This window comes from Corynebacterium sp. A21 (assembly GCF_052266655.1).
In the GTDB taxonomy this organism is placed as follows: Bacteria; Actinomycetota; Actinomycetes; order Mycobacteriales; family Mycobacteriaceae; genus Corynebacterium.
The window spans coordinates 398,241-454,766 of record NZ_JBQPQY010000002.1 but is presented as its reverse complement, the minus strand read 5'-3'; the positions used below and the strand labels follow the sequence as shown (position 1 = coordinate 454,766).

At 63.0% G+C, this 56,526-nt stretch carries 51 protein-coding genes and 2 tRNA genes (1 of these 53 cut by a window edge); 30 read left to right on the top strand and 23 right to left on the bottom strand.

The features are described 5' to 3' along the window. Positions 1-182: 182 nt before the first annotated feature. Positions 183-1,634: a glyceraldehyde-3-phosphate dehydrogenase gene (locus ACTU46_RS06265; RefSeq protein ID WP_443380372.1), complete on the top strand. Its 1,452-nt coding sequence runs from the start codon at positions 183-185 to the stop codon at positions 1,632-1,634. Positions 1,635-1,819: 185 nt separating this feature from the next. Further along, complete coding sequence (locus ACTU46_RS06260; RefSeq protein ID WP_443380371.1) at positions 1,820-2,041, top strand: hypothetical protein; 222 nt, start codon at positions 1,820-1,822, stop codon at positions 2,039-2,041. A gap of 102 nt (positions 2,042-2,143) precedes the next feature. On the opposite strand, the gene ACTU46_RS06255 is transcribed toward ACTU46_RS06260, so the two are convergent. The 4 genes from ACTU46_RS06255 to ACTU46_RS06240 all read right to left on the bottom strand — a co-directional run bounded on the left by ACTU46_RS06255 (position 2,144) and on the right by ACTU46_RS06240 (position 5,697). Continuing rightward, positions 2,144-2,881 (bottom strand): maleylpyruvate isomerase family mycothiol-dependent enzyme, encoded by a 738-nt coding sequence (locus ACTU46_RS06255; protein WP_443380370.1) that lies wholly within the window; start codon positions 2,879-2,881, stop codon positions 2,144-2,146. Beyond that, positions 2,881-3,708, bottom strand: coding sequence for a fumarylacetoacetate hydrolase family protein (locus ACTU46_RS06250; protein WP_443380369.1), 828 nt, complete (start codon positions 3,706-3,708; stop codon positions 2,881-2,883). The genes ACTU46_RS06255 and ACTU46_RS06250 overlap by 1 nt, the downstream gene beginning before the upstream one ends. 6 nt (positions 3,709-3,714) lie before the next feature. After that, the gene (locus ACTU46_RS06245; protein WP_443380368.1) at positions 3,715-4,842 is read right to left on the bottom strand and encodes a cupin domain-containing protein; all 1,128 of its coding nucleotides are present in this window, start codon (positions 4,840-4,842) and stop codon (positions 3,715-3,717) included. Between the two features lie 150 nt (positions 4,843-4,992). Beyond that, entirely contained in the window at positions 4,993-5,697 is a 705-nt protein-coding gene (locus tag ACTU46_RS06240; protein WP_443380367.1) for an IclR family transcriptional regulator, read from the bottom strand. A 145-nt stretch (positions 5,698-5,842) separates the two neighbouring features. On the opposite strand from ACTU46_RS06240, the gene ACTU46_RS06235 reads away from it, so the two are divergent. Together ACTU46_RS06235 and ACTU46_RS06230 are read left to right on the top strand one after the other, a co-directional pair. Further along, positions 5,843-7,216 (top strand): MFS transporter, encoded by a 1,374-nt coding sequence (locus ACTU46_RS06235; RefSeq protein ID WP_443380366.1) that lies wholly within the window; start codon positions 5,843-5,845, stop codon positions 7,214-7,216. A gap of 63 nt (positions 7,217-7,279) precedes the next feature. After that, complete coding sequence (locus ACTU46_RS06230; RefSeq protein WP_443380365.1) at positions 7,280-8,656, top strand: FAD-dependent monooxygenase; 1,377 nt, start codon at positions 7,280-7,282, stop codon at positions 8,654-8,656. Positions 8,657-8,752: 96 nt separating this feature from the next. Here the strand turns inward: ACTU46_RS06230 and pth are convergent, their stop codons facing one another. Then, complete coding sequence (gene pth / locus ACTU46_RS06225; protein ID WP_443380415.1) at positions 8,753-9,307, bottom strand: aminoacyl-tRNA hydrolase; 555 nt, start codon at positions 9,305-9,307, stop codon at positions 8,753-8,755. An 82-nt stretch (positions 9,308-9,389) separates the two neighbouring features. Between pth and ACTU46_RS06220 the strand changes: the two genes are divergently transcribed. Continuing rightward, on the top strand, positions 9,390-10,994 hold the full coding sequence (locus ACTU46_RS06220; protein ID WP_443380364.1) for a thiamine pyrophosphate-binding protein: 1,605 nt from the start codon (positions 9,390-9,392) through the stop codon (positions 10,992-10,994). 84 nt (positions 10,995-11,078) lie between these two features. Here ACTU46_RS06220 and ACTU46_RS06215 read toward each other — a convergent pair whose 3' ends face one another. Further along, entirely contained in the window at positions 11,079-11,669 is a 591-nt protein-coding gene (locus ACTU46_RS06215) for a 50S ribosomal protein L25/general stress protein Ctc (protein WP_443380363.1), read from the bottom strand. Between the two features lie 256 nt (positions 11,670-11,925). After that, complete coding sequence (locus ACTU46_RS06210; protein ID WP_443380362.1) at positions 11,926-12,402, bottom strand: hypothetical protein; 477 nt, start codon at positions 12,400-12,402, stop codon at positions 11,926-11,928. A 120-nt stretch (positions 12,403-12,522) separates the two neighbouring features. Here ACTU46_RS06210 and ACTU46_RS06205 point away from each other — a divergent pair, with 120 nt between their 5' ends. From ACTU46_RS06205 to dmpG, 6 genes are all read left to right on the top strand, one after another. After that, on the top strand, positions 12,523-13,305 hold the full coding sequence (locus ACTU46_RS06205; RefSeq protein ID WP_443380361.1) for a 2-keto-4-pentenoate hydratase: 783 nt from the start codon (positions 12,523-12,525) through the stop codon (positions 13,303-13,305). A 20-nt stretch (positions 13,306-13,325) separates the two neighbouring features. Next, positions 13,326-13,754: a VOC family protein gene (locus ACTU46_RS06200; RefSeq protein WP_443380360.1), complete on the top strand. Its 429-nt coding sequence runs from the start codon at positions 13,326-13,328 to the stop codon at positions 13,752-13,754. A 179-nt stretch (positions 13,755-13,933) separates the two neighbouring features. Then, positions 13,934-14,869, top strand: a complete 936-nt coding sequence (locus ACTU46_RS06195) for a 3-carboxyethylcatechol 2,3-dioxygenase (RefSeq protein ID WP_443380359.1) — start codon at positions 13,934-13,936, stop codon at positions 14,867-14,869. 34 nt (positions 14,870-14,903) lie between these two features. Beyond that, complete coding sequence (locus ACTU46_RS06190) at positions 14,904-15,692, top strand: 2-keto-4-pentenoate hydratase (protein ID WP_443380358.1); 789 nt, start codon at positions 14,904-14,906, stop codon at positions 15,690-15,692. Positions 15,693-15,746: 54 nt separating this feature from the next. Then, positions 15,747-16,670 carry an acetaldehyde dehydrogenase (acetylating) gene (locus ACTU46_RS06185; protein WP_443380357.1) on the top strand — a complete coding sequence of 308 codons (924 nt, stop codon included), beginning with the start codon at positions 15,747-15,749 and terminating at the stop codon, positions 16,668-16,670. Positions 16,671-16,692: 22 nt separating this feature from the next. After that, positions 16,693-17,718: a 4-hydroxy-2-oxovalerate aldolase gene (gene dmpG, locus ACTU46_RS06180; RefSeq protein WP_443380356.1), complete on the top strand. Its 1,026-nt coding sequence runs from the start codon at positions 16,693-16,695 to the stop codon at positions 17,716-17,718. 60 nt (positions 17,719-17,778) lie between these two features. Here the strand turns inward: dmpG and ACTU46_RS06175 are convergent, their stop codons facing one another. Then, the gene (locus ACTU46_RS06175; protein ID WP_443380355.1) at positions 17,779-18,549 is read right to left on the bottom strand and encodes an IclR family transcriptional regulator; all 771 of its coding nucleotides are present in this window, start codon (positions 18,547-18,549) and stop codon (positions 17,779-17,781) included. A gap of 107 nt (positions 18,550-18,656) precedes the next feature. Between ACTU46_RS06175 and ACTU46_RS06170 the strand changes: the two genes are divergently transcribed. Beyond that, a complete protein-coding gene (locus tag ACTU46_RS06170) occupies positions 18,657-19,511 on the top strand; it encodes an alpha/beta fold hydrolase (RefSeq protein WP_443380354.1) in 855 nt (284 codons plus the stop codon). Between the two features lie 189 nt (positions 19,512-19,700). On the opposite strand, the gene mhpA is transcribed toward ACTU46_RS06170, so the two are convergent. Continuing rightward, positions 19,701-21,467, bottom strand: a complete 1,767-nt coding sequence (gene mhpA, locus ACTU46_RS06165; RefSeq protein ID WP_443380353.1) for a bifunctional 3-(3-hydroxy-phenyl)propionate/3-hydroxycinnamic acid hydroxylase MhpA — start codon at positions 21,465-21,467, stop codon at positions 19,701-19,703. A gap of 529 nt (positions 21,468-21,996) precedes the next feature. Here mhpA and ACTU46_RS06160 point away from each other — a divergent pair. Then, complete coding sequence (locus ACTU46_RS06160) at positions 21,997-23,373, top strand: MFS transporter (protein WP_443380352.1); 1,377 nt, start codon at positions 21,997-21,999, stop codon at positions 23,371-23,373. 501 nt (positions 23,374-23,874) lie between these two features. Beyond that, positions 23,875-25,197 (top strand): NtaA/DmoA family FMN-dependent monooxygenase, encoded by a 1,323-nt coding sequence (locus ACTU46_RS06155; protein ID WP_443380351.1) that lies wholly within the window; start codon positions 23,875-23,877, stop codon positions 25,195-25,197. Between the two features lie 324 nt (positions 25,198-25,521). Here the strand turns inward: ACTU46_RS06155 and ACTU46_RS06150 are convergent, their stop codons facing one another. From ACTU46_RS06150 to ACTU46_RS06125, 6 genes are all read right to left on the bottom strand, one after another. Further along, on the bottom strand, positions 25,522-26,166 hold the full coding sequence (locus ACTU46_RS06150; protein ID WP_443380350.1) for a DNA alkylation repair protein: 645 nt from the start codon (positions 26,164-26,166) through the stop codon (positions 25,522-25,524). A gap of 38 nt (positions 26,167-26,204) precedes the next feature. Beyond that, positions 26,205-26,963 carry an SDR family NAD(P)-dependent oxidoreductase gene (locus tag ACTU46_RS06145; protein ID WP_443380349.1) on the bottom strand — a complete coding sequence of 253 codons (759 nt, stop codon included), beginning with the start codon at positions 26,961-26,963 and terminating at the stop codon, positions 26,205-26,207. 255 nt (positions 26,964-27,218) lie between these two features. After that, positions 27,219-28,196 carry a ribose-phosphate diphosphokinase gene (locus ACTU46_RS06140; protein WP_443380348.1) on the bottom strand — a complete coding sequence of 326 codons (978 nt, stop codon included), beginning with the start codon at positions 28,194-28,196 and terminating at the stop codon, positions 27,219-27,221. Positions 28,197-28,206: 10 nt separating this feature from the next. Beyond that, positions 28,207-29,673, bottom strand: coding sequence for a bifunctional UDP-N-acetylglucosamine diphosphorylase/glucosamine-1-phosphate N-acetyltransferase GlmU (gene glmU, locus ACTU46_RS06135; RefSeq protein ID WP_443380347.1), 1,467 nt, complete (start codon positions 29,671-29,673; stop codon positions 28,207-28,209). A gap of 143 nt (positions 29,674-29,816) precedes the next feature. After that, a complete protein-coding gene (locus ACTU46_RS06130) occupies positions 29,817-31,367 on the bottom strand; it encodes a cation:proton antiporter (RefSeq protein ID WP_443380346.1) in 1,551 nt (516 codons plus the stop codon). Between the two features lie 137 nt (positions 31,368-31,504). After that, positions 31,505-32,743: an MFS transporter gene (locus ACTU46_RS06125; protein ID WP_443380345.1), complete on the bottom strand. Its 1,239-nt coding sequence runs from the start codon at positions 32,741-32,743 to the stop codon at positions 31,505-31,507. Between the two features lie 106 nt (positions 32,744-32,849). Here ACTU46_RS06125 and ACTU46_RS06120 point away from each other — a divergent pair, with 106 nt between their 5' ends. The 3 genes from ACTU46_RS06120 to ACTU46_RS06110 all read left to right on the top strand — a co-directional run bounded on the left by ACTU46_RS06120 (position 32,850) and on the right by ACTU46_RS06110 (position 36,420). After that, positions 32,850-33,857 carry an isopenicillin N synthase family dioxygenase gene (locus ACTU46_RS06120; RefSeq protein ID WP_443380344.1) on the top strand — a complete coding sequence of 336 codons (1,008 nt, stop codon included), beginning with the start codon at positions 32,850-32,852 and terminating at the stop codon, positions 33,855-33,857. A gap of 9 nt (positions 33,858-33,866) precedes the next feature. Beyond that, on the top strand, positions 33,867-35,363 hold the full coding sequence (locus ACTU46_RS06115) for a multicopper oxidase family protein (protein ID WP_443380343.1): 1,497 nt from the start codon (positions 33,867-33,869) through the stop codon (positions 35,361-35,363). Between the two features lie 382 nt (positions 35,364-35,745). Further along, the gene (locus tag ACTU46_RS06110; protein WP_443380342.1) at positions 35,746-36,420 is read left to right on the top strand and encodes an excalibur calcium-binding domain-containing protein; all 675 of its coding nucleotides are present in this window, start codon (positions 35,746-35,748) and stop codon (positions 36,418-36,420) included. A gap of 167 nt (positions 36,421-36,587) precedes the next feature. Here the strand turns inward: ACTU46_RS06110 and ACTU46_RS06105 are convergent. Continuing rightward, positions 36,588-36,659 (bottom strand) — tRNA-Gln (locus tag ACTU46_RS06105). A gap of 79 nt (positions 36,660-36,738) precedes the next feature. Between ACTU46_RS06105 and ACTU46_RS06100 the strand changes: the two genes are divergently transcribed. The 4 genes from ACTU46_RS06100 (at position 36,739) to ACTU46_RS06085 (ending at position 42,900) form a co-directional block, all read left to right on the top strand. Continuing rightward, the gene (locus ACTU46_RS06100) at positions 36,739-37,434 is read left to right on the top strand and encodes a TetR family transcriptional regulator (RefSeq protein ID WP_443380341.1); all 696 of its coding nucleotides are present in this window, start codon (positions 36,739-36,741) and stop codon (positions 37,432-37,434) included. A gap of 47 nt (positions 37,435-37,481) precedes the next feature. Next, positions 37,482-41,135 (top strand): transcription-repair coupling factor, encoded by a 3,654-nt coding sequence (gene mfd, locus ACTU46_RS06095; RefSeq protein ID WP_443380414.1) that lies wholly within the window; start codon positions 37,482-37,484, stop codon positions 41,133-41,135. Positions 41,136-41,296: 161 nt separating this feature from the next. Further along, positions 41,297-41,461, top strand: a complete 165-nt coding sequence (locus ACTU46_RS06090; RefSeq protein WP_443380340.1) for a hypothetical protein — start codon at positions 41,297-41,299, stop codon at positions 41,459-41,461. 104 nt (positions 41,462-41,565) lie between these two features. Further along, positions 41,566-42,900 (top strand): benzoate/H(+) symporter BenE family transporter, encoded by a 1,335-nt coding sequence (locus ACTU46_RS06085; protein ID WP_443380339.1) that lies wholly within the window; start codon positions 41,566-41,568, stop codon positions 42,898-42,900. A 253-nt stretch (positions 42,901-43,153) separates the two neighbouring features. Here the strand turns inward: ACTU46_RS06085 and ACTU46_RS06080 are convergent, their stop codons facing one another. Continuing rightward, a complete protein-coding gene (locus ACTU46_RS06080) occupies positions 43,154-44,632 on the bottom strand; it encodes an amino acid permease (protein ID WP_443380338.1) in 1,479 nt (492 codons plus the stop codon). 59 nt (positions 44,633-44,691) lie between these two features. Here ACTU46_RS06080 and ACTU46_RS06075 point away from each other — a divergent pair, with 59 nt between their 5' ends. Further along, positions 44,692-45,336 (top strand): MazG nucleotide pyrophosphohydrolase domain-containing protein, encoded by a 645-nt coding sequence (locus ACTU46_RS06075; protein ID WP_443380337.1) that lies wholly within the window; start codon positions 44,692-44,694, stop codon positions 45,334-45,336. Positions 45,337-45,360: 24 nt separating this feature from the next. Here the strand turns inward: ACTU46_RS06075 and ACTU46_RS06070 are convergent, their stop codons facing one another. Both ACTU46_RS06070 and ACTU46_RS06065 read right to left on the bottom strand, forming a co-directional pair. Next, positions 45,361-45,780: a hypothetical protein gene (locus ACTU46_RS06070; protein ID WP_443380336.1), complete on the bottom strand. Its 420-nt coding sequence runs from the start codon at positions 45,778-45,780 to the stop codon at positions 45,361-45,363. A gap of 186 nt (positions 45,781-45,966) precedes the next feature. Further along, positions 45,967-46,347, bottom strand: a complete 381-nt coding sequence (locus ACTU46_RS06065) for a hypothetical protein (protein ID WP_443380335.1) — start codon at positions 46,345-46,347, stop codon at positions 45,967-45,969. A 184-nt stretch (positions 46,348-46,531) separates the two neighbouring features. Here ACTU46_RS06065 and ACTU46_RS06060 point away from each other — a divergent pair, with 184 nt between their 5' ends. The 6 genes from ACTU46_RS06060 to ACTU46_RS06035 all read left to right on the top strand — a co-directional run bounded on the left by ACTU46_RS06060 (position 46,532) and on the right by ACTU46_RS06035 (position 51,160). Beyond that, complete coding sequence (locus tag ACTU46_RS06060) at positions 46,532-47,317, top strand: lytic transglycosylase domain-containing protein (protein WP_443380334.1); 786 nt, start codon at positions 46,532-46,534, stop codon at positions 47,315-47,317. A gap of 190 nt (positions 47,318-47,507) precedes the next feature. Further along, positions 47,508-48,785 carry a phosphopyruvate hydratase gene (eno, locus tag ACTU46_RS06055; protein WP_443380333.1) on the top strand — a complete coding sequence of 426 codons (1,278 nt, stop codon included), beginning with the start codon at positions 47,508-47,510 and terminating at the stop codon, positions 48,783-48,785. 116 nt (positions 48,786-48,901) lie between these two features. Beyond that, a complete protein-coding gene (locus tag ACTU46_RS06050; protein ID WP_443380332.1) occupies positions 48,902-49,471 on the top strand; it encodes a septum formation initiator family protein in 570 nt (189 codons plus the stop codon). Between the two features lie 33 nt (positions 49,472-49,504). Continuing rightward, a complete protein-coding gene (locus ACTU46_RS06045; RefSeq protein WP_443380331.1) occupies positions 49,505-50,062 on the top strand; it encodes a DUF501 domain-containing protein in 558 nt (185 codons plus the stop codon). After that, positions 50,059-51,045, top strand: coding sequence for a Ppx/GppA phosphatase family protein (locus ACTU46_RS06040; RefSeq protein WP_443380330.1), 987 nt, complete (start codon positions 50,059-50,061; stop codon positions 51,043-51,045). Before ACTU46_RS06045 ends, ACTU46_RS06040 begins: the two co-directional genes overlap by 4 nt. A gap of 41 nt (positions 51,046-51,086) precedes the next feature. Next, positions 51,087-51,160 (top strand) — tRNA-Leu (locus tag ACTU46_RS06035). A 68-nt stretch (positions 51,161-51,228) separates the two neighbouring features. On the opposite strand, the gene ACTU46_RS06030 is transcribed toward ACTU46_RS06035, so the two are convergent. After that, positions 51,229-52,854 (bottom strand): dihydroxyacetone kinase family protein, encoded by a 1,626-nt coding sequence (locus tag ACTU46_RS06030; protein ID WP_443380329.1) that lies wholly within the window; start codon positions 52,852-52,854, stop codon positions 51,229-51,231. A 114-nt stretch (positions 52,855-52,968) separates the two neighbouring features. Here ACTU46_RS06030 and ACTU46_RS06025 point away from each other — a divergent pair, with 114 nt between their 5' ends. Next, the gene (locus ACTU46_RS06025) at positions 52,969-53,781 is read left to right on the top strand and encodes a Bax inhibitor-1/YccA family protein (protein WP_443380328.1); all 813 of its coding nucleotides are present in this window, start codon (positions 52,969-52,971) and stop codon (positions 53,779-53,781) included. Positions 53,782-53,928: 147 nt separating this feature from the next. On the opposite strand, the gene ACTU46_RS06020 is transcribed toward ACTU46_RS06025, so the two are convergent. From ACTU46_RS06020 to ACTU46_RS06010, 3 genes are all read right to left on the bottom strand, one after another. Beyond that, on the bottom strand, positions 53,929-54,417 hold the full coding sequence (locus ACTU46_RS06020) for a hypothetical protein (protein ID WP_443380327.1): 489 nt from the start codon (positions 54,415-54,417) through the stop codon (positions 53,929-53,931). Between the two features lie 14 nt (positions 54,418-54,431). After that, the gene (greA, locus tag ACTU46_RS06015) at positions 54,432-54,956 is read right to left on the bottom strand and encodes a transcription elongation factor GreA (RefSeq protein WP_443380326.1); all 525 of its coding nucleotides are present in this window, start codon (positions 54,954-54,956) and stop codon (positions 54,432-54,434) included. A gap of 242 nt (positions 54,957-55,198) precedes the next feature. After that, entirely contained in the window at positions 55,199-55,639 is a 441-nt protein-coding gene (locus tag ACTU46_RS06010) for a DUF4307 domain-containing protein (RefSeq protein ID WP_443380325.1), read from the bottom strand. A 146-nt stretch (positions 55,640-55,785) separates the two neighbouring features. Between ACTU46_RS06010 and mca the strand changes: the two genes are divergently transcribed. Next, a protein-coding gene (gene mca, locus ACTU46_RS06005; RefSeq protein ID WP_443380324.1) for a mycothiol conjugate amidase Mca crosses the window boundary here: on the top strand, positions 55,786-56,526 show its 5' portion. The gene runs 129 nt beyond the window's last position; the window shows 741 of its 870 coding nt (coding positions 1-741); it begins with the start codon at positions 55,786-55,788; its stop codon lies beyond the right edge, outside the window.

The following is a 56,526-nucleotide window of genomic DNA, read 5'->3' as shown; positions in this document are numbered from 1 at the left end:
ACCAGCGGGACGGGTTGAGGGTAGCCCAGGGTTCGGAAGAGGTGTCCAGCCGGAGCCACAGAAGAGGAATGATACTACCAGTGCTTCTTAGGGTGAGCTAAGCATATTTGGGTACCCTGGGCTGGGCTATGGTCATGGGTGCTAAGCAGCACTTATCGTGTACCCCGGAGGAGCCCACACCCATGGCCGAACATAGCAATGACTGGACTGAGCGGATCACCATCGCGGAGCAGATGCTGCCGCTGATCAGCCGCCTGCACCGAGACCACAATGTGGTCGCCTCCATCTTTGGACGCCTTCTTGTCAACGTGACCGCAGTCGACATCCTGAAGTCGCACCGTTATGCCCGCCGTGTGACCGAGCGGGAGCTCGACCCGGCTAGGACCCTGCCGGTCCTCCAGCAGCTCCTCGAGCTCGACCTGGGCACCGGATCCATTGACGTCGGCAGCTTGGCCGCCGGCTTTGAAAAGCAGGGCGGCGGCGATGACGCGGCACTGCGCACCTACCTCGAAACTGAACTCGCTGACCTGATCGGCACGGACGCTGAAAAGCGCCACACCGACGTCGTCCTCTACGGCTTCGGCCGCATCGGCCGCCTGCTGGCCCGGATCCTCATCGCCCGCGAAGCCACCTATGGTGGCGTCCGCCTGCGCGCCGTCGTGGTCCGCAGCAAGGGGGAGGGTGACCTGGTCAAGCGTGCCTCATTGCTGCGACGCGACTCCGTCCATGGTGCTTTCGACGGCATGATCACCGTCGATGAGGAGAACAACATCATCTGGGCCAACGGCACCAAGATCCAGATGATCTACTCCAATGATCCGGCCACCGTCGACTACACCGCCTACGGCATCAATGAAGCCATCGTCGTGGACAACACCGGCCGCTGGCGCGACCGCGAGGGCCTGTCCCAGCACCTCAACGCCAAGGGTGTGGCCAAGGTGGTGCTGACCGCGCCGGGCAAGGGGGAGCTGAAGAACGTGGTCTACGGCATCAACCACGGTGATATCACCGCCGAGGACAAGATCGTCACCGCGGCTTCCTGCACCACCAACGGCATCACCCCGGTCCTGAAGGTCATCAACGACCGCTACGGTGTCGAACACGGCCACGTCGAGACCGTGCACTCCTTCACCAACGACCAGAACCTCATCGACAACTTCCACAGCGGCCCGCGCCGTGGCCGGGCAGCCGGGCTGAACATGGTGATCACTGAGACCGGTGCCGCCAAGGCTGTCGCCAAGGCTCTTCCGGAGTTCGAGGGCAAGCTCACCGGCAACGCCATCCGCGTGCCCACCCCGGATGTCTCCATGGCTGTGCTGAACCTGACCCTGGCGAAGGACGCCGAGCGCGAGGAAGTCAACAACTTCCTCCGCAAGGTCTCCCTGCACTCCAACCTGCGCCAGCAGATCGACTTCATCGACTCTCCGGACGTGGTCTCCTCCGACTTTGTCGGCTCGACCCATGCCGGGGTCGTGGATGGGCTGGCCACCATCGCCAACGGCAAGCACCTGGTGCTCTACGTCTGGTATGACAACGAGTTCGGCTACTCCAACCAGGTGATCCGTGTGGTTGAGCACATCGCTGACTCCCGTCCGCGGGTACTGCCGCATCGTGCGAACCCGGTTGATCTCTGATCCTGCGAGGTTACTGCTGGATTGACTGAGCCGGGCCTGGACGATGATTCCGGGCCCGGCTCAGTGACCTTCGGGGGTGAGTCTCCCCGGGAAATTCCCAGATCATTTAGGGGTGGTTACCCTAACTTGGGGGAGGTGTTCCGCAGGCCCTATTTATGGCAATTGTGATCCCCTACACTCATATCATGAGTAAGAAGAAGCATGGACCTGCTAAGCATGGCCGTGATAAAAGCGGATCGAAGGTGGCCCTCAACCCATTGGGTGTGAAGGTCAAGACCAAGTGCTGCCGATCCAACCCGCGCTGTAAGCGCTGCCCGGTGGTGTACAGCCGACTCATGAAATCCGGCGCCTTCGATCGGGATGATGTGAACCTCCCCAAGGAACTCAAGCTCGCCCGCCGCTGGTAGAAATCCCGCGCTGGTTAATCTCTGTGGCCGCGAGACAAAGATCCCGTCCACCCCTCAACAGCAGGGGTGGACGGGATCACTATGTAGGGGAGTACGCGGTGGCTAGAGCCAGCGCGGCGGCTCCGGAACCTCGCCCTGGGGGGAGGTGACGCCACGGGCGTCGCGGCCGGCGGTCCAGCGGACCAGGCCCGGCAGATCACCGTGGATCTCGGTGAGCGGATTGGCATCGTCGGCCGGGGAGACCTCGATGCGCTCGCCGGTGGTGTCATTGACCAGCACCAGGCCGGCACCGGCACCGTTTCCGCGCCACTTGCCCGGAATCTCGTGCAGCAGCGTGTTGAGGACAACCTCGGGAATGTCGCTGAAGGTTGCGTGAACGCCCAGATCCACCGCGTGGATCCAGACCTCGCGGGAGCGCATCCACAGGGTCTCAGCAGCAGGGACGGTGCGCCCCTGGGCGGTGAGAACCTCGGCGGTCCAGGCAGCCTCCGGGGCGTCGCGCCAGGCGACATCCAGGCGGGCGACCGTGTGATCGTGGAGGTTGCGCAGCGCATCCGCATTCAGGGTTGCGCCGTATTCGATTTCCTCGCCACGGGCCTTCGGAGACTCATACATCGGAGTTTCCTCGCCGGTGGTGGCCCAGTGCATCAGGTTCGACACCGCGGCGGCGTTGTAGCCGACGTGTGCGATCAGATGGTTGCGGGTCCACCCCTCGAGCGCGGTGGACTCAGAGAATTCATCATTCTCGAGCAGCGCCAGCTGGCCGGAGTAGTGGGCGGTGCCACGTCGAGCCAGGGAAAGTCGCTCCTCGATCGGGAGATCGTGGAAGGAATCGGTCATTACTCGAACACCGTCTTGTTGGCCACGTGACCCAGGCCCTCGATCTGGACCTTGACGATATCGCCGTCGCCGATGTACATGCCGGGCTTGCGGGCGTGGCCGACGCCACCCGGGGTACCGGTGACGATGACGTCGCCGGCATCCAGCGGGTAGATGTGGGAGATGTATTCAATCAGGGCCTCGGGGCCGAAGACCAGGTCGTTGGTCGGGGTGGTCTGGACCTTCTGCTCGCCCAGGAAGGTGGCCAGTTCGCCACCGAACTCGAAGGAGTCAGTGGTGGTCATCCACGGGCCAAAACCGGAGGTCTTCTCGAAGGACTTGCCCTGGTGCCACTGGAGGGTGCGGTACTGGTAGTCGCGCATGGTGTAGTCGTTCATGACGGCGTAACCGGCGATGAAGTCCTTGGCATCCGCAGCCTTGACGCGACGTGCGCGCTTGCCGATGACGATGGCGAGCTCGCCTTCCCAGTCCAGCTGGCCGTTGGCGTAGTCCGGAACCAGGACATCGTCGAAGGGGCCGGTCAGGGCCTCCGGGAACTTGACGAAGAGGGTGGGGTTCTCCGGCAGCTCGCGACCCATCTCCTTGATGTGGTTGGCGTAGTTCAGGCCGACACAGACGATCTTCTTCGGGGCCGGAACGACAGCTTCGAGTTCCTTCTCGCCGAACTCGACTGCCTCGCCGGCGGCCTTCTCGGCGATCTCGCGCCAGTTCTCAACCTGCAGCAGATCGCCGACGTTGGCGTAGCCCTCGATCGGGGTGGCGGTGGTGTCGGTCTCGACGCGAGCGGCAAAGGTGCCCTCGTTGGAGCGAATGGTTGCAAGACGCATTGTTGTTTAGATTCCTTCCGGAGTAAAAGTGCGGTTGAGGTGAAGAGCCTCGAAGATCGGATGATCAGAGAAGCAGAACAGGTCGACGCCTTCAGCGCCGGCGCCGACAGACCACTTCTGCCACGACGGTACATTGACCACGTCGCCGTGCTTCACTTCAAAGGTCTTATCACCGACATTAATGGTGGCAGAACCCTCGAAGACCTGGAAGACACGGTTTCCCACCTCGTGGATCGGGGTGGTCTCAGCGCCCGGGCGCAGGCGGTGGAACTCGGCCCGGATGGTGGACATGACATCGCCACCGGTGCTCGGGTTGGTGAAGCGGATGGCGGCGTGGCCGGGTGCGACAACACCAGGGAAGCCGGCGTCCTCCAGTGCGAGTTGGTCCTTCAGCGCGGCGTCGGTGTGCTCCCAGGCGTAACGGCCGATGGGGGAGGAGACGTGAGCGCCTGGGAAAGCCAGCGGACGTAGACCCGGGTGGGCCCAGAGACGCTCGGAGCGGGAGTAATCCGGGGTGGACTCATCCGTCAGCTTCTCGGAGCCGTACTCGAAGAAGCCGGTGTCCATCTGATAGGCGAAAGGGATGTCCAGGCCATCGAGCCAGGCCATCGGCTCGGTGGCGATGTTGTGGTGGCCGTGGAAGTTCCAGCCCGGGGTGAGCAGGAAGTCGCCGCGGCGCATCGGGACAGCGTCGCCGTTGACCACGGTCCAGACACCTTCGCCCTCAATGACGAAGCGGAAGGCGTTCTGGGAGTGGCGGTGCTCCGGGGCGTTTTCGCCCGGGGCCAGGTACTGGATCGCCGCCCAGAGTGTGGGGGCGATGTAGGTCGGGCCACCCAGGCCGGGGTTGGCCAGACCGATGGCGCGACGCTCGCCGCCACGGCCGACGGGGACCAGCTCGCCGGAGCGGGCGGCCAGCTTATAGAGCTTCTCCCAGTCCCACTTGTGGGCAATGGCCTGCGGCTGCGGAGAGTTCGGCATGAGGCCGCCGATCTGGTTCCACAGGGGCTTCATGTGCAGCTCATCCATCTGGCCGTACATCTCCTGCAGCTCCTTCTCCTCCTCGGGAGTCAGCGGCGGCGGAGTGAAAGCGACGTGCTTGTCGGTGTAGTCGTTCTTGTCGACATTGCCCATAACGGGATGTCTCCTTTCGGGGTGCTGCAGATCGAAAGGCTGCAGACGTGAGAGGTTGTGACTCCGAACATAAGGTCTTCGGGAGAGTGACTCAAAGAAATTCCACTCTCCGGAATATTTGAATCTTCCAGCGCGTGGGGGTGGGATTCCCTACCCCTGGTGGGAGTTCATGGGCATGTTCACCGACTCTAGTCGCCGGTTCAGGTCGCGGGTGTGTTTGAGCAGGGATTCGGCACATTTGACGTGGACTGAGCGGAACCGGGAAGTCGGAGTGGCCAGGGTGAGAGCCCCGAGGGTATCGCCCAGATCATTGCGGAGGCAGGTGCCCACTGCGGAGACATCATGCTCGAACATGCCGTTGTTGATCGCGAAGCCCCGGGTGCGGGTGCGGTGGAGTCGGCGTCGGAAAGCGGTGAACTCATCCTCACTGAGCTTCGGATAGAGAACCCGCAGCTCAGCAGGGGAGCACTCGGCCAGCATGGCGAGTCCACCGGAATTCTGTTCAGCCGGCATGACCTGGCCCCGACGATTGCCCACCCTCACCGGCTGGGTGCCTTCTGTGGTGAAGAGGAAGTGGATCTTGTTTCCCACCATGACCAGCAGGTGGCAGGTCTCACCAGTCTCCCCGGTTATGGCAAGCATGTGGTCCCGGCAGACATTGATGAGCTCGCTGCCGATTCCGGGCTCCAGGCCGGTGCCGGAGAGCGCGGGGCCGGTGAGGTAGGTGCGGGATTCGCTACGGCTGGCGAAGCCGCGATACACCAGCATCGAGAGGGAGCGATGTACCGTTGACTGGCCGATTCCGAGCTTCTCAGCAGCCCCCGAAACGGTGAGGCTTCCCGACTCTCGCAGCATCAGAATCAGTAGAAGTGCTAGGTCCGCCGACTGGAGATACTCCTTCGGGGGTGGGCCATGGGTGGATCCTGGGTAAAAGATATCTCGTCCTTCCGCTATGTGGAATACTTTTGATTGTAACCCCTGTCACCCCGATCATGTTCATATGGCATCTACCTCATACACACCGCAGTCGGGCGCCGTAGGCACCACGGCTCCCGAATCCCAGGGGATCGGCGCATCCGAAAAGGGCTTCCAGATCCTGGGGATCAGCGGACGCCGGTTGGCTGCCGTGCTGCTCGGCTGGTTCTTCGTCGTTTTCGATGGTTATGACCTCATCGTCTACGGCACCGTCCAGTCCTCCCTCATGGAGGAGTGGAATCTCACGGCCGCCACCGCCGGCACGATCGGTTCCACCGCTTTCGTCGGCATGGTGATCGGTGCCGTCTACATCGGTCGCCTTTCCGATCGGATCGGCCGCAAGGCCGCCGTCATCGGTTCCGTGGTGATTCTCTCGGTCTTCACCCTGCTCTGTGCGTTTGCTCCGAATCCTTGGATTTTCGGCGCGCTCCGTCTGCTTGCGGGCATCGGCCTTGGTGGTCTGGTGCCCTCGGTAAATGCCATGGTCGCTGATCTGGTGCCACGCCAGACCATGTCAAAGTGGTCCACCGTGATGATGTCCGGTGTGCCGATCGGTGGCTCCATCGCCGCTGTTGTCGCACAGTTTGTCGTCCCCTCCCACGATGAGTGGGGCTGGCGCTTCATGTTCCTCATCGCACTCATCCCGATCGCCTTCGGTCTGCCGCTTGCCCTGAAGGTCATTCCCACGGACAAGGAGATCGAAGCTGATTACGCCGCCCGTGAGGGTGTCGCAGATGCGTCGCATGTATCGGAGGTCGGCGACACCTCCGGCGCTGAGGTCGGCTTCAAGGACCTGCTCGGTGCTCGCTACCGGATGATTTCGATCTGGTTCGCCCTGGCCACCTTTGTTACTCTGCTGGCCTGGTACGGCCTGGGTACCTGGCTGCCGAAGCTGATGCAGGAGGAGGGCTATGACTTCGGTGCGGCGCTGAACTTCACCCTGGCGTTGAACCTCGGTGCGGTGATCGGCTCCATCATCACCGCCTGGGCCGGCGATAAGTTCGGTCCGCTGCGTTCCGGTGTCGTTGCCGCTGGTGTCGCCGGGATCGCACTGTTGTTCCTGCTCACCGAGCCGCCGGTGATCGCGGTCTATGTGATCCTGATTCTGGCGGGCGTGGGTACCCACGGCACCCAGATCCTGATCATTTCGGCCATCGCCCAGTTCTACCCGCACAAGCTGCGCGGTACCGCACTGGGTTGGGCACTGGGCGTCGGACGTATCGGAGCGGTTCTCGCCCCGCAGCTGGCGGGCCTGCTGTTGGGCTGGGGCCTGGGTGTCGGTTCCAACTACCTGCTCTTCGGCTGTTCGGCACTGCTCTCGGCAGCTTCTCTGGTCATCCTGCTGAGCATCAGCAGTCGTTCGAACAAGCGTTACGCTGTCACAGAATCGGTTGCCTAAACCGCCAGTGCCGCAGTTTCTCCCATAATCCCCTGGAAAGACCCCTGGAAAGGAATTTCAATAATGTCTCAGACCTCTCTTCCCAAGTCCGAGGAGCTCAAGGGCTCGAAGATTATCATCTCGGGCGGTGGCATCGGCGGTGCCTCCGGCGCCCTCGCCCTCGCCCAGCGTGGTGCTGAGGTGACCCTCTATGAGCGGGCACCGGAGTTCAAGGAGGTCGGTGCCGGCCTGCAGATCGGGCCGCACGGTGTGAAGATGCTGGAGAAGTGGGGCCTCAAGGAGCGCGTCTTCGCGGCAGGTTACCTGCCGAAGGAAATGCAGTTCCGTGACGCCATCACCGCAGAGACGATTTTGACCATGGACTTCGGCGAAGAATTCCAGCAGCACTACGGTGGCCAGTACCTGGTCATCCACCGTTCGGACCTGCTGTCCATCCTGGTTGAGGCGGCGCAGGAGGCTGGTGCCACGTTACTCAACGGCATGCACGTCCACGATGCCCAGGACACCGGTGCCGGGGTGCTCGCTGACATCGAGAACCGTGAGGACGGATCCAGGTTCCAGGCCGAGGCTGATCTGCTGATCGCCTTCGACGGCACCCACTCCGCCTTCCGCAAGAAGATCGTCATCGATGATCCGGTGCCCTCCGCCTATGTCGCCTACCGCGGTACCTCGAAGCTGGCTGAGGATGCGTCGATGAAGGACCTCAACGCCGTGGTCGGCTACATCGGCCCGCGCTGCCACTTCATCCAGTACCCGTTGCGCGGCGGCGAATTGCTCAATCAGGTGGCGGTCTTCCAGTCTCCGCGCTACCTCGACTCCCTGACCAACGGCACCGAGGTTCCGGAGGACTGGGGCAACAACGATGAGTTCAAGAACGCCTTCGACCACACCAACGAGTTCATCCAGGGGCGGCTGGACAACATGTGGCTGGACACCTGGTGGCAGATGGCTGACCGTGAACCGCTAGATAACTACAAGGTCAGCGAGCGTGTCATCGTCCTGGGCGATGCCGCCCACCCGCCGCTGCAGTACCTGGCCTCCGGTGCGGTCATGGCCATGGAGGACTCCGAGTGCCTGGCGCTCTTCGCCTCCCAGGCCGCCGAGAAGGGCGAGCTCAACTGGGGTGAGATCCTGGCGGATGTCTCCGCAGAGCGCGCACCGCGTTGCTCCCGCATCCAGACCATCGGCCGTTTCTGGGGCGAGCTCTGGCACGTCGACGGACTCTCCCGTCTGATCCGCAACGAGACCTTCCGCTCCGCGGAGGGCACCGGCTGGTTCAAGTACGCGGACTGGCTCTGGGATTATGACGCCGACCGTCGTGAATACCTGAAGGATCCCACCAAGGGTGAGCTGCCGGTCGAGCTGCAGGAGTGGGAGTACAACCTCCACAAGATCGCACGTCAGCACGACACCGAGGAAGTCGACGAGATCACCGTCTAATACAGGCGGCTGGATCATGAGAACGTGAGGGCGGGCACCCGGGAAACCGGGTGCCCGCCCTCAGCTACTGTTCAAGGCTGCTTATCGACGCCGCGTTCAGCGCTCTCCCACGGCTTCTTCGACCAGGTCGGCGGCATCGGCGTAGATGATGGGCAGATCCGCCTGCTCGGCCCGGCTGAAAGGTTTGAGCACGTAGTCCGCCGGATCCATCCGGCCCGGTGGACGTCCGATTCCGACCGAGAGCCGTAGATAGTCCTTGGTGCCCAGGGATTTGGTGGTCGAGCGCAGGCCATTATGCCCGCGGTCCCCACCACCGGCCGGCCGGAGTTTCACGGCGGTGAAATCCAGATCCAGATCATCGTGGATGAGGATGATCTGCGCCGGGGGCACCTTGAAGAAGTCTGCCAGGGACTTGACCGGCCCGCCGGAGAGGTTCATGAAGGTCCGGGGCTTGGCCAGCACCACCTTGGTGGCCCCGAGCCGGATCTCGGAGATCTCGGCATTGGAGCGTTTGTGCACGCTGAAACTCCCCGGCATCGGGGCAGCGCGGCCGGCGAGTTCATCGATCACCCCGAAACCGATGTTGTGGCGGGTGGCGGCGTAGTTGGGGCCGGGGTTACCCAGGCCGACGATGAGGAAGGGGGAATTCAGGTCAGTCACCTGCCATATTCTGGCACAGCTGTGTCAGGGGTGGTTGCGGGAGCCGTCGATGTCGACTTAGGGTGAATACGTCATGGTTGAATATTCGCTCTCCGAGGTCATCGCCCGGGTTCTCATCCCACGCGTGGATGCCTTCTTCGGCATCATGGGAAACGGCAACGCCTGGTTCGTTGATGCGGTGGAAAGGCTCGGGCCGGGGCTGATCACCGTGAGACATGAGGTGGCCGCCGTCGCTGCCGCCGATGCCTATCACCGGGTGAATCGACGCCCCGCCGTGGCCACCACCACCTACGGTCCCGGCTTCACCAATACCTTGACCTCGCTCAGCGAAGCCGCCCTAGCCGGCACGCCGCTGATCCTTGTCACCGGGACGAATCCCGGGACGAATCTCGGGGTGGATCAGCATGGTCTGGCGGCGGCGGTGGGGGTGGAGACCTTCACCGCCACCGTGGCGGACGCCGTGGCGGTGACGCACCGGGCGCTGCAGCATGCGCTGAGTCAGCGCACCCCAGTGGTGTTGGAGATCCCCTATGAGCTGGCAGCTCTTCCCGCCAGCTTCGCTGCGGTGCCCGAAGTTGAACCGGAACCTGGGCCACCGATCCCGGAGGTGGCTGAGTTGCTGCGTGCGCTGAAGGGGGCCCGGCAGCCGCTGCTGCTCGCGGGGCGCGGGGCCCGTGGGGCGTCGATAAGCGTGCGTGAGCTGGCAGCGCTGTTGCGGGCCGATGTTGTCACCAGTGCCCCGGCCCGGGGGCTGTTCCATGGTGGGGAATCTTTCCGGGACCTCGGGGTCTGTGGCGGTTTCGCCGCGGTGGGGGCGGCGGCGGAGATCCGGCGCGCGGATGTGGTGTTGGTACTCGGTGCCGGGCTGAACAGGTTCACCCTGGCCTCCGGCCGAGCCTTCTCACCCACGGCAAGGGTGTTTCAGGTGGACCTGAAAGCGGAATTGACCAGCCCGCGGGTGGACCACTTCCTCCGGGGCGAGGTCGGAGCGGTGAGCGATGAGCTGTTGGCACAGCTGCGGGCTGAGGGGTTTGAGCCGGGGGAGCGGGAGCATCGGGTGGGGCAGCCGCTGGCCCGCCCGTCGGGAACTGAGTTCGCCGCGGACGGGCGGCTCGATCCCCGCCCGCTGCTGCGGGAGATCGACCGGATTCTGCCGCCCGAGCGGATCATCGCCACTGATGGCGGGCATTTCCTCGGTTGGGCGAACACCTACCTGGAGCACGCCGCGCCGGACCGCATCATCCTGCTCGGCACCCACTTCGAGTCCATCGGACTCGGCTTTGCGACGGCCGTGGGGGTCGCCGCGGCGGCGGGAACCGGGCGGCTGAGTGTCCTGGTCACCGGTGACGGCGGGGCCCTCATGGGCCTGGCTGATGCTGAGAGCTTCATCCGGACCGCGCACCGGGGAGTGGTGCTGGTGTGCAATGACGCCGCCTATGGCGCGGAGATCCACCACTATGGCAGCCAGGGCCTGGCGGAGGAGCCGATGCTGATCCCGGAGGTGAATTTCGCAGCGGTACTGGGTGCCTTGGGAGCCAAGGGGAAAGTGATTAATCGGCTGGCTGACCTGGTGGAATTCCAGGGTTGGGTGGCCAGTGGGGAACTCGGAACCTATGTGCTGGACTGTCGAATCTCGAGGTCGGTGGTGGCGCCCTTCATGCAGAAGATGGTTGGCTGAGATAGGAAAACCCCTGGGTCCGACACGAAAATCGTGCCGGACCCAGGGGCGTTACCACTCAGCGGAGAGGTGCCGGAAGCAGAATTACTCTGCAGCCGCGGCAGTCTCTTCGGTGGTCTCTTCTTCCTCGACCTCCGGGTAGACGATGTTGGCGATCATCAGATCGGCATCGTCGATCAGGGTGGCGTCGCCGATCTGGATGTCGCCGGCGTTGATGCGGGTACCGAACTCCAGGCCCTCGACAGAGACGATGAGCTCTTCCGGAATGTTCAGGACGTCAGCCTCGATGCGGAGGGTGTCGGTCTCCTGGACGGACATGGTGCCCGGTGCCGGCTCGCCTTCGATGATGACCGGGACCTCGACCTCGACCTTTTCGCCGCGCTTGATGGCGAGGAGGTCGATGTGGTCGATGTTCAGGGTCAGGACGTTCTGATCGATGAACTTGATCATGGTGAGGTGCTTCTCGCCCTCGAGGTCGATCTCGATGACAGCGTTGACACCGTGGTTACGGACGACGGCGGTCAGCGCGATCAGGTCGACGGAGAAGTGAATGGTCTCAGTCTGCGGGGCGTAGATGACGCCGGGGACCTGGCCAGCGACGCGCAGACGACGGGCGATGCCCTTGCCGAATTCGGTGCGGGCAGCGGCCGGAACAGTGGGGTAAGTTGCAGACATTATGCGATCCTTAAGAGAGTGGGGAATGAAGTTTCTCGGCCGCATTCACCGTCCACCAGATGGCGGTGGGAATGAGAAAAGCCTGCGACCGACTGTCGAAAACATGTGTTCTCGTCGAGTCTTCGCAGGCTTGGAAATATTCCGCTGACCCTCTTTTAAGGATCCGTACGGGACAAGCATGTGAATCACAATCGCGTCGATAACGGCACCCTAGAGTACCCTCGCCGAGACAGCGATAAGGCTAGCACGGCAGTTTCTACCGCTCCAAGTTCGCATGGTCGCCGGGGTCCTGCTTTTTCAGCAACGCCGTGATCCCGGGATCTGGCTCCGCGAAGATCTGGCCCAGACAGGAATTCACCCCACGGGCGCGGGACTCCATCAGTTCCACCGTCACGGTGGTGCTGCCGTTCCAGTGAAATGTGTGGCCATCAGTCAACTCGAGGGTCAACAGCAGGCCATCGACCTTCCAGCGGACCCCAGTGGCATGGAAACCATGCTCCGGATCATCGGCTTCCACCCAGATATGGCCCGGTGCCTGACCCGGGCCGCGGGAAAGGAGCAGTGACTTCGGGCTCTCGGTGGTGGAGAGGCTGAAAATGAAGGCAATGGTGAAAAGCTCAGGCGTGGCGGCTTCATTATCTATGAAGATGTCGATGGGGCTCAGAATTCTGGGATGACCGGAATCGTCGACAATGTGCTCGGGAGTGGCGGGGGGTCCTTTTTGGGCGCTCATGGTCCGTGTGGTCTCCGATTCATGGGGGTTTATTCTCCCGAATATCAGGGTGAGGGTTACCCTTGATGGTATAGGACATGACATGGCCCACTTTTTCGGGCGATACGAAGGGTGGCACACATGCCGATCGATGATGTTGATTCCGCAGTGGGTGCACTGCTCCGGGCTGAGAAACTCAAGCAGGACCGCGGCCGGATCACTGAAGAATGGCCGGGTCTGGATGCGGACACCGCCTATGAGGTTCAGCGGACACTGATTGCGGCCCGAATTGCGGGCGGGGAGGAGCTGATCGGCTTCAAGCTTGGCCTGACCAGCGTGGCCAAGCAGGAGCAGATGGGGGTTGCTGCCCCGCTGAGCGGCTGGCTCACCGATGCCCACCAGCGTTGCAATGGTGAGCCCATCAAAGTCGCCGATTATATTCACCCGCGTATTGAGCCGGAGATCGCCTTCATTCTGGGGCGGGAGCTCAAGGGGCCGAACTGCACCCGCAATGATGTGAAGGAAGCCACGGACTACGCCACCGCCGCTTTCGAGATCATTGACTCCCGCTACCGCAACTTCAGCTTCACGCTCGCCGATGTTATCGCCGACAATGCCTCCTCGGCAGGATTCGTCCTCGGCTCCGCCCACCTCAAGGTGGGGGAGTTTGACCTGATCAACGAGTCGGTGGAGTTGCTGGTCGACGGTGAGATCGTGGCTACCGCGACCGGCGCTGCGGTCCTGGGGGATCCGGCGCAGGCGGTGGCGGATGCGGTCAATGAAATCAGTGCTCGCGGGCAGTCTCTTCCGGCCGGTAGCATTGTCCTTAGCGGCGCATTGACTGACGCTGTATTTTTGGAACACGGTTCGAAGTTCACCGCTCGGTTCGGCACTCTCGGAGATCTCACCATCACTTGCCTTTAAGGCAAAGTAGGAGTTTCACGATGAACGCACCCCGGCCCATCCGACTTCAGCACGAGCAAGTCTTCATCAACCTTCCAGTTACTGATCTGGCCGCCCAGCGCGATTTCTACCTCGCGTTGGGATTCAAGCAGAACCTGGTCTTCAGTGATGAAACCACCAATTCCTTTGAAATCAGCGACCACATTGTGGTCATGTTGCTCCAGCAGGACACCTTCTCCGGTTTCCATGACCGTGAGACCGTGGCCGCCAACGGCCCCCGCGAGGTGCTCAACGCTCTCGGCGCTGAGAGCACCGCCGATGTCGATGAGTTGATCCGTCGCGCGAAACAAGCCGGCGGCACGATCACCCGTGAGCCAGAGGCGCAGGGGCCGATGTACGGCGCCGCCTTCGATGACCTTGAGGGGCACGGCTGGGAGATCGTCTACATGGACCCCTCGGCCCTGGAATAAACACCACAGAAATTCCGGGATGAAACCCGCCTCTTACTATGGGGGGCGGGTTTTGCCGTTCCAGCCACCGGAACGGCTCTGGGCTTTTGTGATTGGGGTTCCATAGACTCTGCGGTGTGTAGACGGTCACTCAAGGTGATCCAGTGTCAGTCCAGAGACCGAATCCGAGGAGTCCATCAATGAGTGTTTCCCTGCTCGCCATGTCCCACAGCCCGCTGCTGGGGATCAACGACCCGCAGCCTGATGTCGATGCCGCCCTGAACGAGGCCTTCGACGCTGCCCGTCGAGAGGTGGAGGCCTTTGACCCTGACCTGGTCATCATCTTCACCCCGGACCATTTCAACGGTTTCTTCTATGACCTGCTGCCGCAGTACTGCATCGGTTATGCCGCGGAGTCCATGGGCGATTACAAGACCACAGCTGGCCCGTTGAACGTGCCAGTGGAACTCTCTGAGGATCTGGCTCAGTACGTCATTGACCGCGGCCTTGATGTTGCTATCTCCCGGGAAATGGTCATCGACCACGGTGGCGCCCAGCCGCTGGAGATTCTGCTCGGCGGTCTCGAGGCCAAGCCGGTCATCCCGATCTTCGTCAATGGAGTGGCCCGTCCCTTCGCCCCGATGGAGCGCATCCGTCAGCTGGGCGAGGCCGTCGGGGAATGGGCCAAGGGCCGCGAGGAGCGGGTGCTGTTGATCGCCTCGGGTGGGCTCTCCCATGATCCGCCGCTGCCCCGTTGGGCCACCGCCACTGAGCCGCAGAAGGATTTCATGCTCCACGGTCACCCGGACCAGGCTGATCGCGATGCCCGTGAGGCGCGTGTGGTCGCGGCCGGCCGAAAGGCCAGCACCAGTACCGGGATCATCGATATCAATCCAGAGTGGGACAAGCAGTTCATGGCTGATTGCACTGCGTCAGCTCAGGGGGCGACCGTCTTTGATTCCTACACCGCCGATCAGATGGATGCGGCTGCCGGGCACTCCTCCCACGAGGTCCGCACCTGGGTCGCCGGCTTCGCTGCACTGGCCCAGGCCAACGGGGAGTTCACCGTCAACTATGAGTTCTATCGCCCGATTCCGGAATTCGTCGCCGGCTTCGGCCTGATGTCAGCCCAATAGTCCCAGCTCACCCGCAGAATAAGGAGCAGAATCAATGACCCTCAGCGACACCACCGCACTGCAGTCCGTGGCCGATGACTTCCTGTCGGCCTATGCCTCCGGCGAGCCCATCGCGCCGCCGCGCACCACCATTGAACACCTGGACCTGGCTGGCGCCTACCGGATCCAGCAGCTCCAGGAAGATGCCTTCGTGGCGGCAGGCCGCAAGGTGGTCGGAAGGAAGATCGGACTGACCTCCCTGGCCATGCAACGCCAGCTCGGCGTGGATAGCCCGGACTTCGGTTTCTTCACCGAAGACCTGATCTACCCCGACGGGGCGGAGATCAAGGTCGACCAGTTCATCGCCCCGAAGGTGGAGCCGGAACTGGCTTTCATCCTCGGTGCCGATCTCACTGCAGACGCCTCTTTCGCGGAGGTGGCCGCCGCTGTGGCCAGCACCCATCTGGTGATCGAGATCATTGATTCCCGGGTCCGCGACTGGGACATCAAGCTGGTGGACACCGTCGCCGACAACGCCTCCTGCGGGGCGATCATCCTGGATCACACCCCCATCGAGGTGAACACCGAGGACCTCCCCCAGGTCAGCGCGACCATGACCATCGACGGTGAGCTCGCCGGCACCGGCACCGGTGCCGATGTGATGGGGCACCCATTGCTTCCGTTGCAGTGGCTCGCCGGGGTGCTCGGTGAGCAGGGGGTGCCCTTGAAAGCGGGGGACATCATCCTCACCGGAAGCTTCTGTGGGGCCGCCCCGGTGATCGCCGGACAGCGCGTCGAGATCGACTACGGCCCCTACGGCACGCTCTCCGCGGCGTTCATCTGATACCTCCCTGCCACTTCAGTCCCACAGCTATCACCCATAGAACAGGATCCTCCCATGTCCCAGAAACTCACCGCGGCGATCGTCGGCCCCGGTAATATCGGCACCGATCTACTGATCAAACTCCTCAACAACTCCGAACACATCGAACCGATCTACATGGTCGGCGTGGACCCCGCCTCCGACGGCCTCAAACGGGCCGCTGATCTCGGGCTGACGGTCTCCGCCGAAGGCGTGGACTGGCTGGTCCAACAAGACCCGCTCCCGGACCTGGTCTTCGAGGCCACCTCCGCTAAGGCGCACACCGCCAACGCCCCGAAGTACCGCGCCGCCGGGATCCGAGCGATCGATCTGACCCCGGCCGCCGTGGGCCCCTACCTGTGTCCTTCGGTTAATCTCGAGGACCTCAAGGACGTGGACAACGTCAACATGATCACCTGTGGCGGCCAGGCCACCACCCCGATCGTCAACGCGGTGTCCTCTGTGGTGGAGGTCGAGTACGCCGAGGTGGTCTCCTCGATCGCCTCGAAGTCCGCCGGCCCGGGCACCCGCGCCAATATCGATGAGTTCATCGAGACCACCCAAAACGCGTTGCAGGAGCTCGGGGGCGCGAAGAAGGGCAAGGTCGTCCTGGTCCTCAACCCGGTCGAACCGCCCATGCTGATGCGTAATACCGTCTACTGCGCCCTGCCCGCCGCAGCCGGTGTCCCCGGCCAGCTGCAGGACTGTATCAAGGCCGCCATCGAAACGCGCGTGGAAGAGGTCCAGGCCTATGTGCCCGGCTATCACCTGACCGCGGAGCCGCAGTTCGACGAAGCCAGCGAGAACTGGAACGGTTGGGCCCGGGTGACCGTCCTCATCGAGGTCAAGGGGGCGGCGGATTATCTACCGGACTACGCCGGAAACCTTGACATCATCACCTCGGCCGCTGTGGCCACCGCCGATAAGTACGCCGAGCTGCTGGCCGTTCGCGTCAGCTAAGAAACAATTAGGGGAAACTATCATGACCACGATCCGTCTCAATGACACCACCCTGCGCGATGGCTCCCATGCCGTGCGCCACCAGTACACCACCGCGCAGGTCCGTAAGGTTGTTCGCGCCCTTGATGATGCCGGGGTGGGCATGCTCGAGGTCACCCACGGCGATGGCCTGGGTGGGTCGACCTTCAATTACGGTTTCTCCCGCGTCAATGAGCTTGATCTGATTGAGGCGGCCGTGGATGAGGCTAAACATGCCAAGATCGCGGCGTTGCTGCTGCCCGGGGTGGGCACCATCGCCGATCTGAAGGAAGCCAAGGAACGTGGTGCGGCGGTGGTGCGTATCGCCACCCATTGTTCTGAGGCTGATGTGTCCATCCAGCATTTCCAGGCCGCCCGGGAGTTGGGGTTGGAGACCGGTGGTTTCCTCATGCTTTCGCACCGGCTGGAGCCGGCGGAGTTGGCTAAGCAGGCCCGGATCATGGTCGATGCTGGGTGTCAGTGTGTCTTTGTGGTTGATTCCTCGGGGTATCTGATCATGGAGGATGCCGGTGACCGGGTCAAGGCTGTGGTCGAGGAGATCGGGGATGATGCTGAGGTCGGCTTCCACGGGCATCAGAACCTGAGCTTCGGGGTGGCCAACTCGTTGTTGGCGGTGCGCAATGGTGCGACGCAGATTGATGGCACGCTTTATGGCCTGGGTGCTGGGGCGGGTAATGCTCCGCTGGAGGTGTTGGCCACGGTCTTTGATCGGTTGGGGATCGATATCGGGAAGGTGGATGTCACGGCGTTGCAGAACGCGGCGGAAGACGTGCTCAAGCCGATGGTGGATCGGTTGCCGATGATGGATCGCGGGTCCATTGTGCAGGGTCAGATGGGGGTCTATAACTCTTTCCTCTTCCATGCGGAGCGTGCCTCGGAGCGTTATGGTGTCCCGGCGCAGGATCTGCTGCGGGAGATCGGTCGTCGTGGTTATGTCGGGGGGCAGGAGGACATGCTTATCGATGTCGCGGTGGAACTGCAGAAGCAGCAGATCACCCTCGTCGGCTAGCAGCCGCCTGAGGAAGGCACCCCGGGTTCAACTACACCGAACCCGGGGTGCCTCTCTTTCCTATTCCGAGCTATCCGGGTTGGCCGCCAAATAGGCCTTGGAGGCGGCAGCGCAGATCCGCTTGAGGTTGGGGATGTGATCCTCGGGCTGGAAACTGTCGGTGGGGCCCGAGATCGACATCGCGGCCACCGGTACCGGGCCCCGGCCGAAGATCGGCGCGGCGACACAGCTCAAGCCCAGCGAGATCTCCTCCCGGTCATAGGCCACACCATCCTGGCGTACCTCGGCCAGCACCCGACGAAACTCTTCGGGATCATCAATGGTACTGGGCGTCCACTTCGATAACCCTCGGCGAATCGCTGCCTCAATACTGTTCTCGTCATAGGCCATGATCGCCTTGCCCACCCCGGTGGCATAGCCGGGCACCCGGCCACCGATCCGGGAGGGCGTCGACACGCCCCGGACCGAGAAGAGCTTGTTGGCGTAGGAGACATCGGTACCGATGAGGTAACCCAGGTGCACGGTGTTGCGGCTGCGCTCGAACAGCGCAGCCAGGAAGGGGGTGAGCACCTCCGAGACCAGCTCGCCATGCCGAGTGGTCTCCTCCTTGGTCAGGTCGGTGAAAAGCGTACCGAGACGGTAGACCTCACCGGCCCGTTGAACCGCGTTGTTCTGCACCAGGGCACCCAGCAGACGGTGAGCGGTTGATTTGGAGAGATCCGCGCGACGGGCGAGCTCACTGACCCCGACACCGGCGGCATCTTCCGGGGTGAATGCCCGGAGAAGACTAAAAGCCTTGTCCACTGAGCTGCGTGAATCTGGCACGGTCATATCGTTGTCATTCCTTCGGTGCTGGAGTAATGCTTCTCTCAGTAAACCTGTGCCGTTGTGTGGAACACAACCCCAGCACCGGGATGGGGTGAAATACAGTCAAAGGCATGACTACCGCCCAGATCCCTGATTACCAGACCGATTCCTTCTTCAACCTCGAGGACAAGTGGCTCGAGACCGCACCGGGAGAGCTCACCCACTATCACGAGCTCGGCGAAGGCGCCCCGATCCTCTTTCTCCACGGTTCCGGCACCGGTGTGACCGCCGCCGCCAACTGGTGGCTGAACCTTCCGGAGATCTCTGAACTCGGCCGCTGCATCGCCATCGACTCCATCGGCTACGGCCAGACCGTCGTCGCTGAGGGCACCGAGTACGGCATCCGTGAGTGGGTCCGCCACGCTGTCCGCGTGCTTGATGCCCTCGGCATCGAGAAGACCTGGATCGTTGGCAACTCCCTCGGTGGCTGGCTGGCCCTCCAATTTGCCATTGACTTCCCGGATCGTCTGCTCGGCGTCATCTCCATGGGTACCGGCGGTGCCAAGCTGACCGGGGCGCTCAAGGGCCACTCCAACCCGACCCTGACCGAGGAGGGGGTCCGCCAGACCCTCGAGCTCTTTGTCACCGACAAGTCCCTGATCACCGATGAATTGGTCAAGGTGCGCTTTGCATCCGCCCTCAATGACACCGCTTCGGACCGTCTCCAGGAGGTCGTGGCTGCCCGCGACCGCGACCGCAATGAGCTACCGCTGGACTTCGAGGTGCTGGCGAAGCTGGACCTTCCGGTGCTGTTGATTCACGGCGTCCAGGACGTGGTGATCCCGGTGCAGCGCACCTGGGACATCCTCAACATCATCCCGAACGCTGACGCCCACATCTTCAGCCAGTGCGGCCACTGGTCCCAGGTGGAGCGTTCCACCGAGTTCAACCAGGTGATCATGTCCTGGCTGGCCACCCGGATCTAAGCTGAGCCCAGCTCGGAACCAGCGCCCCTCTCCGGAATCTTCTTCCGGGGAGGGGCGCTGGCTTTCTGGGTCGAGGTTTCACGCTCTGCGGGGGGGGGTGGCAGTACCTTCTGCGGAACCGTACAACACCAGAAACCGGCACCATCTACCTCCAAGGTAGGTGGTGCCGGCTCCTGCTGAGGAAAGCGCTTAGCCGACCTTGACAGCCTTGAGACCGGCCTTGGCGGAGGCGGCGGAGGTGGCGGCGTAGTCATCCTTCAGGCTGGCTGCCTGATATACCGCCTTGATCGCCCGGGGCAGATTGCCGTTGAGACAGGCTGCGGCAATGAAGCGGTCCGGGCGGATGACGACGGTGCCGACGCTGACCTTGTCGAACCAGTTCTTCAGGGCGCCGGAGTCATCGAGCACCACGCGGGTGCCGGTGGCGGCGCACTGCTGCGCTGCCCAGTCGACCTGGTTCGGGGAGACCGCACAGAGCAACTGCACTCCCTGGGCGGCCAGCCCGGCACGGGCCTCCTCGCTGAGGAGGTTCGCCGGATCCATGCCCCAGGACAGGATCGCGAAACCGTTGCCCAGGGCGTCGTCAAGCAGTACCTGCTCGTCTTTGAAGGTGACGCGGGGCTGGATGAACTGGGTGCCGACGGTGGAATCCTTGCGCAGTGCATTACGCAGCGGGATCAACTTGGGTACCCGTGACCCGGAGATCTTGGGCTTGGCGGTGCCGGCGGACAGGGTCTCCTGGTCGACGACCACACCTCGGCTATAGCGCGGCATCGGCTTAAAGCGCATATCGGAGAAGTACTCTCTCACCTGCGGGGAGAGGTTGGCCACCCGCGCCAGTACATCTCGGCCGAAGGCGATCTTCCTGTCAGTGGGCTTGATCAGATTTCCCAAGGTGAGGGAGAGATCGACCATCGCCTTAGCGTGATCCAGGCGTTCCTGGCTGTAGGTGTCCAGCAGGGTCGCGTCCGCCTTCCCCTTGATCACGGCGTCGAGCTTCCATGCGAGGTTAGTGGCATCGCGGACCCCGGAGTTGAAGCCCTGTCCCATCCACACCGGCATCAGGTGGGCGGCGTCACCGGCGATCAGCACATTGCCCTGGTGGAAATTGGAGGCGACGCGGCCGTGGTGGGTGAATACGCGGCGGCGGATGATGTCGAGCTCGATTCCCTCCGGCAGGTGCTCGTGGAGCAGGGAAGTGACAAAGGCGTTGTCCTCAACGCGCTCATTCGGCTCATCATCGAAGAGCAGGAATTCAAACCGGCGGACCCCGTGCGGCAGCCCAATGGAGACGTAGGGGCGGGCCGGGTCGGCGCCGAGGTAGACATTCGGGATCCCCAGCGGATCATTGCGGACATCGATGACCACCCAGCGGGTGGAGGGGGAGACTCCTTCGAAATCCACGCCCATCCACTTACGGGTGAAGGAGCGGCCCCCCTCGCAGCCGACCATGAAGCGGGCGTTGACGACGGTGGTATCGCCGGTGGCGTTTTCGCCCTCTTCCCCGGTGACGTGGTTCAGATTGACGGTGACACCCTCGCCGTGATCCTCTAGCCCGGCGAGTTCTCGGCCGAAGATGACCTGGACGTTGGGGTAACGGGCCAGTCCCTCATAGACAGCGCGGTCCACCAGGGGCTGAATGAAGCCGAACTTACGGGGGAAGCCGAAGGGCTCGCCCTGTGGGGCGTTGGTCATGAGGACCTCGCCCCTGCCGTTGACGATGCGCATGACATGGTGGGGCAGTGTGTAGGGCTCAACCTGCTCGATCAGGCCCATCGCCTGGATGGTGCGGTAGGACTCGTCATCCAGGCCGACCCCGCGCGGGTAGTCGATCAGCTCGGCACGCTTCTCGATGAGGGTGACGTTGATGCCACGGGCCCCCAGCAGGTTCGCAAGGACCAGACCGGTGGGACCGGTACCGGCGATCAGGACATCGGTTTCAATAATGGAGGGCATAGATTGCTTCCTTCTGGGTCGAGGGTCCGCTGTGATGGGATCAAGTATCGTTCAGGGGCGTGACTTTGGGGGAGTTTTGTTCCGCTACGTGGCACAGGACACTAGGAAAGCGTTGGTGGGGTCGTGATTTTCGCCGCAGCGGCAGGTGTCACGGCGGGCCCGGTTTGCCTAGGGCGCGCGGTCTCCGGGAGATGGTGATCGCCAAGGTGGAGAAGATGAACATGACCGTGACGGCGATCGCGATCAGGCGGGTCTGGACACCGGCGCGCGGGTGGACACCAGGCGGGGGTCCGGTCCCTCATTGTTTATCGGGGAGAAGGGGAAAGTGCGACACCGCATTAATGATCCGGTAGTGCGCTTTCTGCAATTATCAGGCATGGCCTAAGTGCTAACTAAGTTGTCTGAGCGCACTAAAGATGAAGTGTCCCGCCCAGTGGAACGCAGGTTGTTACTCAGCCCTCAGTGGGATGGAATCAGACCCGTCCCGATCGATGTGATCAGCGTTACTGACACTCATGAGGAGTGCCCCATGACAACAGCCATCAATGAAGTCCCATCTAGTGGGGGAGTGACGGTGACTCAGCCGACTGATAATCAGCGTCGGAAAGTCCTGATCTCGAGCTTCCTCGGATCTGCGGTCGAGTACTATGACTTCCTGCTCTACGGCGCCGCTGCAGGCTTGGTCTTCCCGTATGTGTTCTTCGATGATTCGATTGACCCCTTCGCGGGCATGATCCTCTCCTACGTCATCCTTTTCGCCGGCTATCTCTCCCGGCCGGTGGGTGGCCTGCTCTTTGGCCACTTCGGTGACAAATTCGGTCGGAAGAATGTTCTCTTCATAACGCTGATGGTCATGGGCGTGGTGTCCGTCGCCATTGGTCTGCTGCCGGGGTATGCCACCATCGGTATCGCTGCACCAATCATGCTGGTCACCCTGCGCGTGATCCAGGGTGTGGCCGTCGGTGGTGAGTGGGCCGGTGCCACCCTCATGGCGGCGGAGCACGCCAAGGCAGGTTCCCGTGGCTTCGCCGCTTCCATTGCTGTCGCGGGTGCTCCTGCGGGTGCGGTGCTCTCCACTTTGGTATTGGCGCTGTTCGCTGGTCTTCCAGAGGAGCAGTTCCTCTCCTGGGGTTGGCGCGTGCCTTTCCTTCTTTCCGCGGTCTTGGTGCTCATCGGCCTGTATATGCGCTACAGCCTGACGGAGTCCCCTGAGTTTGAGGCTGCCCGTAAGGCTGGTGCCACCAGCACCGGTGTGCCGCTCAAGCGGATCTTCACCGTCTATCCGAAACAGACGGTATTTGCCTCCCTGGCCATCGCTGCTCCGCTGTTCATGCAGGCATTGCTCGCCGTCTTCGTGGTCCCCTTCGTGGTGCAGTCCGGAGCGATGGAGCGTCAAGAAGCACTGGTGCTGCTGACCTTCTCCGCCTTCCTCCACATCTTCGCCATTCCATTCTTTGCCATGCTCTCGGATCGTTTCGGCCGCCGCCGCATCATGCTGATGGGTGTCGTTATCTCCATCTCGCTGGTGTTCCCGATGTTCATGATGTTCACCTCCGGCAATGTCTGGTTGATCGGGCTGGGTTTCATCGTGGGCAACCCGATCATCCAGGCCAGCATCTACGGCCCGGTCGGAGCTTTTCTCTCCGATAAATATGCGCCGCAGGATCGCTATACCGGTGTCTCGGTCTCCTACCAGGTCGGATCCATCCTCGGCGCCGGTATCGCTCCCATGCTCGCAACGTTATTGGTCTCCCTGGACAATGGGTGGGGTGCCTATAACATCGCCCTCTACTTCGTCTTCCTCTGCATCGTCACTGCAGTCTGCGTCATCGCAGTGGAGAAAAGTAAGTACAACGTCGCCGGGGAAGTCCAGCACTCCGAACCAGTCCCGGTTGCAGTTACCTAGTGTCGCGGCTGTGAATGATTACCCCGTGGGTCTTTTGACCTACGGGGTTTCTCTTCGCCGTACATGGTTAATGATTGACGATCCAGGAACCCGGGGAGCAATCCGAGAAGACCGGATCTAATCCGGCGCCAAGGAGACGTCCATGGTCCAGCGCGTACCCCTCCCGAGAACTCACTAAAGACGAAGGCAATCAACTCCTGTGCCCGATCCGGCGATCAGCACCCACCTAAGGAAGGACTGCTAGGGCGCGCCTGCGCGGACATCGGGGCCTGCGAACCGCTCCTCGGCGACGCTGAAGAATGTGCGCCCGATTCCGGACCGCATCGGACCTGGCCCAACGGCTAGTGGCGGAGGTGGTCACGGTGATCCGACCCTCCGAGTTGATAGGCGGAGCCAGTCTCTATATCGTGACACAATAAACGGAGACACTCTCCGAGTCGTCTCGTAGGCTACCCGCGTGCGCAGCAGCCACGGCCACGCCACAACAACAAAGGACCATCCATGAGTCAGAAAACAATGCTTCTCAGCGCCACCCTGGCCAACGGCTACGGTGTCCAGGGACAGGCATGGCGCTCTCCGGAGACGGACACGAGCGACTTCACCAATATTGAGGCTCAGGTGAAGTTGGCGCGGGCTGCCGAGCGCGGGAAGTTCGCGTTCCTATTCGCCCCGGATTTTCCGGGTACCACCGATGACATGGGGACAACGGCCCCCGTGTCCACGCTCGAACCGATTGTCACGCTCTCGGTCCTCGCGCACGAAACCACGCACGTTGGTTTTATCGCCACTGGGTCAACGACCTACAACGAGCCCTATAACCTGGCACGACAGTTCAAGACGCTCGATGTGCTCAGCCGCGGACGCATGGGCTGGAACGCCGTTACTACGGGTTCCCCGATTGCCGTGGCCAACTTCGGCGAGCAGGTCCGGCCACGTGAGGAGCGCTATGAGCGCGCCCACGAGATGATCCAAGTCGTGCAGGCGCTTTGGGGCAGCTGGGGAGAGGATGCCTGGGTCGCCAATGTCGAGACCGGCCAGTTCCTGGATACGGACCAGATCCAGCCGATCAACCTGGGTGGCAAGCACGTCGCCTCTCGCGGGCCACTGGCCATCCCGCCCTCGGAACAGGGGCAGCCGGTCATCGCCTCCGCTGGGGGCGGCGAGTATGGAATGGGTATTGCCGGCCGCTACGCCAGCGTCGCGGTGGGCTCGTCGACCTATGATTTCGCAACCACTCGCCAGGAGCGGGAGATGTACCGATCCGCCGCACGCCAGGCTGGTCGCGACGCGGATGAGCTGAAATACTTCACGGGGTTCATGCCCATCATGGGCAACACCGTGGCGGAAGCGATCGGCAAGCGCATGCAGATGGACGAGCACCTCGCGCCGCAGCGGGTGCCGATGCTGGGGATGATGCTCGGTCTGAGCCTGGATGCGTCGCAGGCAGACCAGCCTTTGAGCGCCTCGCAGCTTGAGAATGCACGGGCGAACCCGGGTGATCCCCGCTCGGCCCGTGCCCTCGACATCGCGCGCCAGGGCTGGACTCCGCGCGAGATTTTGGCTCACGGTGTCATCGACTACGCCCCTAGCCCGGTTGGGCCTCCCGAGGCCATCGCCGACTACCTGCAGGGCGCGTTCGAGGCCGGGATCGCCGATGGCTTCTGGCTCCAGCAGCCCACGTATGCGATCGCGGACGATTTCGTCGACGAGGTCGTCCCGATCCTGCAGAAGCGCGGTCTGTACCACCGCGATTACCAGGGTTCTACGCTGCGCGAGCACCTCGGTGTGCTGCGGCAGTACGGTCAGGATCCCCGCATCAGTTAACCCGAGCCGCTATGTACCTGCACGATCCGGCCCCCTGACAGGGGGGTTGTGCGGGTGCTGTTGCAAAGGTGGGAGTCTCCATCTCTGTCCCGACTTTGCAACAGCACTGTGACAGGGCCCTTCCGGTAGCACCAACAAACCCGCTGTCCGAGCCTGTTGGGCGCTTCCCCGTGTTCTCTACCGCAACGCCAGCTGATCCTCGCCAACGATGAGCCGCTGACCAGCTAATCAGGAGGCGTGATCGCTCCAACCACCACACATCGCGTCGCGGACCAATACGGAACGTTCCCACCGATACCGGCTACCGGTGATAAGGGTGTTTCCTCAGACCTTCAGATGCTTTGCCGCTTCCCGCCGACTCAACGGGGCCAGCTGTGCCTCCTGCTCAGCGAGGAATCCCCGCACCCACTCCGGGTTCTGGCGGGCGTAGTCGCGTAGCGCCCAGCCGATGGCCTTGTTGATGAAGAATTCTTTGGAGCCCAGGTTCGCGAGGATGATCTCCGTCAATAACACCGTGTCGGTGTTTGCCCCGCGCCCGAGTTGGTGGAGGATCGCCACCCGCCGCACCCAGAAGTTCGCATCGACCGCCCAGGCGCGCATTGAGGCGGCATCACCGGCCCGCCCGATGCTCTTGACCAGGGCATCGACGGTGTCCCACCAAGACTTCCGGATCACCAGGTCCTTCAGGCAGGGCAGGTCCACTAATTCCAGGGGAACCTGGGAGAGGTGGTCACAGGCCACATACTGAAACTCGCGTTCCTCCGCGGCCCAGCAGTCCTCGACGAACTGCCAGTCCGGGGCGTTGCGACGCCCGCGCAACAGCCCCCGGCTCGCCTTGCGGCGCTCCGGGGTACTCACGCCGAGGAAGGGGAACTGATCCCGCATGTACGCCTTCATCCCCGGGGCGCGTGCCGGGTCCGCGACGTCGATAAGCGCTTCCAGGAGGGCGTGAAAAGGGGGCGTGACCATGCTGTTGAGCATAGTCACGCCCCCTTTAGGGTGAAGCTTTAGAGGGCGGTGTAGCCGCCATCGACCAGGTGGTAGCTGCCGGTGACGAAGGAAGCGTCATCGCTGAGCAGGAAGCGGGTGATGGTCGCAACCTCCTCCGGCTTTCCTAGGCGGCCAATCGGGTGCTTGGCGATCAGACCATCGAGGAATTCCTGCGGCAGGTCCGTGAGCAGCGGAGTCTCAATGTAGGCCGGGCCCACCGCGTTGATGCGGATCCCCTTCGGGCCGTACTCCACGGCCGCGTTCTTCGTCAGGCCGACCACGCCATGTTTGGCGGCGGTGTAGGCGCTGTTGTCCGGGGCGGCGACGGTGCCGTGGATCGAGGCGATGTTGACGATTGCGGTACCGGCCGGATCATCCTGCTTGAGGAACTGCTCGATCTGGTAGCGCATGCCATAGGCCACACCATTGAGGTTGATGTTGATGACCCGGTCCCAGGCATCGATATCGATCTCGCCGTGCGGGGTACCGGTGCCACCGATGCCGGCGTTGTTCACGGCATAATGCAAGGCACCGTAGGTCTCGACGGCGAAGTCGACAACAGCCTTGTTATCCTCGGCGCTGGCGGCGTCATGCTTGAAGGCGCTGGCTTCACCGCCGGCCTCCTTGATCTCAGTGACCACCCGCTCAGCGCCTTCGAGGTTGATATCGGAGACGATAACCTTGGCACCCTGGGCGGCCAGATCCTTGGCGATGGCCTCGCCGATGCCGCTGCCGGCACCGGTGACGAGAGCTACTTTATCGGTGAAAGAGTTCATGAAAAATCCCTTCTGCCACGTTGCCATGGCAAACGTAACATTCCGTGGTTCTCCACGGGATGATGCTTTCAAACCTCTGTTGACCTGCGCTTTTATCCGCGCCGTCACCCTCCAGGATACGCCTGATGCGCCGGCCAGGGAGGGTGAGATAAGCCACTGATCAGGAATTTCACATGATGTGTCCCGGGCAGAAAGAAGACCCCCTTCCCGGATGAAACTCAGCCGGGAAGAGGGTCTTGATCAGATCTGAAAAGTTTAGGCTTCGCCCTCGAAGAGGGTGGTCACGGAACCGTTCTCGAAGATCTCACTGATGGTGCGGGCCAGCAGGGGGGCGATGGAGAGAACGGTCAGGTTCTCCCAGCCCTCGGTGTTCTGCGGCAGGGTGTCGGTGGTGATGACTTCCTCGGCACCGCAGTCCTGCAGGCGCTGGCGTGCCGGGTCGGAGAACACACCGTGGGTGCAGGCGATGACCACGGAACGGGCACCGGCCTCCTTGAGTACGCGGCAGGCGCCGGCGATGGTTCCACCGGTGTCGATCATGTCATCGAGCAGGACACAGTCCTTGCCCTCGACGTCACCGACGACGCGGTTGGCGGTGACCTCATTGGCCACGTCCACACTGCGGGACTTGTGGATGAAGGCCAGCGGGGCATCACCCAACGTATTGGCCCACTTCTCGGCGACCTTCACCCGGCCGGCATCGGGGGAGACCACACAGATGTTATCCAGGTTGTACTTCCCGACGATGTAGTCCGTCAGGATCGGCATGGCGTGCATGTGATCGACGGGGCCGTCGAAGAAGCCCTGGATCTGGTCGGTGTGCAGATCCACTGAGACCAGGCGGTCCGCACCGGCGGCCAGCAGCAGGTCGGCGACCAGGCGGGCGGAGATCGGCTCGCGGCCGCGGTGCTTCTTGTCCTGCCGGGCGTAGGGGTAGAAAGGCAGGATCGCGGTGATGCGCTTGGCGGAGCCACGCTTGAGAGCGTCGATCATGATCAGCTGTTCCATCAGCCACTTGTTCAGCGGCTGAGTGTGGGACTGAAGAATGAAGCAATCGGAGCCACGGACAGACTCCTCGAAACGGACGAAGATCTCGCCGTTGGCAAAATCCCGAGCGGTGGTGGGAGTCACGTCGATTCCCAGTTCCCGCGCCACAGCCTCTCCCAGTTCGGGGTGTGCCCGACCCGAGAAAAACATCATGTTCTTGTGGTTTTGCTTCCAGTGAGCTGTCATAATCGTCAGCTTAGCCTTCCTGGTTGGTGACAGAAGAATTCGCGCGGGCGCGTGCTGCAGCCTCTGCGGCGGGGGTTCCCGGACGCTTCCTCTCGACCCAACCTTCGATGTTGCGCTGGTGGCCACCGGAGACGACGAGAGCGCCCGGGGGGACATCCTCCTTGATTACTGTACCTGCCCCGGAATACGCGCCATCACCTACGGTCACCGGAGCAATGAACATGGTGTCTGACCCGGTTCGGACGTGGCTGCCGATGGTGGTGTGGTGCTTGCTCACGCCGTCGTAGTTGACGAAGACCGAGGAGGCGCCGATGTTGGATTCCTCACCGACGGTGGCATCTCCGATATAGGACAGGTGCGGCACCTTGGAGCCCCGGCCGATGGTGGCATTCTTGGCCTCAACGAAACCGCCGAGCTTTCCGCCCTCACCGAGGACGGTATTAGGACGGATATAGGTGAAGGGACCGACGGTGGCATCCGCGCCGATCACGGAACGCTCACCATGGGTACGGATAACACTGGCGCCGGTGCCGATGGTCATGTCGGTCAGGGTGGAATCCGGTCCGATCTGGGCGTTATCGGCGATGGAGGTGGTGCCCCAGAGCTGGGTGCCGGGATGGATGACCACATCCTTGCCGACGCGGACATTGACACCGATCCAGGTGGACTCCGGATCGATGATGGTCGCACCACCGAGCATGGCGGCCTCGACGGTGCGGCGGTTGAGCTCACGGCCGGCCTCGGCCAGCTGCACGCGGTTGTTCACGCCGGCCAGCTCGGAGGCATCATCGGCGGTGTGGGCGCGGACCGGGTGGCCGCCATCGCGGGCGATGCTGAGCACATCGGTCAGGTAGAGCTCACCCTGGGCGTTGTTGGAGTCCAGCTTGCCCAGGGCGTCGCGCAGCACCGCGGCGTCGAAGGCGAAGACACCGGAGTTGACCTCGTTGATCGCGTGCTGCTCCGCGGTGGCGTCCTTCTGCTCGACGATGGCGGTGACCTCGCCCTCCTGATCGCGGACGATACGGCCGTAGCCGCTCGGGTCCGCCAGACGCATGGTCAGCACGGTCACGGCGGTGGGGACCTTGACGTGTGCCGCCAGGAGCTGGTTCAGGGTCTCCGGGCGAAGCAGCGGAACATCGGCATTGGTGACGATGATGGTGCCCTCGAAATCGAGGATCGGCTCGAGGCCGCACTGCACGGCGTGGCCGGTGCCGTTCTGCTCATCCTGGATGGCGGTGAGTACCTCGCGTTTCAGTTCCTCGGCGACGGCAGTCACCGCTGGCCCGACCTGGTCTCGCTTATGCCCGATCACTGCGACGATGTGTTCCGGGGAAACACCTGCGGCGGCGTGCAGACTATGAGAGAGAAGGCTTCGCCCACCGATCTCGTGCAGGGTCTTCTGGATATCAGACTTCATACGGGTGCCGGCACCGGCAGCCAGGACGACAATGGCGCTGGGATTGGTGGAAGTACTCACGTTTAAATTGTTCCTTTTGGCGTTAGGGGACGCGTGCCAGGGAGAAGATCTCCCGGACAGGTACCGCATAAGCATATCGTCCGCACCGGTCCCGGAGGGGAATATTGCGGCGGAGGACCTGCGTGGGTCGGTACCGATAAGACTCAGCGTTCGGCGGCCATGAGCATCCGGTCGACCGTGACCAGCATTTCATCGACATATGCCGGGTTGATACCACGTTCGCGCCGGGCCTGAAGCAGCTCTTGCTGGGCGGCGTGGAGAGCTTCGGTCCGGGCGCGCCGGGCTTCGGTGCGTAGCTTCTTGATGTTCTTGGTCTGCTCCGCCTCTGCTTCCATCTCATTGCTGATCCAGTTGCGGATGTTCTCGATGGACTCCTCCGGAAGCGAGGCATGCTGGAGCAGATGGTCGTAGGCGGCGTGGCGGGCGCGGTGCGAGAGATCTTCGCGGGCCTGGTCGCCCGCGGCGTCGGGGCCGCTGTCCAGATCGAGTCTGCTGACCAGCCAGGGCAGAGTCAGTCCCGGGATCACCATGGTCAGCAGCAGGACCACCAGGGCGATGACGGTCAGCTCGTGGTGGAAGGGGAAGAGGTCCTTCGGGATGGAGAGCACCAGAGCCAGGGTCACCAGGCCACGCATCCCGGCCCAGGTCATCAGGAGTACCTCCTGCAGCCGAAGCGGGGCCTTCATGCCTGGTGAGGCGCCGTGCCGGTCCACCTTGCGGCGGTTGGCCTTGTAAGCGAAAAACAGCCAGATGAAGCGCACCAGGATGCAGACCACGGATAGGACGGCACCGATCCAGACGGCGTGCCAGAGTTGGCCGCCGACTTCTTCGATGGCGGCCCGGACATTCAGTCCGATCAGGCCGAAGGCCACACCGGTGAAGAGCATCTCCACGGTGCCCCAGAAGGCGTGTCCGGAGAGTCGGTCCTCGGCGCCGATGGAAGCGCGGGAATTCATTTCGACGGCCGCGATCACGATGGCGATGACCCCGGATCCGCCGACCTCTTCGGCGAGGGCGTAGATCGCGAAAGGCAGCACCCAGGTCAGGGCGTTTCGGGCCTCGATGCTGGCGACGTGGTCGGTGAACCATGCGGCGAGGCGGCCCGCGAGCAGACCGATGACGATCGCCGCGATCACGGAGATGAAGAAGTCGATCGCCCCCTGGGTGAAGGAGAGCTCGGACCCGGCGACCAGGGCTGCCAGCGCCACGTGGAAGGTCACGATGGAAGCGGCATCGTTGAACAGGCCCTCGGTCTGGAGGACGGTGGTGATGCGCTTCGGGATGCCGGCCGGTTCAGCGACGGCGTCCACGGCCACCGGGTCTGGCGGGGCCAGGGCCGCCGCCAGGACGATCGCCGCCGAGATTCCGATGCCCGGTAGGAGCAGCCAGGTGGTGCCCGCCAGTACCGCGATGGTGACGAAGACCAGTAGCACGGACAGGGAGGCGATGGTGGCGAACTGGGAACGGATGACCGCCCAGGAGGTCTTACGTGCCAGCGCCCACAACAATGGCGGCAGGAAGATCGGCAGGATTATCTCTGCCGGGATGTTGAGGTCCGGGGTGAAGGGGATGAGGGCACCGCCCGCGGCGAGCAGCGTCAATAAGGCGGGCCAGGGGAGCCCGGTGCGGTCACCTAGGGCGGTCACCAGGACCGTGGCCAGCAAAAGTCCGGTGAGCATGAGCAGAATAGTCATGGAATCATCTCGTGGATCAGGGGCGTCCGGAACGCGGGGGTCCGGCCCGGGTGGGGCTGTGCCCCTATAGTTTTACGCCGTGGTCCGGATTTCGCCGAGTGGCCGAACCGTAGCCACGGCCGGTCCACCGGAAAGCATCAAGCCCCGGAGACATCCTTCATCTGTCCCGCGGCGAAGGTGCCCACCAATCCCACCACCGCGAGGAAGAGCAGCGCAGCGGAGGGGCCGATCATCGCGATGACGCCGGAGACCGCGCCCATGCCCAGCAGAATCAACCCCATCAGTGAGTTCGCGGCACTGACATATTGGGTGCGCTGATCGCCCTCGGCCATATCCACCACATAGGTCTTGCGGGCGACCCGGATGGCGGTGTGCGCCAGGTTCACCGCGAAGAATCCCAGCGGCAGTACCCAGTAGTTCAGGGCGGCAGGGGCCCACTGCGCGCTGGACACCAGGAGCAACAGGATCACGGAGGCGAGTGCAGAACCCACCGACATCACTGCCTTGGCGGAGGCATCCGACCAGATCCCGGAAATCCGACCGCCCACCAAGGCCGCCAGCCCGGAGGCGATGAGGAAGATGCCCAGGCCGTTGAGATCCTGGCCGAGATCCTGTGCCAGGGCGACGATGAAGGTGGTGGACAATGCGCTGACCAGCATCAGCGAGCGTACGATGACGAAATTCCGGAAGTTGCGGTCGCCCTTGAGCAGCGTCACACAGTCCCGGAACCAACTCTGGTTCAACCCCGCAGTCACCCGCTCTCCACGGTCCGGCTCCCTGATCCCGTGGAAGATCCCCGCCGCCGTACACCAGGCCAGCGCCGAGGCGAAGATCAGCGCGGCAATCAACCAGGATGGGGCCGCGCCGGGTAAGAGCGCCAGGGCGATACCCACCACCAGTGTCACTCCGCCGCCCAGTGCGGCGGCGCGGCCGGTGATTTCTCCGCGTCGGCCCTTGCGAATGGTGCGGCCTTGTACGTCCTTGGATGTGATTGAGCACAGGGCGCGGAAGACGGCGAGCACCGCCAGGAGCGCGACCACCGCCGTCCCCAGCGCCCAGCCTCGGAGGGTCAGCGCAGCCACGCCGATCAATGCTGCCGCCAGGCCCTGGCCCACCGAACCCCACACCCAGAGCAGCCGTCGATTGGGCGTGCTGGTCACCCAGGGGGTCAGCGCAGCCTGGGGGAGCATGGACCCGGCCTCCCGAATCGGCACCAACAGGGCGATGAAGAATCCGGGGGCGCCAGCCGCCTGCAGCATCCAGGGCAGCACGGTCTTGGCGGCGACGATCTGGTCACCGATATTCTGAAGTCCATTGGACCAGATGAACCGTCGGGCGTTGTGATCCTCATTCGGGTACTTCTCGGCTGTACTCAAGTCTCGGCTTCCCTGTGCTGGTTGAATTTAAGGGGGAAAATTCCAGAGCGCCTGCTCTAAATTGTGGGGTGAACCCCGAATCAGGACCCGCATAAGGAGACTCCGAATGAGCGAATCAACCCTGCCGATTATCTCCCTGAAGAAGCTTATCGAAGGCCCTGAGCGGGCAACCGAGCTGGCCCGGCTGCGCCAGGTGACCCATGAGGTCGGCTTCTTTTATCTCGCCGACCACGGTATCCCCACCTCGCTGGCTGCGGATCTCTTCGCCGCCGCCCGGAGGTTTTTCGCCCAGCCGGATGGGATCAAGCGGGAGATCTCCAATATCAACTCCCCGCACTACCGTGGTTACGCCCATATCGGCGATGAGCTGACCCAGGGCAAGGTGGATTGGCGGGAGCAGATCGATTTCGCCGTGGAACGCCAGCCCCGCAGCGATGATCTGGCCAACCGGCCCTGGCAGGTGCTGGAGGGCCCCAATCTCTGGCCCGCCGCGGTGCCGGAGTTACGTGGCCTGGTGGAGGAGTGGCTGGAGCGCAATACCGAGGTCTCCCGCCAGCTGCTGGCGGCCTGGGCGCAGTCGCTCGGCCAGGCCCCCGACTTCTTTGAGGAGGTCTCCCGGGAGCCCTTCCCACTGATGAAGATCGCCCGTTACCCGGGACATGATGGCTCCGAGACCGGCCAGGGCGTGGGAGCCCACAAGGACTCCGGGGTGCTCACTCTGCTGCTGCCGGAGCCGGGGTCCGGAGGTCTGCAGGTACTGCGCGCGGGCGAGTGGGTCGATGTTGAGACAATCCCGGGGCTCTTCGTGGTCAATACCGGCGAATTGCTGGAGGCGGCGACCGGGGGCTATCTCGTGGCCACCCCGCATCGGGTGCTCCCGCCCGCGCCCGGCACCACGCGTTTATCGCTGCCGTACTTCTTCACTTCCGGGCTCGATGAAGTTTTTCCCACCCTGGACCTGGTGCCGGAGCTGGCGGCCCAGGCCCGCGGCGTCGCCAAGGACATGGCCGGGCAGGAGATCACCGGGGTCACCGGAATCAACGTGCTCAAGTCCCGCCTACGGGCCCATCCCGAGATCACCGCGCGCTATCACGCACAGCTGAGCCCGACCTAGAGTGAAAGTATGAGCATCGCCTTCAGTCGTCGAATCTTCTTCCGGGGGGCAGCACTCCTCTTGGCCGGCGGGGCGCTGGCCGCCTGTGCGCCCACCCCCCGCGGCTATGAGGGCCAGCGTCGTCCGTTGCCCATCCCGCCGCTGATGGAAGGGGAACTTATCGACGGCCGCCTCACCTTCCGCCTCGACGCCGGGGCCGTCAATGCGCGCATCCTCCCAGACGTGGACACGCCTGCCTGGGGATTCAACGGCGCCCACCTTGGCCCGACGCTGCGGGCCCGGCGCGGCGATCAGGTATCCATGGACGTACACAATGGCCTCGATGAGATGACCACCATCCACTGGCACGGCATGAAACTGCCCGCGAAGATGGATGGCGGGCCGCACCAGCCCATCGAACCAGGGCAGACCTGGACACCGCAGTGGACGGTGGATCAGCCCGCCGCCACCCTCTGGTATCACCCGCACCCCCATGGTCTGACCGGGCTGCACGCCTACCGTGGACTGGCGGGACTGTTCTACCTCGAGGATGAGATCAGTGAGGGACTCGAGGTGCCCGCTGACTATGGCGTGGACGATATTCCCGTGATCCTCATGGATCACAACTTCCATGAGGACGGCACTCTCGATGAGATTGAGGATCCAGATCTCGGGCTCAAGGGAGAGGTGCCCACCGTCAACGGGATCACCAATGCCGCCTTCCAAGCCACCACGCGCCGGGTGAGATTGCGGATCCTGGACGCTTCCACCATGCGCTTTTTCCATCTGCGCTTTTCTGATGGCCGCCCCTTCCAGGTACTGGCCTCGGATGCTGGTCTCTTGGATCAACTCAAGCAGGTGGCGGGGGTCTATCTGAGCCCCGGTGAGCGGGTGGAGATCCTGGTGGACCTGGAACCAGGGGAGGAGGTCATGCTAGAAACCGTCGAGTTCCCGGATAATCTCGGGGTGCCGGAGGATGAATTTGCCCTGGACTTCGGTCTGGGTGACCAGTTTGAGCTGCTGCACCTGACTGGGCCGGAGGATTCAGCCCCGGCAGTGGCGGCCTTGCCGGGCGTGCTGGGCCAGACGTCTTCGCTGGATCTCGCCGGGGCGCCGGAACGCGAGTTCCGGCTCAACACCTTCGAGATCAACGACGAGACGATGGACATGACCCGGGTCGATCTGACCCTTGACCACGATGGGCCTGAAGTCTGGACCGTGATCAACGAAAACTCCGACTGGATCCACAACTTCCACATCCACAACGCCTCCTTTCATGTGCTGGAGGTGAGGGGTACCGAGGCCGCGATCTTCACCAGCGGGCCCAAGGATACGGTCGCGCTGCCCCCGCGGGCCACGGTGAGGCTGGCCGTGACTTTCGGGAGCTTCCCGGATCCGGAATGGGCGTATATGTACCACTGCCACATGCTCTTCCATGAGGACCAGGGGATGATGGGACAATTCGTCATGGTTGAGCCCGGTGGGGAAGCGGACCTGGGGGAGATTTATGGGCACCTGGCGCACTGAGGTGGGGGCCGATGACATGAACCACCCCTCACCGGGTGCTCCCCACCGCGCCAGGACAGAGCCGTTACTCCATTCCCTTCTTCTATGGCCCCAGCCTGGAGGTCACGTTCCCTAAACTAGAGCTGCCGGAAGAGCTGGCTGCGAAGGCTCCGGGGGTGGGTAAAGATATGGATGGCGAAGAGATCTATCAGCTCGTGGGCCGAAACTTCCTCAAGTCACGGATACGTTCGCACCCTGATGTCACCGAACGTTTCCACGCTGATCTTTTGGTGACGTAGTTCCGGGCCCCGCCGCCGGGAAACTACTGCGGGGTCCCCGGGACGGGTGGGGCCGGGGCTAATGCTGAAATTGCATAAACACAGCTTTAGCTTAGTATTTTCACATGCGTAAAACTCTATTGGCCCTGACTGTGGCCGCCTCCGTTATCATTTCCACCGTCGTGCCCGCTGCGGCCCAGACCCAGGAGCTGGATAGTGGCAATCCTGCGGAAACCTCGTTGAGCGCCGAGCTCTCCAGTGGCTCTTCCGAGAGCACTGAAGGTGATCTGGGAGATGAAGATGAGGATGCCGCTGCCCTCAGCTCTGGTTCTTCCGCCGGATCCTCGGAGAACACTGAGGACTCAGTGGGTTCCGAAGGGGAGATCGGTGCCGTCATCATCGGCGTCGCAGCGATTGCCGCTGTGGCTGGCTTAGTGGGAGCCGGTGTCACCTGGGCGGTCCAGGAACGACTGATCGCCAATCCGCTGCCGGGCATTATTCCCTCGCCGGCTCCGGTGGTTCATAACCCGGCTCCGGCACCCGCCCCCACTCCGGCACCGGTAGTCAATAGGCCTGCGCCTGCTCCCGTACCTGCCCCTGCTCCGGCACCGGTAGTCAATAGGCCTGCCCCGGCTCCGGCACCCGCCCCGGTGGTTAACCAGCGAAGGGTCCCGCCTGCTGGCTCCTACTTCAAGAATTGCACTGCCGTGCGCGCCGCCGGCTATGCCCCGATTTACCGCGGGGAGCCAGGCTACCGCTCTGCTCTGGACCGTGACAACGACGGCGTCGCCTGCGAATAGAGGGGCGGGGCGGGGTTTGGCTGCCGATTATGCAAAAAGGTTCACAACGCTTCGGCGGTTTGCATGATCGCTCCCGGACGGGCCCTGGCACCCAAGTTTTTCGGTAGCCACGAAAAAACCGCACCGCAGCAATTTTGAACATTGCTGCGGTGCGGTTATTCTCTTTGCTTCCCCACCAGGACTCGAACCTGGAATGACGGTACCAAAAACCGGAGTGTTGCCAATTACACCATGGGGAACGGCCCTCAAACACTTTACCTGATTGTCCACGCTGGCCGTCAATCGTGCAATTTCAGGGGACCAGATAGGCTGTGCAACATGGTTCGTCAGCGGATGACCGGCAAGGAACGCCGGGAGCAGCTCATTTCAATCGGTAGAAGTGTTTTCGCCGAACGCGGCTTTGAGGGCACCAGTGTCGAGGAGATAGCGTCTCGGGCCCGGGTCTCCAAACCGGTGGTCTATGAACACTTCGGTGGGAAGGAGGGGCTCTATGCGGTGGTTGTCGACCGTGAGATGCTCCGCCTGGAAAGCCTGATCACCGAGGCGCTGGAGAAGGGGCGGGCCCGGGTACGCATTGAGCGGGCCGTGATGGCGTTGTTGACCTATGTGGAGCAGGAGACCGATGGTTTCCAGATCCTGGTCCGCGATATGACACCGGGCAAGGACCGAAGTTATTCCACCCTGCTCAATACTGCGGTGGGGCAGGTCTCTCATATACTGGGCCGTTCCTTCCAGCGTCAGGGACTGGAGGAAGAGGCTGCGGTGCTCTATGGCCAGGCCCTAGTGGGCATGGTCTCCACCACCGCCCAGTGGTGGCTGGATGAGCGTCAGCCCTCCAAGGAGGAGGTGGCGGCGCATATCGTCAATCTCTGCTGGAACGGTCTGGCGGGGATGCGGTCGAACCCGGTGCTCTCTGATGAGGTGCTGGCCGAGGTTGCGGAAACTGAGGCGAACTCTGCCGCCGCAGCACCTGATACACATATGTCCGAGTCAATGATCGAGGAGCAAGAGTGAGCCCGAAGGGCAGCACGGAAGCCAGTCCGACCACCCCGGAAACACCGATGTTGGCCGGGCTGATCAAGGTCGCCGCCACTGATCCCAAGATCAAAGGCATGCTCAACCATGTCGGGGAAAAGACGCTGCATCTGACCGGCATCGATCAGGCCCGACCCTGGGCCATCGCCGCGTTGGCACACCGGGCTCCGGTGCTGCTGGTCACCGCCACCGGCCGGGAGGCGGAGGATCTGACCGCCGAACTCAAGGCGATGATGGGGGAGAAGGTCGCCTGGTACCCCTCCTGGGAGACGCTGCCACATGAGCGGATGAGTCCCGGTGCGGACAGCGTCGGCCGTCGCGCGCAGGTGCTCAACCATCTCGAGGACCTCAAGGTGGTGGTCACCGCCGCGCGTGGTTTCTGCCAGCCGCTGTTGGAGTCGACCCCCGGCCGCGAGCCGATTGTGTTGCGGGAGGATGAGGAGCACGACTTTGCGGAGCTGACCCGTCAGCTGGTCTTCCGTGCCTATAACAATGTGGACATGGTGACCAAACGCGGTGAGTTCGCCACTCGTGGCGGCATCCTCGATATCTTCCCCACGACCTTTGATTATCCGGTGCGGGTGGAATTCTGGGGTGATGAGGTCACCGAGATCCGCCAGTTCGCGGTCGCCGACCAACGCACGCTTACCGACGTCGCGGTCGGGACCGTGGAGATCTACCCGGCGCGCGAGCTGCCGATCACCGCGGGCATCGCACAGCGTGCCGCCGAGCTGCTGGTGCAGCACCCCGGTAACCCCACCCTGGTGGAACTGCTGACCAAGCTCTCCGAGCAGACCCCGGCGGAGGGGATGGAGGCGTTGATCCCCGCGCTCGTCGATACGCCCATGGTGACCCTGCCGGAATTGATGCCGCCGGGCACGCATGTGGTGTTGGTGGCGCCGGAGAAGATCCGTACCCGCATCAGTGATCTCGAGGCCACCGACGCCGAGTTTCTCGCCGCCGGTTGGGAAGCCGCCGCCATGGGTGCCAGCGGCCCCATCGCGGCCGAAGGACTGGACCTGTCCGCCTCCTCCTACCGTTCCTATGAGTCCCTGCAGGTCACCTGTGAAAAGGGGAAGGTTCCCTGGTGGACCTTCGCCCCACCCGGCATGTACATCGCCGAGGAGTCCGATACCCTCCCGCTGGAGTATGCGGCAGGTCCGACCCCGCGTGGCGACGCCGCGGAAATCGAGGCCATGATGGCGCTGCTGCTCGCACACACCCGCGACGGTGGCCGCGCCGCCTTCATCGCGCCGGCCGAGGCCGCCATCAAACGCATGGTGGAGCGCTTCGCGGAGCAGGGGATTCCCGCCACGGTGGCCACCCCGGGCTGGGAGCCGACCCCGGGTGAGGTGACGCTCTACCGCGCGCTCAGCCACGCCGGCCTGGTCTTCCCGAAGGTGCGCAAGCACCGCGATGCCCAGGCCCTGCCGCTGGTGGTCATCACCGAGACCGACCTGACGGGCAACCGCGTCGGTGATATCGCCGGCGCTAAACGACGCCCCGCCCGCCGCCGCAACAAGGTTGATCCGCTGGCGCTGAAAACCGGCGACCACGTGGTGCATGAGACCCACGGCATCGGCCGTTTCCTGAAGATGGCCGAGCGCACCATCACTACCGGCGATGATAAATCCCGCCGCGAGTACATTGTCCTGGAGTATGCGCCCGCCAAGCGCGGCCAGCCCGCCGACCAGCTCTGGGTACCGATGGAATCCCTGGACCTGCTCTCCAAGTACTCCGGTGGTGAATCGCCGACCCTATCCAAGATGGGTGGCTCCGATTGGAAGAACGTCAAGAAGAAGGCCCGGGCCGCGGTCCGCGAGATCGCCGGTGAACTGGTGCAGCTCTACGCCAAACGCCAAGCTTCACCAGGGCACCCCTTCGCCCCGGATTCTCCCTGGCAACGCGAGATGGAGGATAACTTTCCCTTCGTCGAGACCGAGGACCAGATGAACGCCATCGAGGCGGTCAAGGAGGACATGGAGAAGCCGGTCCCGATGGACCGCGTCATCGTCGGTGATGTCGGCTACGGCAAAACTGAGGTTGCGGTGCGTGCCGCCTTCAAGGCCGTGCAGGACGGCAAGCAGGTGGCGGTGCTCGTGCCGACCACCCTGCTCGCCCAGCAGCACCTGTCCACCTTCGAACAGCGGATGGATGGCTTCCCCGTCACCATCCGGGGGCTCTCCCGCTTCACCTCGACCGCGGACTCCAAGAAAATCCTCAAGGGACTGACCGACGGTGAAGTGGACATCGTGGTGGGCACCCACCGACTGCTGGCCACCGGTGTGCACTGGAAGAACCTCGGCCTGATCATCGTCGATGAGGAACAGCGCTTCGGGGTGGAGCACAAGGAACACATTAAGGCGCTGCGTAGTCACGTCGATGTGCTCACCATGTCCGCCACCCCGATCCCGCGCACCCTGGAGATGTCCATGGCCGGTATCCGCGAGATGACCACCATCCTCACCCCGCCGGAGGACCGTCACCCGGTGCTGACCTATGTCGGCACCCAGGAGGAGAAGCAGGTCTCCGCCGCTATCCGCCGTGAACTGCTTCGTGACGGCCAGGTCTTCTTCGTCCACAACAAGGTCTCCGATATCGAGAAGAAAGCTCGGGAGCTGCGCGAACTCGTCCCCGAGGCCCGCATCGTCGTCGCCCACGGCCAGATGGGTGAGGAACAACTTGAGCAGACCGTGCAGGGATTCTGGGACCGCGAATACGATGTCCTGGTCTGTACCACCATCGTCGAAACTGGCTTGGACATCTCCAACGCGAACACCCTGATCGTGGAAAACGCCCACCACATGGGTCTGTCCCAGCTCCACCAGCTGCGTGGCCGCGTGGGGCGTTCCCGCGAACGCGGCTACGCCTATTTCCTCTACCCCAAGGGTGCGTTGCTCACCGAGAATTCCTATGACCGACTGGCGACGATCTCGCAGAACAACGATCTCGGCGCTGGCATGGCCGTGGCGATGAAGGACCTGGAGATGCGCGGCGCCGGTAATGTCCTCGGTGCCGAACAATCCGGCCACATTGCCGGGGTCGGATTCGACCTCTACATCCGACTCGTCGGCGAAGCCGTGGAGACCTACCGCGCGCTGGCCACCGGCCAGGTCATCGACGCCACCGACCAGGGCCCGAAGGAAATCCGCATTGACCTGCCGGTGGATGCACACATCCCGGAGTCCTACATCAACTCCGAACGACTCCGCCTAGAGGTCTACCGCAAACTGGCCTCCTCGGCTTCGGGCACAGACCTGCAGCTCATCATCGAGGAGATGGAGGACCGCTACGGCCCCGTGCCGGAAGAGGTTTCCCGTCTGCTGGCGGTGGCACGGTTGCGGCACCAGGCCCGGCGCGCCGGGATCTCCGATATCGGGGTCCAGGGCACCCGCATCAAGGTCCACCCCGTGGATCTGCCGGACTCCAAGCAGGTCCGCTTGCGTCGTCTCTTCCCGGGCTCGAACTACCGGGCTGCGGCGAAGGCGATCCAGCTGCCCTTCCCGAAGGCCGGCCGCAATGTCACCGACCCGAAGCTGCGCGATGTGGAACTGCTGCAGTGGATGGCAGACTTCCTCTCCCAGATGTTTGAGATCGATCAGGTTGATGTGGCTGGTGGTTCGGCTGCCTCGACGGCAGCTGCGGCGAAAAAGTCACGGGTGGTGTCAGTCTCGGAGTAGCTGCCTGCCGAGTTGCATGAATTTCGCAGTTGTTCAGCGGGGGTGCCAGCGTGCGTAATGCGAACGCTGAACAGTGGTGTTGAACTGGGCAAATTTATCAGGTGAGGAATATCGGGGGCGGGAACCCCTCCTGTGATGGAGCGTCGAGGATGCGCCCATTGGTGTCCTCTGCCACACTGTCCTCCATGGGAAATCACGCCGAGAAGAAAGTTGTCGTCATCATTGACGCCACCTTCGGTTTCGGTGTGGCCATTGAGGAAGCACTGTCTGAGAATCGACCGGCCCGTCGCCGTAGACCGGGCCAGCGGCGACAGTACCCCTGCTGAGAGCGAAGCAGTGAAGCACCTTCCGGCGGAGTAGCTCTACCCTGCCGGCAGGTGCCGCAGTCCTCCCCGTTTATTGGCAAACCTCATCAATTTAGGAGCCCGACATGGGTGTCTCACCCCTGCTCGCCATTGAAAAACCCCAGCTTCCCAGGCCCACCCTGCCGGAGATCTTCCGCGACCTCGGCCCCCAGGAGATCGGAAATGGTCTGGTGGCCCTGATCTTCTCCGCATCCGGTCCCATCGCGGTGATCCTGGCGGCAGCGGCCGCCGGAAATCTCAGCTCTGCCCAAACCTCCTCCTGGATTTTCGGCGCCTTTCTCGGCAATGGCATTCTCACCCTGTTGCTGACCTACCTCTACCGCAGTCCGCAGGCCTACTTCTGGACCATCCCCGGCACCGTCATTGCCGGTGACGCCCTGGCACATCTGGAGTTCGCCGAGGTGCTCGGTGCCTACCTGGTCACAGCGGTGCTGGTGTTTCTCCTCGGCTGGACCGGGTTGATCGGCAAGATCATGGCCGTTCTGCCACCGACCATCGTCATGGCAATGGTGGCTGGTATCTTCCTGCGCTTCGGTCTGGAACTGATCACCGCCGCCACCGATGATCCGCTGATCACGATCCCGATGATCCTGGTGTTTGTGGCCTTGGGCATCGTGCCCAGGATTGCGGCAGTTGCCCCGCCGGTGGCGATCGCGGCGGTGGCCGGCACTCTGATCGCGATTTTCGCCGGCCGTCTGGCACCGGGCATCCTCGACAATGGGGTCATCGCCGCCCCGGTGTTCACCGCTCCGGAATTCTCCTGGGCAGCCATGATGGAGCTGGTTATCCCCCTGGCGATCACCGTCGTGATCGTCCAGAACGGGCAGGGGGTGGCAGTACTGCAGGCCGCCGGCCACCGGCCGGGCGTCAACCTTGCCGCAGCCGCCAGTGGACTGTGGTCCATCCCGATGGCTTTCATCGGCAATATCACCACCTGCCTGACCGGGCCCACCAACGCGCTGATCGTCGCCGGTGGTAAAAAACAGCGACACTACGCCGCAGCGATGGTCACCGCCGTCGGCGCGATCTGTGTGGGTTTGTTCTCTCCGGCTTTCGTCGGCTTCATGCTGGCTATGCCGGTGTCCTTCATTGCGGCCCTCGCAGGAATCGCCATGCTCGCCCCGTTGAAGAATGCCTTCCTCGCCGGTTTTTCGGGTCCGTTCTCCACTGGTGCCCTGGTGTGTTTCCTGGTGACGGTGTCTGAGCTATCGATCCTGGGGATCACCGCACCGTTTTGGGGCATCGTCTTCGGCTGTCTGGTGGCCTGGCTACTGGACCGGGCTCCGAAGCGGGCCTTGGCCGTAACTGCTGAGAACCAGACTGAGACAGTGGAGGAGATTGACGTGGAAGATGATGAAGCTGGTGCGGGGGAACTCCAGCGTGGGATTCCGAGACGATAGTCAAGAGCCGGAATCCACAGCGCGGGGAGCGGCTCACCGCTCAACTTTCGGGGTGCACCCCTGCGAAAAGCAGCAGTCCCCTCCAGACCGAGCCGCACCCCGAGTTGGAATCAGACATGAAGTCCACTTCGGGGCGCGCAGGAGGATCAGTCCACAATGCGGTGAAATATAGCGGCAGCATCGGTCAGGTGCGCCTGACTTCGGAATGATCAATCAACGTAGGCACCGCCAGGTCCACCACATCCGTGGGCGCTTATAAGCTCAGCATCCCGGTCACCAGCCCCCAGGTGCCCACACCGGCAGCCACTACGATCACCACGACAACACACCATTCGAAGGCGTTGAATACCCGCTCATTCGCCTGAATTCTCGTCAGCACATAGGGAATCAGTCCGGGTACCACCGCCATTGCCCCGAAGAGCACATACTGCGGTTCCGCGGCATAGAAGAGCCACAGTGAATAGATCACAGCCACCAGGCCAACAAGCAGATGCTTTCGGTTGTCCCGCGTCGACACTGTTGGCCCGGAGTCATCAAAGCGTTCGCCGGCATGTGGGTGGCTGACACCGCGGCCCCGGACCGCCAGCAGCACCAGGTAGATCGCGGAGAAGAAGTAGGGGACCAGATAGAGCACCGTGGCTAGCTGCACCATGGAGGTGTAGGCGGTCTCGTTGAGGAAGAAGAGAATCACGGTGACCTGGATGACAATGGTGGAGATCAGCTGTGCCGCCCAAGGGGCGCCAGCTGCGTTCACCGCACCGACCCTGCGGGGCAGGAGCCCGTCGAAGGCCATCAGCGCAATGGGTTCAGCGCAGAGCATCTGCCAGGAAACGTAGGCGCCCAGCACTGACAGGCACAGGCCGATCGAGATCAGTGCACCACCCCAGGGGCCGACCACTGCTTCCAACACCGCAGCCATAGAGTTATCACCCAGTGCGGCCAATTCTGCCTGCGAAAGCACACCGTAGGAGAGCGTCGCAATGGTCACCAGGAGAACCAACACCGTAAGGAAGCCGATGACGGTGGCCCGGCCGACGTCATTGCGGGTGCGGGCCTGCTTAGAGTAGACGCTGGCGCCCTCGATACCGATGAAGACCCAGACAGTGAAGAGCATGGTGCCCTTGAGCTGCTCAAAGACCGACCCGACGGAACCCGAGGAGCCCCAGAAGTCAAAGGTGAATTTATCCCAGGAGAAGCCGAGGAAAGCCACCAGAATGATAAACGCCAGCAGCGGCAGGATCTTGGCGACGGTGGTCACCGTGGTCAGGAAGGCAGCTTGCTTCACCCCGCGAGAGAGCACCGCGAAAATCAGCCAGGTCAACATGGAGACCGCCAGCGCGGACACCAATCGATTCTCCGAGGAGAAGAACGGCACGTAGTAGCCGATGGTAGAGAAGAAGAGGGTGGCGTAGCCGACCTGGGCGATCACTGAGCCAAGCCAGTATCCCCAGGCTGAGGTGAAGCCGATGTAGTCGCCGAGCCCGGCGCGGACATAGGAGTACACACCAGAGTCGAGGTGTGGTTTTCGGCTGGCGAGGATCTGGAAGACGAAGGCCACGGAGAGCATGCCAATGCCGGCGATGACCCAGCCGATCAGCATGGCTCCGGGGGCGGAGACTGAGCCCATGTTCTGGGGCAGTGCGAAGATTCCGGCGCCGATGGTCGATCCCAGAATCAGGGCGACGAGGGTCCACATCGAGACCTTGGGTGTGGTGGATGTGCTGTTGTTCACTCAGAAACCTTAAACCGAGTTGTACCGCGGGGGAAATCCTCGGGCCTAGGATGAAGAACATGACTGTTCTGCTTCTCGACGCCCGCTGGCCCACGATGATTCCGGTCGATGCCCTGGCCGCGCTTTCCGGGCCGATCAGCTATACCGAGGAAGTACCCATCCCGGTGCGCTGGCACCTCGGTGATCTGCTCCAGGAAGGTTCGGGACACGGTGTGTTGGTGAGCACCAACGCCCAGGCCACGGAGGTGCGGGCCCGCGTGGACTCCGGGGAGGTGCTTTTTGCGGCACCGAGTCTGCAGGACCCGGTGGGGGAGGCGGTGTCGGTGATGGAACGCGCCTGTGGGAGAGGGGAGTGGGAGGTGTCCCAGACCCACAGCTCGCTGATTCCCTATCTCCAGGAGGAGACCGCGGAATTCGTCGAGGCGATCAAACACTGGGAGACCGGTACCGCCGGGGAGGAAGAGCTGCTCAGCGAGCTGGGCGATATCCTGCTGCAGGTGCTCTTCCACGCCGAGATCGCTTCTCGACGCGGCGCCTTCACCTTCAACGAGGTCGCGGGCAGCTTCGTGGCAAAGATGCGTTCCCGTTCGCCCTACCTTTTTGACGGCTCCACCGGGCGGATTTCCCAGGAGGAGCAGGATCGCGCCTGGGCGGAAGGCAAACAACGGGAGGCCCGGGAACGCGAAAAGCCCGGTCCGCACTAATAGCGGACCGGGCGGGAAAGAGACTTACTTGGCTTCGGAGGAGAGCAGCTCCAGGAAGGGGAGGGCGTCGTAGAGCTGGGAGCTGCCGAAGGGCAGTTCCGGGTTCTCGGCGACCAGCTCGCAGGCCAGGGCGCGATCGGCGACAGCGCCGGAGTACTGAATCTGCAGGAGGCTGGCACCGGGGAGGTTGCCGACAAGCTGGCCGAAGTTCTGCTGGCTCAGGCCACGGATGTTGGTGGCGAGCTCGCTGTGGGTGGTCTTGTTGTCGGTGTGGTCGGCCTCATAGGCGTTCACGGTCTTCAGGCCGGTGTCCAGCATGTTGCAGTCCAGGTTCGCGATGGCGTTGTCGATGAAGTCATCGGTCTGGGCGGAGGCCGGGGCGGCGAGGGCGGTGACGGCCAGTGCAGAGGCGGCGGTGACGGCGAGGAAACGACGGAGCTTCATGGGAATCCTTCAATCTTGAGAAATAACTGTGGCTTATGTGACAGCAGAGATAATAGTCCACTTTTGGTGCCAAAGTGACTAAAGGGACTTTTCTTTAAGGATTCGGGGGAGTGGCAAGGAGACGGCGCAACCTCAGGTTGCGCCGTCAGCTGTGCCCGCACTTGTCAGCGGATGCCCCCGGGAGGGTCAGGAAGAAAGATGGCTGAACCACTCGCCGGCATCGGAGCTCAGGGAGCTGCCGAAGAGGCCATCTTCCTTGATGAGTCCGCAGTCGAGGGCGGTATCGGCGACCCAGGTGGCGGCATTCTCCTCGCCGACCTGAACCCCGGGCAGGCTGCCGATGAGGTCACCGGTGCGATCTTCGCTCCACTCCGTGTAGTTTTCTTTCAGTTCGGAGTAGGTGGTGGTGAAGGTATCGTGATCGTCCTCGTAGAGGCCCTCAGTGCTCAGAAATGCGTCCAGGGCACTGCACTGCCACGCCGGGGTTTCAGCAGCTGCGGGAGCGGCGAAGACGGCGAGGGACAGGGCGGCAGTGGCACCGGCGGCGGCGAATCGGCGGATATTCATGGAAGTTCTCCTTAGAAGTGGATCGAACCTTTTATCCTGCACGCTAATCGCATTCACCCGTTCGGTCTCAGGAATACTCTTCCAGGCAGGAAAATTTGCCAAAGTTTCTGATTGGTTTAAGTTGCTACTCAGGCTCAAAAACCGAATCGGCCAGCGGCGGGTGTCACCGCTAGAATCGATCCTCATGGGTTCTGGGCTGAAGAAAGCAATGGGTTGTGGCTGTGGAGCGGTTCTTGCCGTCATCATGGTCATCGCTTTCGTGGGGTGGGCGCTGTCCTTTGTCGAGGGGGCCCGCCCGGTCCGGCAGCTCTCGCCGGTGCCCGAGGATGTTCCGCCGCTCGCCGGGGAAGCCGTCCCGCTTATCGACGTCCATGCTCCCGGACGTACCGCCGATAAGCTCACCTTCTGGTCCGAGCCGATTTCGGCGGATACCGGGATCTCCGGGCAGGCGTTGCGTGCCTACGGCAATGCGCAGCTGATCGCGGCGGAGTCCTGGCCGGAGTGCAACCTGAACTGGACCACCCTGGCGGGTATCGGGTACGTCGAGACGCGCCATGGCACCTACTCCGGCAAGCTCTTCGGCGGCAGCAAGATCAGCGACAACGGAGTGGTGGAGCCAGCGATCATCGGCATCCCCCTGGATGGCTCTCCGGGCGTGGCCGAGATTCCGGACACTGATGGCGGTGTTCTGGACGGGGACACCGAGTTCGACCGGGCGGTTGGCCCGATGCAGTTCATTCCGGAGTCCTTCGCCCGTCACGGACGTGATGCCAGCGGGGATGGTGTCGCCGATCCCCACCAGATTGATGATGCCACCCTGTCTGCCGCGAATCTGCTCTGTGCGGGGCGCGATCTCTCCACCCCGGAGGGGTGGACTGAAGCGGTGCGCTCCTACAACATGAGCAATGAATATCTGATCAACGTCCGGGATGCCGCAAATTCCTATGCCCTGAGGCAACCTGCGGTTTAAGTCGCGCGGTGTGGATCACAGTCGGGGGCAGCTATCCCCGAATGTGCGTCCAGATGGGGCAAATCGGCCGACAACCCGGACAGTTTCATGCCACAATGGGCCTGACTACGTGAGGTGGCACCGATAGTGGGTGTGCCCGCGTGACCCATCACCCTGCTGAACATTTTTGAAGTGGCATAGGAGAAACACTGTGGCTGACATCATTCACGTATTCGCTCGCGAGATCATGGACTCCCGCGGCAACCCGACCGTCGAGGCTGAGGTTTTCCTCGATGACGGATCGCACGGCTCCGCAGCCGTTCCCTCGGGTGCGTCCACCGGTGTTCACGAGGCTCATGAGCTGCGTGACGGTGGCGATCGCTACCTGGGCAAGGGGGTGCTGCAGGCCGTTGAGAACATCAACGAAGAGATTTCCGATGAGCTCGCCGGTTTCGAGGCCGATGATCAGCGCATCATCGATCAGGCTCTGATTGAACTCGACGGCACCGAGAATAAGTCCCGCCTGGGCGCAAACGCCCTGCTCGGTGTTTCCATGGCTGTGGCCCGTGCCGCCGCTGATGCCGCCGGCCTGCCGCTGTACCGCTACATCGGTGGCCCGAACGCCCACCTCCTGCCGGTTCCGATGATGAACATCCTCAACGGTGGCGCCCACGCTGATTCCGGCGTCGACGTCCAGGAATTCATGATCGCCCCGATCGGTGCGGAGACCTTCTCGGAGGCACTGCAGCAGGGTGCCGAGGTCTACCATTCCCTCAAGGCAGTTCTGAAGGAGAAGGGACTGTCCACCGGTCTGGGCGATGAGGGCGGTTTCGCTCCTTCCGTCGACTCCACCCGTGCAGCTCTGGATCTGATCCTCGAGGCCATCGAGAAGGCCGGTTATAAGGCTGGCGAGGATATCGCGCTGGCACTGGACGTCGCCTCCTCCGAATTCTTCAAGGATGGCAAGTACCACTTCGAGGGTGGCGAGCTCACCGCTGAAGAGCTCTCCAAGGTCTACGAGGAGCTCGTCAACGAGTACCCGATCGTCTCCATCGAGGACCCGCTGCAGGAGGACGACTGGGAGGGCTACATCGCCCTGACCGCCGCCATCGGCGAGAAGGTTCAGCTGGTCGGCGATGACCTCTTCGTCACGAACCCGGCACGTCTGGCTGATGGTATTGAGAAGAAGGCCGCTAACGCCCTGCTGGTCAAGGTCAACCAGATCGGTACTCTGACCGAGACTTTCGACGCCGTCGAGCTGGCTCACCGCAGCGGCTACCGCACCATGATGTCGCACCGTTCCGGTGAGACCGAGGACACCACCATCGCGGATCTGGCTGTCGCCCTGAACTGTGGCCAGATCAAGACCGGTGCCCCGGCCCGCTCCGAGCGCGTCGCCAAGTACAACCAGCTGCTGCGCATTGAGCAGGAGCTCGGTTCCGGTGCGGTCTACGCTGGCCGCTCCGCTTTCCCGCGCTTTCAGGCCTGATTTTAAGGTCCTGCTTAGCCTCCGGGCTTAATTGCCGCTGAAGCCACAGCGAATTTCCACCCCATCCGAGAGTCCTCGGGTGGGGTGGATTCGTTTCAGGCTAAACTCGGTGACCTATGGCGAAGGATTCACGGAGCTCGAAACGGCGGTCGGTGCCGGTCTCGAGCCGTAAGGCGGCCGGGGCGAACCGGAAGAAAACGACGAAGCAGAAGGCGAAGCTCGGCGCCTTCGAAATCGGCATTCTCGTATCTGTGGCCATTGTCATCCTCATCATCATCGCGGTGCCCTTGAGAAATTATTTCCAACAGCGTTCAGAGATCACCCGCCTGACGGAGTCGATCGCGATGAAACAGTTGGAGAAGGAACGTCTCGAGACCGAGATCGAGGACTACCGCTCAGATGCTTATGTTCAGGAACAGGCCCGCCAGCGGCTCGGCGTGATTGCCGAGGGCGAGACCGCCTACCGCATCATCGATCCGCGGATGGATCAGGATTCCTCGGTCACCAGTGATTCCTCGGAGGATGAGCAGCAGCTCAGCTGGTACGAGATCCTGTGGACCTCGGTCTCTGAGCCGGAGACCCTGACCGGGGATGAGGTGGCTGATGGGGAGATTGACACCCACATGCCGATCGAACCAGGGACGGAGACCAGCCCCGAGAATGCTCCGGAGGCACCCGTCCAGTAACACCATTGGGCCGCGCATGAGATAATGGGGCCTATGAGTGTTTCTGAAACAGATCTCGCGGCCGTAGCCGATCAACTGGGCCGCGAGCCCCGCGGTGTGCTGGATATTTCCTACCGTTCTCCCGACGGCGCACCCGGCGTGGTCAAGACCTCCCCGAAGCTTCCCGATGGTACGCCCTTCCCCACGCTGTATTACCTGACCGACCCGCGACTGACGGCTGAGGCTTCGCGTCTCGAGGTCGCCCATGTGATGAAGTGGATGACCGAGCGTCTCGATGCCAGTGAGGAACTGCGGGCTGACTACCAGAAGGCACATGAGCATTACCTCGCTGAGCGCAACAAGCTTGAGGATCTGGGCACTGACTTCTCCGGCGGCGGTATGCCTGAGCGCGTCAAGTGCCTGCACGTGCTGATTGCTTATGCCTTGGCCGAAGGGCCGGACCACTTCCAGCTGGGCACGGAGGCCGTCGCCCTGGCTGCGGACCACGGGAGGCTGCGCGGCACCGCCATCCCGCAGGACTGGCCGACGATCGGGGAGCTGGGCATTGATCTGGACCAATTCGACTTTTCCAATGCGGAGGTGCCTCGATGACCCGCGTCGCCGCCGTCGACTGCGGCACGAACTCCATCCGTCTGCTGATCTGTGAGATCGACGGCGAGGATGTCAACGAGCTGCACCGCACCATGGAGATCGTTCGTCTGGGCAAAGGCGTGGATGCTGCCGGCGAGCTTGACCCGGCGGCGATTGCCCGTACCCGTGCCGCGCTGACCCGTTTCGTGGAGATCATGGAGTTCGAGGAAGTCTCGGATGTCCGTATGGTGGCCACGTCGGCCACCCGCGATGCCTCTAACCGGGAGGACTTCTTCTCCATGACCGCTGAACTGCTCGGGCGTATTCGCCCCGGTGTGGTGGCGGAGGTCATCTCCGGTGAGGAGGAAGCGATGCTGTCCTTCCGCGGCGCAGTCGCTGACCTCGATCCGGAACTGGGCCCGTTCTGTGTGATCGACCTGGGTGGCGGATCGACGGAGTTCATTGTCGGCAATAGTGAAGGCACCATCCTCGGCAGCCATTCGACACAGCTCGGCTGTGTGCGGGTGACAGAGCGCATCATGCGTTCGGATCCGCCCACCGCGACGGAGATCGAGATCGCTGAGGACTTCATCAGGGAGCAGCTCTCCCGGGTCGAGATCATCGTCCCGATCGCCGATGCCCGGGTCTTCGTCGGCTGCGCCGGCACCTTCACCACGCTCTCGGCACTGGCGCAGGGCCTGGAGATCTACGATCCGGCAGCTATTCACGGCTCAGCCCTGCGTTTCGACGCCCTGAAGGTCCTGACCAAGGAAGTTGTTGCGGAGTCCGCCACGCAGCGTGCCGAGCACCCGGTGATCCACAAGGGACGTGCCGATGTGCTCGGCAGCGGTGCGACCATCGTCCGTGGCATCGTGGAGATGATCGAGCGTAACACCGCGGCGGAGGGCTTCATCATCTCGGAGAAGGACATCCTCGACGGCATCGTCGCCGGCCTGGCGGATAAACTCCAGGGCGCTGACACCGCTGAACTAACGCAGGATTAGAATGTTTAAGGGTCAGCCGCGCATCCGCGTAGCTGACGAGCGCCCCTATAGCCCAATCGGCAGAGGCAGCTGACTTAAAATCAGCACAGTGTGGGTTCGAGTCCCACTGGGGGCACTATTAATTACCAGGTCAGGGCCTATTTTCTCGCCGCGAGGGCCGGATTTCTTGAGAAATCCACGACGCTAGAAATCCTCGAGTGAGCCGGTACCACCGAAGAGCCAGCTGATGGCCACGGCACCTGGATCAACCACACCCTTGGCGGCATCGCCGACATAGGCCGCCCGGCCGCGCCTGCCCCGCATCCCGCGGGTGCTGCGGGTACCTTCGGCGGCCGCGGCAAAGCACTCGGCCAGCAACTTCTCGACGTCGCCCGCACCGACCTCGGCGGCTCGGTCAGCAGCGGGGGAGAGGGCGTCGATAAGCGTGCGGTCGCCGACCTCGGCACCGCCGAGCTCACGCACCGCAGTCAGGGCATTGCGCAGTCCCTGGGGCAGCGGTTCTTTGGCGAGTTCACGGAAGACGGTGCCCAGCACCGCGCCGGAGGTACCGCCCGCGCGGACCAGGAAACGTCGGGAAAGCAGCGCCAGCACCTCGGCATCACTGCCGTGGAGCGGGAGTGAGAGATCGCCCAGGGCGGCGGACATGTTGGCACCGAAGTCGCCGTCGCCGGCGGTGCGGTCGAGTTCCCCGAGTTCCTCGATTGCGCCCTGTACCCGGGCCACAAAATCACTGAGCCACTGGTTTTCCTCGCCCTCGGGCAGGCGTTCCTCGTATCGGATCTGGGCTGGAGTGTGGCTGGCGGGGCGGCCCAGTGTGGGCCAGGCGGGGGCGTCGGTGGGAGCGTCGTAGAGCTCGGTGAGCTCCGGGGTGGTGCGGGAGAGCGTCAGACTGACCCCGGCCATGTTGACGGCGGTGATGAAATCACCGACGAGGCTCCGCACCACCTTCACCCCACGTGCCTCAAGTTCCTCCAACACCTCGCGGAAGATGAGGTTGAGCTCGAGCAGCGTGGTGGCGCCGAGCCCGTTGACCACACAGACCACTTCCTCACCGGGACCCAGCTCGAGGGAAGCGTTGATACGTCCGATCATCTCGGTGACCACGTCCCGGGCGCTGCCGGCTTGCCGACGCCCCACCCCGCGCTCGCCGTGGATGCCCACGCCGACCTCCATCTCCCCGAGCGGAAGATCGAAGGTGGGGCGGGTGGCCGCCGGGAGATGCCCCGGGGCCAGGGCGACCGCCATGCTTCGTGAGTTCGCCGCCACCCAAGTTCCCAACTCAGTGACCTGGTCGAGGCTGTCCCCGCGGGCGGCTGCGGCCCCACAGACCTTCTCCACCAGGATGGTGGCCCCGGTCCCGCGCCGGCCCGGGCCGTTTTCGCCTTCGGTGGCCACATCGTCATCGACCAGCACCTGCCGGGTCTCGACCTCACCGGCCAGTGCCTGGCGGGAGACCCGGAAATTCAGGACATCGCCGGTGTAGTTCTTGACCACCTGTACTACTCCGGCTCCACTGTCCACGTGGCGGGTGGCCTCGGTGAGCTGCACCGCATTGGGCGAGGTGAACATATGGCCCGGGACCGCGGCATCGAGCATCCCGGCACCGATGAACCCGGCGTGCAGGGGCTCATGGCCGGAACCACCACCGGAGATCACCGCCACCTGTCTGCCTGCGGGGGACCGCCGGCTGATAAAGCCGGCTTCAGACCAGCGGGCGTCCGGATGCGCGGCGATCAGACCGCCGAGTGACTCCGCGAGGAAATCAGCGGGATCATTGTGGAAAGTGGGCAGTGGGTTCAGATCTGACATGCCCCCCAGGGTAGGCAGATTTGCCGGAGTCGCGGGTATCGGGAACTTAGGGCACCATAGAAACGTTAGACGAATGTAAGAACTAAAATTGACGAGAAAGGACCGGGGTTAGACGTGCGAAGCAGCAACCCTGTACTGAATTCACTGACAAACTCCGGGGGCCAGGCTCAGCGGGGCGCCATGCAGCAGGGCTACCAGGACCCCTACGCCAGCTACGGCGCTCAGGGGAATCCCAGCGAGCGCCCGATGACTGTCGATGATGTGGTCACCAAGACCGGAATGACTCTCGGTGTCATCGTCGTCTTCGCCCTGATCTCCTTCGGCATCGCCCAGTTCAACCCGGGTGTCGCCCTCATGCTCGGTGCGGTCGGCGCGATCGGTGGTCTGATCACCGTGCTGGTGGCCACCTTCGGCAAGAAGATGGACTCCGCCCCAGTCACCCTGATCTACGCCGGTTTCGAGGGGCTGTTCGTCGGTGCCATCTCCATCGTCTTCTCCGGATGGAGCATCGGCAATGCCGATGCCGGGATGATGATCATCCAGGCGATCCTGGGTACCCTCGGCGTGTTCCTGGGCATGCTCTTCGTCTACAAAACCGGTGCCGTCAAGGTCACCCCGAAGTTCAACCGCATCCTCACTGCCTGCATGGTCGGTGTTCTGGTGCTGGTGGTGGGTAACCTGTTGCTGGCCCTGTTCACCGGTGCCAGCCCGCTGCGTGACGGCGGACCGCTGGCCATCGTCTTCTCCCTGGTCTGCATCGGTCTGGCGGCCATGAGCTTCCTGCAGGACTTTGATGTCGCCGACCGCATGATCCGTGCCGGCGCTCCGGCCAAGTCCGCCTGGGGCATCGCCCTCGGCCTGGCTGTCACACTGGTCTGGCTCTACACCGAGATCCTGCGCCTGCTGAGCTACTTCCAGAGTCGCTAGCATTGCCCTGAAGCTTCACCCACGGGGACCCGTCGCACTCCACCCCAGGAGGCGGCGGGTTTTGCTGTGCCAGCGGGTAAGCGTGCGCAAAAAACCGCGTCCATCCGATGAGGATGAACGCGGTTCTTTAATTGAAGCCCGGGAAAATTACGGAGCTACAAGCTCACCATTGACGGTGAGTTCGGTGAAAACCAGGCCCTGGGCACCTTCGATGGGAGTGGCGAGAATGATCTCGACATCTTCCGCGGTGACAACCTGGCCGGTGACCGGGTTCAGGGTCTCTCTGATTCCGGTGCCGGTGGCCTCCGTTGTACCCCACTCTGCCCACTCAATGGTGGTGAGGGAGTCGGAGTCATCCGCGCAGGACAGTGAGACCGTCTCCGGGGTTTGCGCCGGGGCTGCGACACAGTCGATGAAGGAGGGAGCTCCGGAAGCGACTGCAACGGTGGTGGCCGAGGCGGTACCGGTGGCCGAGGTGCCGGTGGTCGCCGGCGAACTCGATGCCTGGAACTCGGTAGCGGTGTCAACCTTCAGGTCAGAGGCGTTCTGTAGTGAAGGAGAGCATGCGGCGATGGCCAGGCCAGCAAGGGCGGTCATGCCGGCGACAGCGGAGGTGCGGATGAAGGAGGACTTCATTTTCCTGGTTTTCCTTAGTTAGCGGATCGGGGAGTGGCAGCCTTGGCGGAGTCGTAGGGCTCCGCGCTGACGATAGTCACGGTGATGGTGTTGCCGTTCGGGGCGGAGTACTCGCGGGTCTCGCCCTCGCGGGCACCCATCACGGCAACGCCCAGCGGGGACTGCTCGGAGTAGGTCTCGAGGTCCTTGTTCTCCGAGGCAGCGGCGCGGGTACCGATCAGGAAGGTTTCCTTCTCGTCCTTGTTGCCGTTGTAGTAGACGTGGACTACCGAACCGATGACGGCTTCGCCCTCGACGATGCCGGAACGTTCCGTGGTGGCATTGGACAGCACCTCGGAGATCTGCTTGATGCGGGCCTCTTCCTGGTCCTGCATCTCGCGAGCGGCATCGTAGCCGGCGTTCTCCTTGAGGTCACCTTCCTCACGACGCTCGTTGATCTCGGCCGCGACGAGCGGGCGGTGGATAATCAGCTCGTTGAGCTCGGCCTCCAGCTTGGTCTTGGTCTCCGGGGTGATGTACTGCTTTTGCGCATCTGCCATGCGATAAACCTTCCCTGGTTTCGGCGTGGGCCTTGGACCCACAGCCGCCACGTTCGTTGACCACGCCGACCGCTCACACGGATGACGCCCCGATTCGGTGATTCCGCAGTTGCGGATTCCGGCCGGGGCGGATTGTCACCTGGTGACGGATGATCGACGTGGGTGTTTTAAGGGGAATTCTAACACAGAGCGAGGTCAGTCAGTCCCATGAGTACTCGGGGGATCACACCCAGTGGGCTGTCTCAGAGATTAAGGAAGGAAGGGATGGAGGTGGAGCAGCCGTAGACGCTGCCGGACACCGGCACATCCCAGGTGGGGATGAGAACCTCCATGCGCTCCATTCCCTCGCCGCCGGCCGGAAGCAGGATCTCCCGCCGGCCGACCTCGGCCATGCCGTAGTTGATGGCGGTGACGATGCAGTAGGCCGGATCCGAGGGGTTCTCCCGGGTGACATCGACCCAGAGGCGCATGGTGTTGTCATCGACCCGCTCGAAGCTGGCCATTGAGGCGGTCACATCCACCGACTGGCGGTTGTTGATGTAGCGGGCGACAAAGATGACCACGAGGATCAGCATCAGGACGAGCAACACGGCGAGGATCTTCCCGCCGATTCCGGAGGGCTTGGTCGGGTTCCGTTCCGCCCCGTAGCGTGAGGCGGGGCGGTGGATGTCCGGGCTGCTCATTGCTGGTCCTTATGAAAACGAGGTAGGGGTGACTCATCCCTTGGTCTAAGGGTTCATCCTAGCTGACCCTCCGCCGGTGACCGTGAATGGACGGCTAGGATTACGGGATAGAGGATCGACCCCTGTGGACGGAAGGAAGAGTGACTGTGAGCGGACTGCGCCTATTGGCGATTCACGCACACCCCGACGATGAGGCATCGAAGGGGGCGGCGACCATGGCCCGCTATACCGCGGAAGGTCACCGTGCCATGGTGTTGACCTGCACCGGCGGTGAACGCGGTGACATCCTCAACCCGGCTATGGAAAAGCCGGGCGTGCTGGAGAATCTGCCCGCCGTGCGGCGGGAGGAGATGTCCCGGGCGGCAGCTGCGCTTGGGGTGGAGCATGTCTGGCTGGGCCATGAGGACTCCGGCCTGCCGCAGGGTGACCCGTTGCCGCCGCTGCCTGAGGGCTGCTTCGCGCTCCAGGACCCCCGCGATATCGCCCGGGAGATCGTCGGCGTGATCCGGGACTTCAAACCGCACGTCATCATCACCTATGACGAAAACGGTGGTTATCCGCACCCCGATCATCTCATGGTCCATGAGGCCTCGATGATCGCTTGGGAGAAGGCCGGCGAGGAGGGTTTCGCCCCGGACCGTGGTGAGCCCTGGGCCCCGCTCAAGCTCTATTACACCCACGGCTTCATCCGTCAGCGGATGCAGCTCTTCCATGACCTCCTTATCCGGGAGGACAAGCCCAGTCCCTATGCTCCGATGCTGGAACGCTGGGAGCGCAACCGGGCAGATATTATGGCACGGGTGACCACCCAGGTGGAATGTGCGTCCTTCTTTGAGAACCGGGATGAGGCGCTGCGGGCGCATGCCACGCAGATCGACCCGGCCGGT

Bases quoted from the DNA above. Each gene is read 5' to 3' on its own strand.
- ACTU46_RS06265 (WP_443380372.1), top strand. From the start codon at position 183: ATGGCCGAACATAGCAATGACTGGACTGAGCGGATCACCATCGCGGAG.
- ACTU46_RS06260 (WP_443380371.1), top strand. From the start codon at position 1,820: ATGAGTAAGAAGAAGCATGGACCTGCTAAGCATGGCCGTGATAAAAGC.
- ACTU46_RS06255 (WP_443380370.1), bottom strand. From the start codon at position 2,881: ATGACCGATTCCTTCCACGATCTCCCGATCGAGGAGCGACTTTCCCTG.
- ACTU46_RS06250 (WP_443380369.1), bottom strand. From the start codon at position 3,708: ATGCGTCTTGCAACCATTCGCTCCAACGAGGGCACCTTTGCCGCTCGC.
- ACTU46_RS06245 (WP_443380368.1), bottom strand. From the start codon at position 4,842: ATGGGCAATGTCGACAAGAACGACTACACCGACAAGCACGTCGCTTTC.
- ACTU46_RS06240 (WP_443380367.1), bottom strand. From the start codon at position 5,697: ATGCTGCGAGAGTCGGGAAGCCTCACCGTTTCGGGGGCTGCTGAGAAG.
- ACTU46_RS06235 (WP_443380366.1), top strand. From the start codon at position 5,843: ATGGCATCTACCTCATACACACCGCAGTCGGGCGCCGTAGGCACCACG.
- ACTU46_RS06230 (WP_443380365.1), top strand. From the start codon at position 7,280: ATGTCTCAGACCTCTCTTCCCAAGTCCGAGGAGCTCAAGGGCTCGAAG.
- ACTU46_RS06220 (WP_443380364.1), top strand. From the start codon at position 9,390: ATGGTTGAATATTCGCTCTCCGAGGTCATCGCCCGGGTTCTCATCCCA.
- ACTU46_RS06215 (WP_443380363.1), bottom strand. From the start codon at position 11,669: ATGTCTGCAACTTACCCCACTGTTCCGGCCGCTGCCCGCACCGAATTC.
- ACTU46_RS06210 (WP_443380362.1), bottom strand. From the start codon at position 12,402: ATGAGCGCCCAAAAAGGACCCCCCGCCACTCCCGAGCACATTGTCGAC.
- ACTU46_RS06205 (WP_443380361.1), top strand. From the start codon at position 12,523: ATGCCGATCGATGATGTTGATTCCGCAGTGGGTGCACTGCTCCGGGCT.
- ACTU46_RS06200 (WP_443380360.1), top strand. From the start codon at position 13,326: ATGAACGCACCCCGGCCCATCCGACTTCAGCACGAGCAAGTCTTCATC.
- ACTU46_RS06195 (WP_443380359.1), top strand. From the start codon at position 13,934: ATGAGTGTTTCCCTGCTCGCCATGTCCCACAGCCCGCTGCTGGGGATC.
- ACTU46_RS06190 (WP_443380358.1), top strand. From the start codon at position 14,904: ATGACCCTCAGCGACACCACCGCACTGCAGTCCGTGGCCGATGACTTC.
- ACTU46_RS06185 (WP_443380357.1), top strand. From the start codon at position 15,747: ATGTCCCAGAAACTCACCGCGGCGATCGTCGGCCCCGGTAATATCGGC.
- dmpG (WP_443380356.1), top strand. From the start codon at position 16,693: ATGACCACGATCCGTCTCAATGACACCACCCTGCGCGATGGCTCCCAT.
- ACTU46_RS06175 (WP_443380355.1), bottom strand. From the start codon at position 18,549: ATGACCGTGCCAGATTCACGCAGCTCAGTGGACAAGGCTTTTAGTCTT.
- ACTU46_RS06170 (WP_443380354.1), top strand. From the start codon at position 18,657: ATGACTACCGCCCAGATCCCTGATTACCAGACCGATTCCTTCTTCAAC.
- mhpA (WP_443380353.1), bottom strand. From the start codon at position 21,467: ATGCCCTCCATTATTGAAACCGATGTCCTGATCGCCGGTACCGGTCCC.
- ACTU46_RS06160 (WP_443380352.1), top strand. From the start codon at position 21,997: ATGACAACAGCCATCAATGAAGTCCCATCTAGTGGGGGAGTGACGGTG.
- ACTU46_RS06155 (WP_443380351.1), top strand. From the start codon at position 23,875: ATGAGTCAGAAAACAATGCTTCTCAGCGCCACCCTGGCCAACGGCTAC.
- ACTU46_RS06150 (WP_443380350.1), bottom strand. From the start codon at position 26,166: ATGGTCACGCCCCCTTTTCACGCCCTCCTGGAAGCGCTTATCGACGTC.
- ACTU46_RS06145 (WP_443380349.1), bottom strand. From the start codon at position 26,963: ATGAACTCTTTCACCGATAAAGTAGCTCTCGTCACCGGTGCCGGCAGC.
- ACTU46_RS06140 (WP_443380348.1), bottom strand. From the start codon at position 28,196: ATGACAGCTCACTGGAAGCAAAACCACAAGAACATGATGTTTTTCTCG.
- ACTU46_RS06130 (WP_443380346.1), bottom strand. From the start codon at position 31,367: ATGACTATTCTGCTCATGCTCACCGGACTTTTGCTGGCCACGGTCCTG.
- ACTU46_RS06120 (WP_443380344.1), top strand. From the start codon at position 32,850: ATGAGCGAATCAACCCTGCCGATTATCTCCCTGAAGAAGCTTATCGAA.
- ACTU46_RS06115 (WP_443380343.1), top strand. From the start codon at position 33,867: ATGAGCATCGCCTTCAGTCGTCGAATCTTCTTCCGGGGGGCAGCACTC.
- ACTU46_RS06110 (WP_443380342.1), top strand. From the start codon at position 35,746: ATGCGTAAAACTCTATTGGCCCTGACTGTGGCCGCCTCCGTTATCATT.
- ACTU46_RS06100 (WP_443380341.1), top strand. From the start codon at position 36,739: ATGGTTCGTCAGCGGATGACCGGCAAGGAACGCCGGGAGCAGCTCATT.
- mfd (WP_443380414.1), top strand. From the start codon at position 37,482: ATGTTGGCCGGGCTGATCAAGGTCGCCGCCACTGATCCCAAGATCAAA.
- ACTU46_RS06085 (WP_443380339.1), top strand. From the start codon at position 41,566: ATGGGTGTCTCACCCCTGCTCGCCATTGAAAAACCCCAGCTTCCCAGG.
- ACTU46_RS06075 (WP_443380337.1), top strand. From the start codon at position 44,692: ATGACTGTTCTGCTTCTCGACGCCCGCTGGCCCACGATGATTCCGGTC.
- ACTU46_RS06070 (WP_443380336.1), bottom strand. From the start codon at position 45,780: ATGAAGCTCCGTCGTTTCCTCGCCGTCACCGCCGCCTCTGCACTGGCC.
- ACTU46_RS06065 (WP_443380335.1), bottom strand. From the start codon at position 46,347: ATGAATATCCGCCGATTCGCCGCCGCCGGTGCCACTGCCGCCCTGTCC.
- ACTU46_RS06060 (WP_443380334.1), top strand. From the start codon at position 46,532: ATGGGTTCTGGGCTGAAGAAAGCAATGGGTTGTGGCTGTGGAGCGGTT.
- ACTU46_RS06050 (WP_443380332.1), top strand. From the start codon at position 48,902: ATGGCGAAGGATTCACGGAGCTCGAAACGGCGGTCGGTGCCGGTCTCG.
- ACTU46_RS06045 (WP_443380331.1), top strand. From the start codon at position 49,505: ATGAGTGTTTCTGAAACAGATCTCGCGGCCGTAGCCGATCAACTGGGC.
- ACTU46_RS06040 (WP_443380330.1), top strand. From the start codon at position 50,059: ATGACCCGCGTCGCCGCCGTCGACTGCGGCACGAACTCCATCCGTCTG.
- ACTU46_RS06030 (WP_443380329.1), bottom strand. From the start codon at position 52,854: ATGTCAGATCTGAACCCACTGCCCACTTTCCACAATGATCCCGCTGAT.
- ACTU46_RS06020 (WP_443380327.1), bottom strand. From the start codon at position 54,417: ATGAAGTCCTCCTTCATCCGCACCTCCGCTGTCGCCGGCATGACCGCC.
- greA (WP_443380326.1), bottom strand. From the start codon at position 54,956: ATGGCAGATGCGCAAAAGCAGTACATCACCCCGGAGACCAAGACCAAG.
- ACTU46_RS06010 (WP_443380325.1), bottom strand. From the start codon at position 55,639: ATGAGCAGCCCGGACATCCACCGCCCCGCCTCACGCTACGGGGCGGAA.